Genomic DNA, 56,297 nt, shown 5'->3' with positions numbered 1-56,297 from the left:
GCGAGCTGGGAATCAGCCGCGCCGAGATCCGACTGCGCAACATCATCGGTGCCGACATGCTCCCGCGGAAGATGATCACCGGTCCGACCCTCGACGTGCGCATGTCGGCCAAGGCCACCCTCGAGAGGGCCCTCGAGGTCGCCGACTTCGCCCGCTGGGCCGAGCATCAAGCGGCGGCACGCGAGCAGGGTCGCCGCCTCGGCCTCGGCATCGCGACCTACATCGAAGCGGCTCCGGGGCCGCCCGGGTACATGGACGCGGTCATGCCCGGCTTCTCCACGTTCCTCATCGACGAACCGATCCACGCCGTCCTCGAAGGCGATGGCAGCGTCACGATCCACACCCAGCAGGTGCCGCACGGCCAAGGCCACGAGACGACGCTCGCGCAGGTGGCCGCCGACCAGCTCGGCGTGCCCGTTGAGGCCGTCCGCGTCAGATACGGCGACACCAATTTCGCGCCGTTCAGCACCATGGGCACTGGCGGAAGCCGGTCGGCGGCGATGGCGGGCGGCGCGGTCGGGGTAGCGGCGCACACACTGCGCGAGCACATTGTCGACATCGCCGCGGACCTGTTGGAGGCATCAGGGGCAGACATCGTCATCGAAGACGGTCAGATTCACGTCGCCGGCGTCCCCACGATGTCGCGGACCTTCCGTGAGGTCGCCGAGGAGGCGATGCGGCGTGGCTTAAAAGGCAGCAGAGTCGGCAACACCGACCGGCGGGGTACTAGTGAGGCCATCCGGGTGCACGGGGACTGGGACGGCGGCGAAGGCGGGTGGGCGCAGTCCACGCACGTGTGCTGGGTCGAGGTCGATCTCGACACCGGACAGGTCAAGATCCCGCGCTATGCGGTCGTGGAGGACTGCGGGGAGATGATCAATCCGGCCATCGTCGAAGGCCAGATCCGCGGTGGGGTCGCCCAGGGCGTGGGCGCCGTGCTCTACGAAAAGTGCACCTACGGGGAGGACGGGCAGCCCCGGTCGGGGACGTTCATGGACTACCTGATCCCGACCACGATGGAAATCCCCGAGATCGAGATCCACCACATCGAGACGCCGACGGACATCGCCTACAACTACCGGGGAGTCGGCGAGGGCGGCATGATCGGCGCACCCGCGGCGATCACCAACGCGGTCGAGGATGCGCTGGCCGACCTCGGCGTCCGGATCACCGAACAGCACCTGCCGCCGACCAGGATCCTCGAGCTCGCCGGCGTTATCCCCGAGCGCACCGACCGATAGACTTCGACGTCATCTTGAGATGACCTCCATCAGATCGTCCAGGGCGTTCAGATTGTGGCCGTCGAGGAATTCGTCGATATAGGGCAGCGCTGCGGCCATACCGCCGGCCAGGGGCGCGTAACCGGGCGACGCCTTGAGTGGATTGACCCACACCACCTTGTAAGCGACCCGCGACAGCCGCGCCATTTGCTCGGCGATCACGGTCGGGTCGCCCCGCTCCCAGCCATCGGAGAGGATGATTACCACCGCGCCACGAGACATGCCCCGCATCCCCCACTCGTCGTTGTAGTCGCGCAACGTGTCTCCGAGCCGAGTGCCGCCGGACCAGTCGAGCACAGCCGCGCCGGCGCGACGCAGCGCTTGATCTGGGTTGCGGGACAACAGCTCTCGTGTCAGCCGTGTCAGGCGTGTTGCCATGGCGAAGGCCTCCACGCGACGGCGACCAACCACGGCCGCGTGCATAAAACGCAGTAAGGCCCTGGAGTACATGTCCATCGAGCCGCTGACATCACATAACAAAACAAGCCTGCGGGGTTGCAGCGTCGGCGCGTACCAGGCTCGGCGAATCGGCTCTCCTCCAGTACGCAACGCGCGGCGCACGGTGGCGCGGATGTCGGGCTGCGGGCGCCGCGACCGCTTGGCGGGCCGGCGGCGCCTGCTGCGCCGCATCGCGGCCGTGGCACGCAGGTTGGCCATCAATCGTTGCGCTTGAGCGAAATCTGCTGCGGTGTATTCGCCAAAGTCCTTGCTGCGCAGCATCTCTAGCGGGCTGTAGCGAACGGCCGTGGTGGGTGCTTGGCGCGGGTGCTCAGCCTCGCCGTCGGTGTCCGGTTCTCGGTTGTCGTCGAGCCTGTCGTCGGTGGCTGTCGCGGCGGGGCGGGCATCGCGCGGTTGGTGGAGCCAAACCTCCCGAAATACGCGATCGAAGGTGTCGATGTCCTCCGGCCGCTTGACCAGAACGGCACGTCCCGCCCAGTACACGCTGTCACGGTCAGCCGGGTTCAGCTCGCTCAGCGCCGACACGAAGAGCGCGACCGAGCCGGTGGGAACGCCCATTTCTTCGGCGCGTAGGCGGCGCGCAAAGCTCACCGCGAGCCGGTCCGCGCTGTCAGGCATCGTCGTCAACAGTCCGCACCAAGGTGTCGAGACCTGCCGCCCTTGCCTTTTCGATGTCTTCTCGATACTTCAGCACCCAGCCGAGGGTGTGCTCGATGTTGATGTCGGCCGATTCCTGCTCGCCCAGTTCAGCCAATGCTCGCGCCCAGTCGATCGTTTCGGCCACCCCTGGTGGCTTATAGAGGTCAAGTCCTCGCAACGCCTCGACGGCGCCCGCGACCCGTCGCGCCAGCCGTTCGCTTGCCTCGGGCACGCGCAGCCGCACGATGGCCACTTCTCGGTCCATGCTGGGATGGTCGACCCAGTGGTAGAGGCAGCGGCGTTTGAGCGCGTCGTGCAGGTCACGGGTGCGATTAGAGGTCAGAACCACTAGCGGCGGCACCTCGGCCACGAACGTTCCAAGCTCCGGTACCGTCACCGCGAAGTCGGACAAGATCTCCAGCAGGAAGGCCTCGAATTCGTCATCAGCACGGTCGATTTCGTCGATGAGCAGCACCGGCGGAGGGCCATCGCGGATATCGAGGGCTTGCAGCAGTGGTCGCCGAACGAGGAATCGCTCGGAGAAGAGTTCGTCTTCAGCGGCCGCCACGGCCTCCGCACCGCCGGTTTCCGCAGCCTTCAGGTGCAGCAACTGGCGGGCGTAGTCCCATTCATAGACCGCCTGCGACACGTCGATGCCTTCGTAGCACTGCAGGCGTAACAGCTTGGCGCCGGACATGCGCGCCAGGGTTTTGGCGACCTCGGTTTTGCCCGCCCCGGCCTCACCCTCAAGCAACAACGGGCGCCGTAGCCGCATGGCGAGATGAAGGGCAGTGGCCAGACCCTCGTCGGCGAGGTAGCCGAAGTTGGCGAGGTCTTTTGTGAGGCGGCGGACCGCGTCTGTCGTCACGGGTTCGTCTCCCGACACGTTTCGGACGTGCCGTCGAGCGCGCACATGCTGCTGACTCTACGAACCGAGGAGCCCCGTCGCGCGGTCTTGGCGAAACATCGGCCGATCCCCAGGCATTTTGGGGCGGATGCCATGTGCCGCCATGGGTGTGCGGTCGACGCTTCCTGACGTCGACCGCGCCCTTTCGCGCCCGACCGTGTCGGTCAGGCGGTTCAGTTCGTCCCGGATGGCCGAATCTGCTTGCACGCCAAGCACATTCCGGCCGGTTAGCCCGACGGCTCATCCAGAGCTTCATGCCGCCCATGATCACTCCCCCAGCGGGCGATTACCTGGCCGGCGAAGTCGAGCATCTGGTCAAGGCTGGGGAACATTGCGAAGGCATCCACGATCGCCTCGTCAGCCCCGGATTCGGCGAGGCGCTTTAGCCTGCCGGCAACCGAGTCAACCGATGTGCCCGGCTCGAGGTTGATCCGCATGGCCGTCTTCAGCGCGTCGGGATCGCGGCCGGCGTCCTGCGCCGCACGGCGCGCAATCGACCACAGCTGGTCGGTGACCTCGTCCTGCAGCCCCTCGACCCCGAGCCAGCCAGTGCCGCTGCGGCCGACCCGGCGCATCGCGGCCTCGCTGACACCGCCGATCCAGATCGGCGGACCGCCGGCCTGGACCGGGCGCAGGTCGGCGTGGACCGGTGGCAGCGAAAAGAACTCGCTATCCCACGACACCGGGGTGGTCGTCCACCACTCGTGCAGAAACGCCAGCAGGTCATCGAGCATCCGCCCGCGCCGGTGCCAGTCCGCGCCGCGGGCGATGTCGTGCTCGTCCTTCATCCACCCGATTCCCACGCCGACGTCAAGCCGGCCGTCGCTGAGTACGTCGAGCGTGGTCAGCAGCCGGGCCAGGTGCACCGGCTCGTAGTAGAACGTGCTGAGCGTGCTGGCGTTCAGCCGCACCCGGTTGGTTGCCGCCGCGGCGACCGTCCACAGCAGCACCGGATCGAGGTAGCGGGTCATCTGCGGCGGGTACGGCTGCTCTATGCCCGGATAGGTGCTGTGCATATCAACCGGCGTGACCAGACGGTCGCCGACCCACAGCGTGTCGTAGCCAAGGTCCTCGAGCTCGCGGCAGAAAGCGCTCAGACCAACGGCGCTGCTGATGGCGGGCCCGACGATGGGCAGTGCGAAACCGAGCTTCATCACGAGCATCCTCCCCAGTATTTTGATGATGAATCAACTATTGGCGTGGTCGCGCTCAGCTGGGGACGGCGGCGCCGAGGGCGAAGTCGAAGTTTCCCACCCCGTGGCGGGCCAGGCCCATCACGACCAGGCCGGTTGCTTCCAGCCAGTGCGCCATGTTCAAGCCGCCCACGTCCAGTGGGCGCAGTCCGAGGCTCTCGATGAACTCCGCGACGCCGGCCTTGGCGCGAACGTCGTCGCCGGCGATGAACACGTCGAGCGGCCGGCCCTGGGCCAGGACAACACCGAAGACGGTGTTGAATGCCTTCACCACGCTGGCGCTGGCCGGGGCCGCCTCGGCGACCTCCTCCGCGATCGAGGTGCCTTCCGGGATGGCCAGCCCGTCGGCCGCGGCATTGAAGGGGTTGCTGATGTCGACGATGACCTTGCCCGCGAGGGCGTCTCCGTACTGCGCGACGACCGGAACGACGTTGGCGTACAACACGGAAACGATGACGATGTCCCCCGCCGGGACGGCGCCGAACTCTCCCGTCGTGGCTCCGTCGCCGAGGGCCTCGGCCAGGCCGGCGGCCTTGGCCTGGTCGCGGCCGATGACTTCGACGGTGTTGCCGCCCGCTACCGCCAGCGCGCCGATGGCGCGGGCCATGTTTCCGGTGCCGATGATGCTGATGCTGCTCATGAGGTGTCCTGTTCTTGACCGATGAATCGAAAAGGTTGACTGCTCAACATTAAACCATGTTTGTTGATGAGTCAACCAATCGCGTAGCATGGGGCCGATGGAACCGAACTGGCTGAACCCTCGCGAAGACCGCGCCTGGCGGGCCTTCCAGCACGCGCACCATCAGCTGGACGTGCACCTGAACCGGGGCCTGCAGGAATCGGGCCTGTCTGGGGCCGACTACGAGATCCTGGCGGTGCTGTCCAGCCACGACGGGGACCGCATGCCCGCCCGCGACCTGTGCAACACCCTGGGCTGGGAGAAGAGCCGCGTCTCCCACCAGGTGCGACGCATGCAGAAGGACGGGTTGATCAGCCGCGAGCCCAACCCCGACGACGCCCGCAGCACCATGGTCTGCCTGCTGCCGGCCGGCCGCGCCGCCATCGAGAAGGCGGCGCCCGGGCACGTGGCGGACGTCCGCCGGAACTTCATCGACCTTCTCAGCCCGGCCGAGCTCGACATGCTCGCCGCCCTCAACGAACGGGTCCTGCGCCACCTGGCCCAAAAACGACGACGCCCCCGCCGAAGAGGAGCCTCATAGGTCATTCGCGGTGAGGTCGCGACCTTCACGCCGGCGCAGAACGGCCTTGGAAAGGCCGTGCACTCGGTGGCGTCGGTCACCCGTCCGTCTGCAGCTCGAATATCGGGATGGTGCGGGTGGTCTTTGACTGGTAGTTCTCGAAGGCGAACGCGGGTGTCGTCGCGTTGATTTTGGGGATGATCGCCTCACGTTCGGACGGGTCGAGCTCATGCGCGACGACGTCGAACGAGTCGGTGGCGACCTCGACGTGCGCCCGCGGGTTGGTCCGCAGGTTGTGCACCCACGCCGGGTTGACGTCGGCGCCGCCGTAACCCGCGACGATCAGCAGCTTGCCGTCGATGCGAAACGCCACCAAAGGCGCGACGCGGGGCTTCCCGGTCTTCCCGCCCGTCGTGGTGAGTAGCAACAGCTCCTGGTCTTCGAATCGGCCGCCGACCTTGCCGGCGTTGGCGCGAAACTCGTCGGTGACGTTGGTGTTGAGCACCTTAAGCGTTTCGGGATCGGGCTTTTGAGTCATCTCGAACAGAGCCACTTGATCGCGACATCTATTCCCATCGCATCAGTGGCGGCCACCCGAGTCTTATTCCACGACAACGAAGTCCAGCCGTGGTGACGGTTCTGCGAGCGATCGCCTGCGACGCGGTGCCTACGCCGCCACGTCCAGGCTGGTGAGCCCGCGCAGCACCGGGTTCGGCCGGTACACCGGAAGATCGTCCACGAGCGAGAGCCCCGGGAACCGCTTCGTCAGCGTGTCGAACGCGAGCTGCGCCTCGAGCCGCGCGAGCGGCGCCCCGAGGCAGAAGTGGGTACCGAACCCGAACGCGAGGTGCGGGTTCGGGTTGCGCGTGAGGTCGAGCTGATCGGGGTCCTCGAACACGTCCGGGTCGTGGTTCGCCGCGCCGATGCTGACCAGCACCAGCGAGCCTTCCGGGATCACCTGGTCGTCGATCGCGACGTCTTCGAGCGCGACGCGCACCGTCGCCTGCACCGGCCCGTCGTAGCGGAGCAGCTCTTCGATCGCGGTCGGGAGCAGCGGGGGCTCGTCGCAGAGCCGCTTCCACTGGTCGGGCTCGCGCAACAGCGCGAGCGTGCCGTTGCCGATCAGGTTCGTCGTCGTCTCGTGGCCGGCCAGCAGCAGCAGGTTGCCGGTCGCGAGCAGCTCGTCGTCGGTGAGCGCGTCGCGCTCCTCCTGGGCCGCGATCATCGCGCTGATCAGGTCTTCGCGCGGCGCACGGCGGCGGGCGGCGATGATGTCGGCGAGGTAGTCGAAGATCTGGCGCGCCGCCTCGGTGCCGGTCGCGCGCCCCTGGCTGCTCGACGACGCGAAGCCGTTGATCATCGCGCTCGACCACTGACGGAACTGCCGGTGGTCCTCGACCGGCACACCCAGCAGCTCGGCGATCACGATCGCCGGAAGCGGCTCGGCGACGTCGTGGATCAGGTCGAAGGTGCCCTGGTCCTGCGCGGCGTCGGCGAGCTCGCCGACGATCGCCTGGATGTGGCCGCGCAGCGCGGCGATGCGCTTGGGCGTGAAGGCTTTGTTGACGAGCTTGCGGACCCGCGTGTGGTCGGGCGGGTCCATGGTCAGCATCGAGCGCATGCCGGTCGCGTTCTGGCGCAGGAACTCCGGCATGCGGTCGAGGTTGTCGCGCATGAGCGGGGCGCGCAGCCGCTCGACCGAGAAGCGCGGGTCGCGCACCGCCGAGTGGACGTCGCGGTAGCGTGTGAGCATCCACACCCCGGGGCCGGTGTAATCCGCGACCGGTACCTCGAGCACGGGCCGCACGGTGCGGATCACCGAGTACATCGGGTAGGGGTTCTCGAGCGAGCCGGCGCTGCGCAGCGGCAGGAACAGGTCGAAGTCGCCCGAGCCGTTGGAAGAAGGATCCGCTGCCGACCGGTCGGGAGAGGGCGCCGAGCGCTGCCAGGCAGTGGACGTCATGGCGGGATCCTCTGGGCGAGCACAGTGTTGAGAAAGGCCGAGTGACCGGCCACAATAACACCGTGCCTGCGATCGCCTCAAGCGAAGCGCATCCTCAATCGTGATCCGGCACTTCCGAGTCGTCCGAGTCCTGCGCGTGGCGCTCGCGGTCGCGCGCGTCCTGCCCCACTACCTGCTGCTGCTGGCGCGTGATCGCACCGCTGCGTGGCCGACGACCGACGCCGACTGGCAGCGCGCACACCGCGCGGCGGCCCGCGAGATCAAGCGTGTCGCGCTTTCGCTGGCCGGCGCCTTCATAAAGGCCGCCCAGATCCAGGGTGCACGGGCCGACTTCCTCCCGGCGCCCTTCATCGAGGAACTGAGCCAGTTCCACGACGCGGTGCCGCCACGACCCTTCGAGACGCTGCGGCCGCTCGTCGAGCGCGACCTCGGCCGCCCGCTCGACGAGGTCTTCGCGACGGTCGACCGCCACGCCCTCGCCGCCGCTTCGTTGGCACAGGTGCACCGCGCGACACTGCGCGACGGCAGCCAGGTGGTGCTGAAGATTCGTTATCCCGAGATCCCAACGATCATCCCGCTCGACCTCGGCATGCTGCGCCGCGTGATCGGGATCGTCATGCTCCTGCAGCGGGGCATCGACCTGCGCGCGCTCGTCGCGGAGACGACGCGTTTCATCCAGCTGGAGCTCGACTTCCCGCGCGAGGCGCGCTCGACCGAGCGCCTCGCAGAAAGCCTCAGCGACATCCCCTTCGTCGTGGTCCCACGCGTGTATCCGGAGCTGTGCGGCGACAACGTGATCGTGCTCGAGTACCTGAAGGGCATCCAGGTCGCGCGGACGAAGGAGTTGGTCGCCGCAGGGCACAAGCTCGCGGACATCGCGCGCAAGATCGGCGCGCTCTACGGCACGATGATTTTCGAGCGGAGCTTCTTCCACGGCGATCCGCACCCGGGGAACCTGCTGATCCTGCCCGACGGCCGGATCGGCCTCCTCGACTTCGGCCTGGCCAAGGAGCTGCCGCCGGGCTTCGCGTGGCTCGTCGCATCGATGATGGTCTCATCGATGATCGGCGACTCACGATCGGCTTTCGCCGCGGCCGAGCGGCTTGGCTTCGACGTCGCCTCGATGAAACCCGAGAACCTGCGCACGCTGATGCTGATGACGGTCGGCGACAGCGACACCGAGGCCGGCTTCTTCGAGATCCTCGGACAGACGAGCCTGCGCAAGATTCCGGAGGACTTCGCGCTCGTCGGGCGCACGCTGATGCTGCTGAACGGGCTCTCGCATCGGCTCGCGCCCGGGCGCCGACTGATCCAGGCCGAGCTGCTGAAGCATCTCGCCGCCGGCGCGGCCCGGGCAGAGGGCGACAAGCCGGTGCCGGCGGCACGCACGAGGACGTAGCCGAGTCGCACCGCGGACACGGGCTCCTGCTGCTGAACATCACCGCCGAGCATGCCGAAGCGATCCGCGACTACCCCGAATTGGCGCGGCACGACCCGTTCGATCGGCTCCTCGTGGCCCAGGCCGACCGGGCTGGCTTGCAGCTACTCACCGCCGACAAAGTGCTGCTCGGACTCCAGAGGCAGTTCATCCTCGACGCCACCAAGTGACGCGACTAGTGTGCCGCTCGGTGGCGAATCACCCGCTTGAGCGCTTGGATGTCGAATTCGATCTGCCGCGACATCCAATACACGAGTGCGAACGCGGCAATTCCCCCGATACACAGCACCCTGATCGGCACGATGACTTCGGCGATCTCGGAGGCGGTCAGGTAGGTCACGGCCACAATACCGAGCAACGGCACCGAGGCCGCCACGGCCAAGTAGCGCGACAGTCGACGGCTGAGGCCCCGAAGCTGTTCGGCCTCTTGCGGATTCGTGTATCCATGGGCCACCAATTCCGGATAGATACTGCGCACGATGTAAAAGTTCAACAGAAAGAATGAATACGCGATCGAGATTGCGCCGCACACCGCGAGCGACCCAAAGAAATGGATCGCGGACCTACCCGGGATTCCACCCGCAGCGAATTCCATGGTGAGCGGGAATGTCAGCCCGGCCAGCAACCACATGCTGAATACGACGAACACCGTTCGATCACCGGCGACGAGGCAGTCGTGGCGCGCTTGGGCCAAGGCGTCCGGGGGCGGTGCCAGCCCACGTCGCAGGCGTCGCGGGACCAGGATGACCGAACGACCCCAATAGACCAGCACCGCAAAGCCGACCGGATACCAAATGAGGTTGACCAGCGTGGTGATCAGGATGAACCGGCCCTGGGCCTGCTCGGAAAGCTTGCTGACGATGAGCAGCTGGTTGTGCTGGATGTTGTACGCGCCGGCCAGCAGGTTGGGAACCATGACGGCCAGCGAAGCGATCAGCAGAAAGTAGGGCCGCAGGCGCAGCCGCCAACTTCGCGCGGGCGGATCCACCAGGTCACGCGCGCGCGGATCGAGGCACAATTGGAATTGCTCGGCGAGTTCAGCGCCCGAGGACCAGCGCAGATCACGATCGGCGCTCAGTGCCTTCAGCAGAACCCTGCGAAGCGCGGCAGGACAATTCGCGGGCAGCGCAGCGAGCGCCGCCGCCGAAACTCCTTGTTCGCGGGTGGCCAGCATCCGCTCCAGCCCGGTGGTGTCGCCGACCGATCCGTCCGAGCTTGCCTGGGCCTCTTTCGCGGCGGAATCGTCAAACGGTTTCCGACCGGTCAACAGTTCCCACAGCACAACCGCGAGGGAGTAGATATCGCTGCGAGTATCGAGTTTCGCCGCATCTAGTGCGTGGCCTGGCCGACACGCCATCAGCTGCTCGGGAGACATATACGACAACGTGCCGCCGAAATAGGTGAATGGGCTCGCCCCGGACACGTTGCGGCCGAAGCTGATGTTGAAGTCCGCGAGCTTCGGGATGCAATTGGGCGCGAGCAGTACGTTCGCGAGCTTGATGTCGCGGTGCAGGACGCCGCGTGAATTCGCATAGTGCAGCGCTTCAGCCAGCCGTTTGCCCAGCCACGCCACGGTCTCGGGCCAGGAAAGGGTCGCGAGCTCGGTGCGAGTCGCTGACTCGGTGGGCCGGATCTCGCCGCGCGACTCCAGTGCGTTGTCCACCGCGTCGAGCAGCGCCTGACCGGAGCCGGGTGGCCGCCCTGCGCGGCGTATCGCCTCAACGACGTTGAGCAGCGTTCCGCCAGGCAAATATTGCATGTACATCAGCCGGCATTCGCGATCCGGGAGAATCCGCTGGTCGAAGACCCGGACGATGTAATCGTGCTCAAGCTGGGCTAGGGTTTGCGGCTCGTCGTCACGGTTCGCCGAGATCTTGACCGCCACCAGTCGTTGCAACGACCGTTGCCGGGCCAGAAAAACTCGCGCGAAGGCGCCTTTGCCGAGTTCGAGCAGCAGATCGAAGTCGTCGAGATGCTGGCCCACCTCGATCTGGGCGAGACGGGTGGGCGGCATGGTGACCGCAAACGCTGATTCGAGTGTCCTGGTGCCGATCTCTATTTCGCCGGCAGTGTCGGCCGCTTGAGTGTGGGTGAACTCTTCGGAGTAGCTGGCAGTCGGATCTGTCATCAAAATCTCGTTCCAGGTCACTCCGATCGTAACCGCAGCGCAGGCGTATACGACCGAGGTTCAACAGGCTGACTCACAGATTCCGATAGGCCAGACGCCATAGGCTGTCTGCGTGCCTGCCCACCTGGAAATCCAGACGCCGTCGGGACGGGAATTGATCACGCTGACCGGACAACGAGTGACGGTCGGCAAGGCCGCAACGAATAGCGTGTCGATCGAGCAGGATTCGACCGTCTCGCGCTTGCATGCCGTCCTGGAAAACCTCGGGTTTGCTTGGTCGGTACGTGATGTCGGTAGTCGCAATGGCACTTACCTCAACGGAGAGAAGATCTCTGCCGAACGGGTGCTGCGTTCCGGGGACGAACTGCGGGTCGGCAAAACCCGGTTGATCTTCTGGGAGGCAAGGGAAGGCGACCACGCACCCGCGGGTGAAGAAACAATTTCTGCAGCACCCGCCGAGCCCTTGCCGGCGCTTACCCGGCGCGAACTCGAGGTCCTAGTGGCCTTGTGCCGTCCACTGGTTTCCGACGACCCATTTCCCGCGCCCGCGTCCGTTCGCCGGATGGCTCAGGAGCTAGTCGTTACCGAGGCAGCCATCAAACAGCATCTGCAAAACCTGTACGACAAGTTCGGAGTCCCGGCAGAGGGAGAGCGCCGGATCCGTCTGGCCAATGAGGCCATCGGGCGTGGGGCTGTCACCCTCGCCATGTTGCGCGACAGCGGTAAGCAGGAGTGAACACTCGGAAGTAGCGCTAGGACAACTTCTTGAGCGCCCCGCCCCCGAGCACGGCGACGGCATTGACAATGTCGCGGCGGTATTCAGCGCATCTGGAGCATGACTCGATATGGCGCACAAGGCGTTTCCGCATCAGGACGCTGAACTGTTCGTCCCAGCCGGACACGACCGCGGCGAGCTGCGGGCATCCGACCCGGGCAGCGTGCCGGGCCACCAGCAGTGCACCCAGTGAACGTTCGATGGTGTCGCGCAGCCGCTGTAGAAGCTTTTTGGTCGAATCGTGGCTGATGCCCAGCGTTTGCGCGAGTTCGGTTCCCGTCACGCCGTAGCGATAGACAAGCTCCAGCACACGGCGGTCACGCTCGCACAACCCCTCGGCTGCCTGGGCGATCAGTTGAGCGAGCTCCTTGCGTGCGGTCAGCGTGAACGGTCCTGGGCCCGTTATCGGCTTGTCGGGCAGCTCGTCGAAGGCGGGCTCACGACGCCGCTCGGAAAGGGTCCGCAGTGCGCGCCGGCGGGCAATGGCATAAAGCCACGGACGCAGTGACTCCGGGTTACGCAGCCTCGGCAACTCTGCCGCCGCGGTGCAAAAGACATCTTGTACGCAGTCGGACGCCGTGTGGCGATCGCGCACTATGCCTACGCAGTAGGCGTGCAGCGGGGCGGCGTAGCGCTTGTAGATTCCGGCCATCGCCGCGCGATCGCCAGCCGCGGCCGCCCGCGCGAGTTCCGCGTCACTTGCAATGCCGCTCTTGCGCAGTGTGATCGGGGAAGTCATGACTGAAATGGTCAGGGATGGCCCGTGATTTCGTAATCGCCGCGAAGCCAGATTCCACCCCCGCGAGGGAAGGGTTTCCTACCCATTTGGTAAGCCGCCACCTATCTCGCAAGTCGCCGAAATTTTCTTTTCAAAATTTGTCCGGTTCCGCGCGCTTTGTGCTCTTACCCGTGAGCGTCACCCAAACGCGGGTCGCCGCCGAAGCCAATGAGGAGAGATCATGAGCACAAATCGCAACACGCTGGCCCTGCGCCGGCAGAGCATCCGGACGCTGACCGCCGACGAGCTGCGCGTCGCGCACGGTGGCCAGGTCAACGGCACCGTCACCTCGGCGCCCCCCACCACCGGCCCCACCATCAAGACCGGCACCTGCATCCCCACCAGGACCACAGTCAATCGGCCGACGCTGACGAAGCAACCGTGAATCGCGCCGGCAGGAAGCAGGACTTAAACACGGATCTGGCCGTGGCCCGGAGACGCGGGCAACAATGCGGGTCGGGGCAACTCGCCCGCGCTGAGGAGAACCGCGTGAGTGAGCATGACTCGGATAAAAGTGCCGGTTATGAGGCGGTCTTTCGCGAACGTTGGCGCGACCGCCGGTCGGCGGGGGCGCGGCCGGGTGAACTCGTCAAGCAGCCGGAGTGGATCGATGCCGGGCTCGTCGTCCTGGGCGTTTTGTTGACCGCGGGCGTTGTCGCGGCCGGCACGATGACCATCGCACGGACCCAGGCGTTGCCGGCGGTAGCGCAGGGCAACTCGGTGACCGCCGCCCGCGGCGACGCGTCGCCTGCGCCGGGCAGCGTCGTGCATTACCGTGACGCGTCCGGGAACACGGTGGACGCGACCGTCGTCGAGGTGACCGAGGCCGAGGTGACGGCGCGGCTGGGCCAAATCGGCCCGGAGTCAACGGGTCAACTGCTCGTCCCAGCCGATCGTCAGCGCCTGATCACTCTGCTGCTGCCGAGGCTGCGGTGAGCCGCCAGCGCGCGATCCCCTACATCGCGCAGGCCGAGATGGCTGATTGCGGTGCCGCCGCGCTGGCCATGGCGCTGGGCTATCACGGCCGTCACGTATCTCTGGCCGAGATGCACGACGCCACCGGCACCGGGCGTGACGGCGTCGACGCCCTGCGGCTTGCCGAGGCGGCGTCCTCCTATGGCCTGCGAGCCCGAGGGGTAGCCACCGAGCTCGATGATCTGCGGGTGCTGCCGCGCGGCACCGTGTTGCATTGGGGTGCGGCGCATTTCGTCGTCCTGGACTCGGCGTCACGGCGCGGCGTCACCGTTGTCGATCCCGCCGCGGGACGCTACCGGCTCGGATGGCAGGCCGTCGATGATCTCTACAGCGGGGTCGCGATCATGTTGGAGCCCACCGACGCGTTCACGGCGGGCGGTCGACGGCTACCGGGTGCACTGCAGCACGCTCGCCGAATGTTGGTTCGCTCCAGCGGAATCGGTAAGGTGCTGGCCACTTCGGTGGTGGTGCGGCTGATGGTCCTGGCGGTGCCGGTGCTCACCGGCGTGGTCGTGGACCGGGTGGTGCCCGCCAATGACTCGCACCTGCTCAAAGTCCTTGCCGCGGTGATGGTTACGTTGATCGGCTACTCGATGCTGGCCACCTTCCTGCGGGCCCATCTGCTCCTGCGGCTGCGCAGCCGACTGGATGTCGACATGACACTGGATTTCCTTGAACATCTGGTGGACCTGCCGTATGCGTTTTTCCTCAAACGCTCGTCGGGAGATCTGATGATGCGGTTGCGCAGCAATGCCACGGTCCGCGAGATTCTGACCAGCGGTACTATCGCCGCGCTGCTCGACGGCGCCCTGGCCACCCTGTACCTGGCCGCAATATTCGTGCTGTCACCGCCGTTGGGAATCCTCGTCACCGTGCTGGCCACGGCCCAGGTTAGCGTTTTGCTGCTGTCGCGACGCCGCAACCAACAGCTGATGGCCGAGTCGCTGGCCACTGAAGCCAAGTCGCAGTCCTACGCCTATGAAATGTTTTCCGCGGTGGAAACTCTCAAGGCCGCGGGCGCCGAGCGCCGCGCGGTGTCGCACTGGACGAACTTGTTCGTCGCCGAACTGAACGTCTCGCTGCGCCGCGGGCGTCTTGCGGCGTTGGTGGAGACCGCCACGCATGGGCTGGCGCTACTGTCGCCGATCGCCGTGCTGTTGTTCGGTGCGTATCTGGTTGGCAGCGGCCAGCTTTCGTTGGGCACCATGCTCGCGCTGGCGGCGCTGGCCACCGCATTTTTGGAACCGCTGGCAACCCTCGTCGTCACCGCGCTACAGATCCAACTGCTCGGCAGCTACCTCGCCCGCCTCGACGACGTCCTTTCCACCCCGACCGAAACCGCCGGTCGCAACGTCCGACACGCACCCCAGCTCACCGGCGCGGTTCGCGCGGAGCGGCTGACTTTCCGCTATACGAGTCACGGGGTGGCCGCGATCGACTCCGTCGACCTCGAGGTGAGGCCCGGGCAAGTGGTGGCCATCGTCGGGCGCTCCGGCTCGGGCAAGTCGACCCTGGGCCGGCTGCTGTTGGGCCTTTACCAGCCGTCGTCGGGACGGGTCCTGCTCGACGGGATCGACCTGGCCGGCCTGCACCCGCGCAGCGTCCGCTCCCAGGTCGGCGTGGTCACCCAGGATCCCTACATCTTCGGGCTGTCGATCCGGGACAACGTTGCTCTCGGCGACCCCAGCCTGCCGTTGGACAGGCTCGAGGCCGCCGCCGAACTCGCCGGCGTCGCCGACGACATCCGGGCGATGCCGATGGGCTGGAACACCCCGCTCGTCGACGCGGGCGCCTCGCTGTCGGGTGGTCAACGCCAACGACTGGCGCTCGCCCGCGCGCTTGCGCCCCAGCCGCGGATCCTGCTGCTCGACGAGGCCACCAGCAACCTCGACACCGTCACCGAAGCCAACGTGCACGCCAACATCGCTCGACTCGGCTGCACGGTGATCATGATCGCGCATCGGCTGGCCACCGTGATCGACGCCGACCAAATCGTCGTGATGGACGCCGGTCGCGTCGTCGAAGTCGGTTGCCACCGTGAGCTTTTGGCCGCCGGCAACCATTACGCCCAACTGGTCGCCGGACAACTCGTCGGCCAAAACGAACGGTAGGAGTCTCCAGATGGGAACGAAGCTGAGCCCGAGCGGTTTCTTTGTGCTGCGCGCGCCCTTGCTGCCGCTCGACGAATTGGACCGACTGCGCGCCGACCCCGAGCACTGGCTCCCCCTGGCAGGGCGGCCGGACGTTCGTGAGGCGTTGCACCTGGCGTCGCCAGGCCTGATGCGTCGTTTGGCGGCAGGCAATCCGGATGACCGGGTTGCCGCGTCGGTGACTTCCTATCTAGTGCGGATGTGCACCCGCGCAACGCCTTTCGGCTTGTTCGCGGGCTGCTCGTTGGGCGCAGTAAGTGATGCCACCGCGCTTGTCGTCGACGGTCCGGAGGGCACCGCGCGACACAGTCGACCCGACACCGAGGTACTGGCGACGCTGGTGGACCGCCTGCTGGCGGACCCGTCGACGCGCCCGGCAATGGCGGTAGAGCCGAACTCCAGCCGCTACCACGCCGCGGGTGCCATGCGCATCATCGAAAGCCGTGTGCGGGAAGGCCGTCGCACTCACCACCTTGTCGTGATCGAGGACGACGCGCCACTGCGGTGCGCTTTGGCCGCGGCCTCGGGCGGTTGCGTCGTCGAAGAGGTCATCGATGCGGTCGAGTCCCACGCGGGCGTCGGGCGCGACGAGGCCCGCGAATATGTGGACGCGTTGATCGATGCCAACGTGCTCACCGCGGTGGCCGAGCCGGCGGTGACCGGTCGAGAACCGTTGGCCCATGTGATCTCATCTCTTCGCGGCCAGGGTATGACTGCGCCCTCGGAGGCGCTGGATCGGGTATCCGACGAACTCGTCAAGCTGGACGCCGCCGGTCTGGGCAATCCGCCCGAGGCGTACGACTCGGTGGCCAAAACCCTGCTCGATCTGGTCGGCGAGGGTGACGACGCACGGCTCGTCCAGGTCGACCTGCACCGCGCCGGGTCGGGTCTGACACTCGGGCCTGACATGGTGGCGCTGCTCACGCAGGCGGTGGACCTGCTGCACCGCGTTTCCCCACAGTTCGAGGATCCTGCGCTGCGTCGATTCAAGGCCGACTTCGGGGCCCGTTACGAAGACCGCGAGGTTCCCCTGATGGAGGCCCTGGACGAGGAGATGGGCATCGGGTTCGACCGCTCGACGCATCCGGCCGCCGACGAGTCGCCGCTGCTCGCCGGTATTGACCTCGGCGGCGTGTATGGCAACTCGGTGTTCACCGCACGCGACGCGGCCCTGCTCGACATGCTGATGCGGGCTGGCGAGGATGGCGGGAAAACCCTTGAGCTCGACAAAGATACAGTCGCTCGCCTGGCAACCGCGACGCCATCGCCGTTGCCCGACGCGCTCGCCGTCTTCGCCAGTGTCCTGGATGACGGCGTTGAGATCCACAGCATCAGCGGCCCGTCGGGCGCGGAACTCCTCGGGCGGTTCTGTCACGGCGATGACCGATTGCACGATGCCGTTCGCGCGCACCTGCGCGCCGAGGAAGCCCGCGCGCCGGGTGTGGTGTTCGCCGAGCTGATTCACCTGCCGGAGGGACGTATCGGCAACGTCTTGGCGCGGCCGGTGTTGCGCGACTATGAACTGGTTCTGTTGGGACGGTCGGGGGCGCCCGCGGATCGCCAGCTGAGTGTGGACGAGCTGACCTTGCGCCTCGAGGGTGAACGGCTCGTCCTCTACAGTCCCCGGCTGGGTGCGGAAGTCCGGCCGCGGCTGACTACCGCGCACAATCCGGCGTGGCGCGGCTTCGGGGTGTACCGGTTTTTGGCGGCACTGCAGAGCGACGGTGTGACCGGCGGGCTCGCGTGGGATTGGGGCGCGCTGGCGGCCGCGCCGACCCTGCCGCGGGTCACTTCGGGGCGACTGGTGCTCGCCCGGGCCCGATGGCAGCTGTCGGCAGCCGAGCTGAAGACCGTCACCGGAGCCGATGCGGCGGCCGGGTGGGCGGCCCTGCGCCGCGACCGCGGCTTGCCCGCCGAGTTGCTGATCGCCGACGGAGACAACCGGCTTTACGTCGACACCACCAGCGCCGCGCTGGTCGCCGCCGCCGCGAAGGTGCTCCGGGGTCGGTCCGGGGCGGTCGTCGAGGAGGTGCTGGCCTCTCGCGTCGCCGCGGGTCCGCAGGGCCGCTTCGCCCACGAACTGATCGTGCCGTTCATTGCCCGACGCGATCCCGAGCCGGCCCCGCAGCCGTTCCGGGCACCCCGGATCCAGCGCGCCTTCGCGCCAGGCACCGAGTGGCTGTACCTGAAGGCCTACACCGGTTCCGCATCCGCTGACCGCATCCTCGTCGACACCGTCGGCCCGGTCGTCGGTCAGCTGCGCGACGCGGGCGTCGTCGACCATTGGTTCTTCCTGCGGTACGCCGACCCTGAGCATCACCTGCGGCTCCGGTTGCATGGTGAGCCCGCGGCGCTGCGCGAACACGCGCTACCCGCCCTTACCGACGCGCTGGCCGACCATCTGGGCGACGGGACGATATCGAAAGTCGCGATCGATACCTACACCCGCGAAATCGAGCGCTACGGCGGCGACGCCGGCATCGAGCTCGCCGAGCTCATCCACGGCGCCGACAGTGACGCCGTGCTGAAGGTGTTGGGCATGCTCGACACTGACGGGCCCGAGGCGCGCTGGAAGCTTTGCATGTACGCCACCGATCGGCTGCTCGCCGACGCCGGGTTCGACCTGCAGCAGCGTCGTGACTGGGCCAAGAGCGGCGCGGCGGGCTACCGGCCCGAGTACCCCAACGCGCCCAACTTGGAAGCCGGCGTCGGGCAGCGCTGGCGCGACGAGCGCGCCGACCTCACCGCGCTGCTCGACGACAGCACCGATCATCGCTACGAATCCGCTCGCCAGGTGTTCAGGCAGCGATCAGAAGTTCTCGCACCCCTGCTCGCCGAGCTGGCGGACCGGTCCAGGCGGGGCGAGCTGACCCAGTCCTTCTCGTCGCTGCTGCACAGTTTCGACCACCTGCACGCCGTCCGGTTGCTGCGTTCCGCGGCACGCACCCACGAGCTCGTGCTGCTGAGCTTTTTGGACCGGTACTACGCCAGCCAGATCGCACGCGCACCCCGTGCCAAGGCGGCCGGGTCCTAGTCCGGAGAGAAGTTCTGCAAAAACTGTCCGCTTTCCGTGCGGTTGGCGCTCTTACCTATGAACGCGGCCCACACGGGGCCTCGACCACATCAATTAGGAGAAATCATGAACACCAACAAGCTGGCCCTGCGCAGGCAGAGCATCCGCACCCTGACCGCGGACGAGCTCCGCTTCGCGCGCGGTGGCAAAGGCGGCAACGGCACCGGCACCGGCGGTGGGACCGGCACCGGCACCCACACCAAGCACACCACGGTGCCCACCACCGGGACCCACACTGGCACCGGGAAGACCAAGGCGGAGCTGCCCGTCCAGCAGGCCATCGGCTGACGTCGTCACGCACGAATCGCCCCGCAACCGACACGAAATCGGTTGTGGGGCGGTTGCTTTCCGGCGGACGCGACTTGCACCGCCCGCCGATAGTGGATAGGGACCTACCGCGTCGTCGCCGCCCAAGATCGTCGATGGCCACGACCGTGGTGAGGAAGACGGCAACTTTGGATTTCGATGAACTTAGCCGGCGGACTGGCCACCGATATCCGGCTGACGTATCTCCCCCGGGATGCGCTTCCGCTAACCCGCCGGATGGCACGGCGGAAACGTCACCGGCGCATCGGTCAAGACGACCGATCCGGCTCTACAGCCGGGCCGCAACGAAATCCGCTGCCCGCGTGGTCATTCCGGATTGAATGTACTGACCATGTGGCCCCATGCTCACGCCGCGCGTGCAAATCGGATCCCCGGGCATACACATGTCGATCGTTTTCGGACGGTACAGCGGGCCAATGGCGGGAAGCGCGCCGGCCGCTGTCCTAACGAATGAGCCCGATGGCGAAGGATTTCCGAAGACGGCGACGGCGGCGACATGACTGGCGACACCGGAAGGCATCTGCGTGGTGCTGACGTCCATCACGGCGGCGCCCTGGGAGTACCCGCCGAGCACGATCCTGGTGTTGGGACAAAGCGCGGCCATGGACTCGACGTGAGCGCTCGCGTCGTTGGCACCGGCGGCGATGGAACTACGGAAATTGTCGGTGGCGGGATAGTTGACCGGATATACGCTCAAGGACCTCCCACCGACCCGCGAACGCAGCGCATCGACAAAGGACTGTCCGACGCCCCCGACGCCGGGGGGCTCGGTGGTGCCTCGGGCGAACACCACGTTGACGTCGGAGCAGGGGGCCGCGGTCGCGGATGGGAGCGACGACGGAACGGTAAGTGGCGCCCAGGCCGCGACGACAGCGGCGCCGAGCAGACCAAAAAGCGGACGTGCGGTCACCGCACGCATCCCACGTTGTGGCTTCGACGATGATTTTGAACGCCCCCGCCCGCCACATTGATGGCCTAAATGCGCGATTCGACAGTGCAAACTCATGGCCGTGGTCCTCGGTGTGGTCGCTGCCCGATTGGCAGCTAGCACAACTAGGAGCAGCGACGCCGGTGCGAGGGGACACTTTTCGCCGCGGGATGCTGACGAAAAAGAAAGCTGGCCAGATCTCAGAAATCTGGCCAGCTCATATTCTGGCTCTTCGGATCTTGTCGGGGTGCTGTGTTCATCGGACGACGATGGATGTGAGGACGCGCCAGTTGGGTTTGCCGGCGTAGAGCAGTGCTCGGATGCGGTAGTTGCTGAAGTTGGTGAAGCCGTAGCCGATGCGCTTGATGCGTTTGATCAGGTTGTTGAGGGCTTCGGTGGGTCCGTTGCTGACGCGGGCGATGTGGTAGTTGCAGATCTTGTCGTACCAGGCTTTGAGGGTGCGGGCGAGCTTGTTGAGTTCGGGGGGCAGGCCCGGGCGTAGGCAGTGTTCGATCAGTTCGGACAGCATCGCGCGGGCGGTGTGGATGTCGGTGCAGCAGTAGAACTCGCGCAGGCGTTCCTTGACGCGGTAGGCCAGGGCGACTTCGCCGCGGGGATCGCCCAGTTGCAGCAGCGATGTCAGGCGTTGGGTGGCCTTGGCGTCGAGGCGTTCCTCACCGGTAAGCAGTACGCGGCGGACCCGGTAGAGAGGGTCGTTGCGCCGGCCGCGGTGGCCTTTTTGTTCGCGCTGCACACGTCGTCGAATGTCGTCGAGGGCCCGGTTGGCCAGTTGCACGCAGTGGAACGGGTCGACGACCTGCTCAGCGCGGGGCAGCATCACGGTGTAGACCGCGGCGTAGGTCGCCGACATGTCCAGGGCGCCGAAGCGGATGCGCTGTTTCCAGGCCAGGGGTTGTTGGTCGATCCAGCCCGCGACATCGACATAGTTTCGGCTGGGCAGGATCTCGATGATCTGGTGGTTGGCGACATCAGCGACGGTGGTCGCATACGAGCGGGCCCGGCGGCTGGATAGTTTCACAAACGAGGTCTCGTCCAAGCCGATCGCGGTCGTGGCGTTCAGGCGACGCCGGTCGGCAGCCAGCAGCGCTTGGCCGTAGGTCATGACCGCGTCATTGACGGTGTGCCAGTCGCAGGAAAGTTCCTGCGCGACATCAGAAACCGCGCGACCTGTCCCGACCTGCATCGTGGCCCATTTGGCGCAGCGGGTCGTCAGCAGGCAGTTCTTGGCCGCGATGCGATGGTCGGCACTGGTCCAGCTCGCCCCCGCACAGCCGGGTCGCCGGCAAATCACACGATGCTTGCGCCAGGCCAGACGCATCGGCTGGCCGTAGACGGGCAAATCGACATAGCGCACCGTCGGCCGCTCCTTGATCTGGCCGGCGCCCCCACACGTCGGGCATAACCGATCCACGACGGTCTGCTCGATCACCAGCTCGACATCGGGACCGCTACGTCGATAGGCCAAGACACGGACATCTTTGAGCCCGACCAGGGCCTCAACGATCTGACTAGGCTCATAACGGACGAAGGTGCTTTTGAATTTGATGGTCACGCTTCAAAGACTCAGGCACCTTCGTCCCCAACAACCGCAGGGCACGCCGACCTCAAAACCAGCACCGGACCCCGCTGGAATCCGAAGAGCCCATATTCTGCAGTGGAGCTGCCGGGAATCGAACCCGGGTCCTACGGCATTCCCTCAAGACTTCTCCGTGCGCAGTTCGCTATGCCTCTACTCGGATCTCCCGGTCACGCGAACTAGCCGAGATGACGATCCCAGTCGCTGTTGGTGTCCCGATAAGTCCCGCGACCGAACTTATCGGTTGATCCCTCTAGCTGATGCCAGGGTCCGGGTCGAGGGCTTTCCCGGTCTGACAGACTAGCTGTCGCTTAGGCAGCGAGAGCGTAGTCGCGCTGTGTTGACACGGCGCTTAATTGGTTGCAACGACGCTTACGGTGGTCTCTTGCCTGCACCGGCACGCTTCCCTTGATTCGATGCGCGAAGTCGAAACCTTTCAGCCCCTTGTAACTTCTCTGCACCCCCGCCGAATTTCGGCAGGACACTCCATCATACGCCGCTACCAACACCCGGCAACGGAATAAAGTTCCCGGTCAGATCACGAAGTTGAGGTTCTCGACGATGCGGTTGGCCAGCTCGTTGTCGCCGTCAAGCTCGACGTCGGCCGAGCGCGCCGGGCACATTGGGCGTCCGCCGGCGAGCCTGGTGAACTGCAGCCCGTCGAGGCGGATCGTCGCCGTCGGCTCGTGGCCGCCGAAGTCGTCGACCACTGCAGCGCGTCCGTCCACGCTGACGCGGATGGTGCGCGCCAGCGGGCCGGTCAGGTCGAACTGGACCCGTGACCCCTCGGGCGCCTTGGCGAGTTTGCCGACGACGAACCCCATGGTGGCCGCGACCTCGTCGAGCGACAGCTGCGACGCGGTCCCGACGAGCTCGTCATCGGTCGATGGCCGCTGCAACGCCACGCGGATGTCTTGTTCGTGCATCCAGCAGTCGAAGACCCGGATCCGCATGAACCGCCCGTAACTGTCCATGCCCGCGGGCGTCGGGGTCACCGCGTTCCAGTCGTCGTCGGACATCGCCGGCAGGACCTCGCGGCGCTTGCGGGTCACCTCGCGGTAGCGCTCCAAAACGCAGGGGCCGTCGTCCCCGCTGAGGTGGCGCACCCAGCACTCGTTCATCGCGCCGATGTCGTTCCGCACATGCTCGAGGGACTTGACGTCGATATCCGGTTGCGGCGCCTCGATGCCCTGCAGAAACGACTCGGTCCCGATGATGTGGGAGACGACGGCGCGCACGCACCAGCCGGGCAGCGGCGTCATCGCCTGCCACCCGCTCTCGGGCAGCCCTTCCAACAGCGCGTCGATGGCGTCCCAGACGGAGAACAGGCCGAGCAGCACGTTGGACTTGTCGACGGTGGTGACGGGACGTGTTGCCATGGTCGGATACTAGGCCGCTCGGTGCGCGATATGGAGGCCGACCCGTTAACCCGCGGCGATCATCGCCACCGACCCCATGGCCATCGCCATGCCGATGCCCTGCCAGCGACTGACCCGCTCGCGCAACACCACCATGGCCAGCACGACGGTCGCCGCCGGATACAGCGAAATCATGATGCTGGCCAGCGAGAGCAGCCACGACTGCAGCGCGATCAGTTGGGCCACCAGCGCGCAGATGTCCAGCAGCGCGATGGCCAGCGCCAGCTTCATCGACCTGCCCCGCGGCAGCCGCAGGTTGCCCTTGGTGGCGGCCAGCGCGGTGATCACCACGGTCGCCGAGAGCCGGGCGAACATCAGCGGCCACAGCTTGCATTCGTGGGGCGCCTGATGCAAGAACACCAAGTCGAGCCCGAACGCGCAGCCCGCGAAGACCGTGAGCCAGGCCACCTTCGGGGTGAACCGGTACGGGCTTCGGTCCTCAACCTCCGCTTCCCGGGCCTCGCGGCTGACCAGCGTCACCGCGACGATCGCCAGCAGCACCCCCAACGAGGCCGCCGGACCGGGTCGCTCCCCCAACGCGACACCGACCGCCACCGGGACGGCGGCGTTGAGCACGCCCGCCAGCGGCGCCACCACCGAGATCGGGCCGGAGCCGAGCGCCGCGTAGAAAGCCCACATGCCGAACGCCTGCCCAATGCCATACATGCAGCCCCAAAAGACGGCGCCCGAATGAATCGGTCCGCCGGCAAACAGGGCCAGCAGACCCAGCACCGCCGCCTCGACCGGGTACGCGGCAAGCATCACGCGCAGCGCGGCAATCCGCCGCGCCGCTACGCCGCCCACGAAATCGCTGACGCCGTAGGACACGGCGGACAGCTGCGCGTAGCGGCGCCTATCAGTTACATCCCCTTCGCTCGGCGACCCAGCTCCCGAACAACTTCACGCTGGGCGTCGCGGCGTGCCATGTCCTGTCGTTTGTCATAGGCTCGCTTGCCCCGGGCCAACGCGAGCTCGACCTTGACCTTGCCCTCCGAGAAATACAGAGACAACGGCACCAGGGCGAGGTTACCATCTCGGATCTTGCCGATCAGCGTGTCGATCTGGCTGCGGTGTAACAACAACTTTCGATTGCGGCGAGGATCGTGATTGGTCCAGCTGCCGTGCTGGTACTCGGGAATGTGCAAGTTGCGCAACCAAATTTCGCCATCGTCGACGGTGGCGAAGGCGTCGACCAACGACGCGTGACCCTCGCGGAGGCTCTTGACCTCGGTACCAACCAGCGCGACGCCGCACTCGTACTGCTCCAAGATCGAATAGTTATGGCGCGCTTTGCGATTGCTGGCGATGATCTGCCTGCCCGGACGCGCCTTTTTCGATGTGTTCTTGGCCACAGTCAGCGCCGTACGTATATGCGCACCGTTGCATAGGCCGTCAGCCCGGCCATCGCCGCGCCGAGCAGCAGCAGAATCGGTGAGATGTAGATGATGTCGGCATAGTCCACCCGCGCAATCAAATTCGCTTGGTAGAACTGGTTCAAAGCGCTGTCCAGGAAGAACGCCCGCACCGCAACCAAACCAAGGATGGCGATCACCACACCGATCGTCGCGGCGAGCATCGCCTCCACCAAAAACGGCAGTTGCGTGTACAAGCGGCTCGCGCCGACCAGTCGCATGATGCCGATCTCCGTGCGGCGCGTATAGGCCGCGACTTGAACCATGTTGGCGATCAGCAAGATTGCCCCGACGGCCTGGACCACGGCCACGGCGAAGGCGACATTGCTCAAGCCGTTCAGCACGACGAACAGGCGGTCGATCAGTTCCTTTTGATTGAGCACGGAGAGCACTCCGGGCTGACCCTGCATCGCAGCGTCAAATTCCTTGTGCTGCTCGGGATTTGCCAGCTTCACGATGAATGATGCAGGGAAGGAATCTTTTCCGGCGACATCCTTGTACTGCGGGAACTTACGGATCGCATCGTTGTAGGCGTCGTCCCGGTTGAGGAAGCGCACCGACTTGACGTCTTCTCGCCCTTCGATTTTGGAGCGCAGCGCCTTGCACGGGTTGGTGCTGCAGGTCGGATCGTTGGCGGAGACGTCGTCGGTGAGGAACACCTGCGTCTCGACGCGGTCGAGGTAGATGGCCCGCGAGTTGTCGGCCAGCCGGACCACCAGCAGGCCGCCGCCGAACAGACCGATCGAGATCGCTGTGGTCAGGATCATCGCGACCGTCATGGTGACATTGCGACGCAGGCCGGTCAGGACCTCGTTGACCAGGAAACCGAAGCGCACTTAGCGGTCCATTCCGTAGACGCCACGCTGTTCGTCGCGAACCAGCCTGCCCAACGACAGCTCCACCACCCGCTGGCGCATCGAGTCGACAATGTGGTGGTCGTGGGTGGCCATCAGCACGGTCGTTCCGGTGCGGTTGATCCGCTCCAACAGGTCCATGATGTCCTTGCTGGTGTCCGGGTCGAGGTTGCCGGTGGGCTCGTCGGCCAGCAGCACCAACGGCCGGTTGACGAACGCCCGGGCGATCGCGACCCGCTGCTGCTCGCCGCCGGACAGCTCGTGCGGCAGCCGGTTGGCCTTGCCGGACAGGCCGACGGTCTCGAGCACGTCGGGCACCACCCGGTTGATCGCGTCTCGGCGTTTGCCGATGACCTCCAGCGCGAAAGCGACGTTCTCAAACACGGTCTTTTGCTGCAGCAGCCGAAAATCCTGGAAGACGCAGCCGATCACCTGACGCAACTTGGGTACGTGGCGACCAGGCAATTTGTTGACGTGAAACTTCGACAGCCGAATGTCGCCGGCGGTCGGCGTGTCCTCGCCCAACAGCAGCCGCATGAACGTGGATTTGCCCGAACCCGACGGGCCGATCAGGAAGACGAACTCACCCTTGTCGATTTTGACGTTGACATCGTCCAACGCCGGACGCGCCGACGCTTTGTACTTTTTGCTGACATGGTCCAGGGTGATCATCACGGCACGCCAGTGTAGCCGTCAATTTCGCTGGAACACGACGATCAGCTCGCCGGTGGCACCGGCGTGGGCACCGGGCCCGGCCCCGGCGGGGGCGAAGGCGTCGGCGTTGTGCTGGAGGTGCAGAACGGCGGGATGCACGGCAGGGTCGGCAGGACGAACGGCGGCGGGGTGGTCGTCGTGGTGGTCACCGGGGGCGGCGGCGGAGTGGTCGTCGGCGTGGGTATCGGCGTGGGTCTCGGCGTGTACGTGTCGGCGGGCGGTTGCTGCACGCGGCTGCGCGGCACCCAGGTGTAGTTGGGATCGGGCACGAAGCCCGGCGGCACCACCTGCGGCGCCGGCGGCTTGGGAGCCGGTTGCGGGCGATAGGTGTCGTAGGTCCACCACAGGGCCAGGAACGCGACGATCAACACCAGCGTCGAAGTGCGGACCCGGCCACCGAACAGGTGGCTCAGCGGCCGGCGCTGTTTCCCGTCGCCGTCGTCCTTTTCGAAGATTTTGAAGGTCAGCTTCACCGCTGCTGCACCCGATCCGGGGCCGGCTCCTCTGCTTCTTCGTCGTCGGCGGGGCGCGAAACGCCGGCGTTGTCGACCAGGCCCACGGTGGCGTCGGCCGCCGTCACGATTCCGACGCGCGCGAGTGCCCGGATCACGAGGACCCGCAACTGCCGCCCGGCCTCGAACTGCTTGCCCGGCAGGGTTCGGGCCACCACGCGCAGCGTGACCGTGTCGAGTTCGATGCTTTCCACGCCCATCACCGTGGGTGCATCCAGCAGCAACTCGCCCAGCAGCGGGTTGTCGAGCGCGCGCTCACATTCCTGGTGCAGGACGTCGTTGACCCGGTTCAGGTCGGCGCTGGTCGACACCGGGATGTCGACGACCGCCCGTGCCCAGTCCTTGGACAGGTTCACCGCCTTGACGATCTGACCGTTGGGAATGGTCAACACCTCGCCGTCCGAGGAGCGCAGCCGGGTCACCCGTAGCGTGACGTTCTCGACGGTGCCGCTGGCTTCCGTCGCGGAAACGATGGTCAGGGTGACCAGGTCACCGAATCCGTACTGCTTCTCGACGATGATGAAAAACCCCGATAGCAGATCCCTGACCAGCTGCTGGGCGCCGAAGCCGAGCGCCGCGCCCAGCACGGTGGCCGGCGCCACCAGCCCACCCACCGAGAACTGGAGGACATCGGCGATCTGCATGATCACCCAGATGGCGATGATGACGATCGCGACCCACTGGATCACCGACGCGACGGCCTGCCGGTGCTTGGTCGCCTCCGACCGGACCAGGGCATCGCTTTCGGCGAAGCCCTCGTCAAGCTGCCGGGTGACCTGCTGGGCGACCCAGGTGACGAACCGGCCCGCCAGCACCGCCGCGATGAGCAGCATGGCGATCCGCAGGCCCCGGGTGATGATCCACACACCGATTTCGCCGCGCCAGAAGTCGTGCCATTGCTGCGCCGCTGAGATCGCCAGCAGCCCGCTTTTCGCAAAAACCAGTGTGTTAGTCGTCATCTTTTCGGTTGCGCCACCGGATTCCCGCTTCCAGGAACCCGTCGATGTCTCCGTCGAGCACGGCGGCGGGGTTGCCCACCTCGTACTCGGTCCGCAGGTCTTTCACCATCTGGTACGGGTGCAGTACGTAGGAACGCATCTGGTTGCCCCACGAGCTGCCGCCTTCGCCTTTCAAGGCGTCCAGCTCGGCGCGTTCCTCTAAACGCTTGCGCTCCAACAACTTTGCTTGGAGCACCCGCATTGCCGAAACCTTGTTCTGCAACTGCGATTTTTCGTTCTGACAAGTTACGACGATACCCGTTGGGATGTGGGTTAAACGAACCGCGGAGTCGGTCGTGTTCACCGACTGGCCGCCCGGCCCGCTGGAACGGTAGACGTCCACGCGCACATCGCCTTCCGGGATGTCGATGTGATCGGTCGTCTCCACCACCGGGAGCACCTCGACTTCGGCAAACGACGTCTGTCGCCGACTCTGGTTGTCGAACGGGCTGATTCGCACCAATCGATGGGTGCCCTGTTCGACCGACAGCGTGCCGTAGGCAAACGGCGCGTGCACGGCGAAGGTGGCGCTCTTGATCCCGGCCTCTTCGGCATAGGAGGTGTCGAAGACCTCGACGCCGTACTTGTGCTGTTCGGCCCAGCGGATGTACATCCGCATCAGCATCTCGGCCCAGTCGGCGGCATCCACCCCGCCGGCGCCAGACCGAATAGTGACCAGCGCCTCGCGCTCGTCATACTCGCCCGACAGCAGCGTGCGCACCTCGGCGGCTTCGATGTCGGCGCGCAACGCCTTGAGCTCGGCGTCGGCCTCGGCCTTCGCTTCGGCGGCGCCTTCGCCCTCCTCGGCCGCCAGCTCATAGAGCACCGGCAGGTCGGTGAGGCGTTGCCGCAACTCCTCGATCCGGCGCAACTCGCCCTGGGTGTGAGATAGCGCGCTGGTCACGCGCTGCGCGTTGGCCTGGTCGTCCCACAGTTGCGGGTCGGACGCCTCCTGCTCGAGCTTCTCGATGCGGCTGCGCAGACCGTCGACGTCGAGCACCCGCTCCACCGTGGTCAGGGCGGAGTCAAGGGCGGCGATGTCGGCTTGCCGGTCAGGTTCCACAGCCGACCACGTTACCGGCACGTCAGCGGCCCCTACGTTTAGCATCAGGAGACAATCAGTGCACCGCGCGACTGCGACGCCCAGCCCCATTCAGCCCCCTCGCGCCGCAGCCGACCACCGACCAGAAAGCTGGAGTATTGCGTCCATATCACGTAGCCATCGTCGGGTCCGGGCCGTCGGGATTCTTCGCCGCCGCGGCTCTGCTTAACGCGCCCGAAGCCGAAGTGGCCGTCGACATGCTGGAGATGCTCCCCACGCCGTGGGGCCTGGTCCGCTCCGGCGTCGCTCCCGATCACCCCAAGATCAAATCGATCAGTAAACAGTTCGAGAAGACCGCCGAGCACCCCCGGTTCCGCTTCTTCGGCAACGTGATCGTCGGCGAACACGTCGAGGCCGGCGAGCTGGCCGAGCGCTACGACGCCGTCATCTACGCGGTCGGCGCGCAGTCCGACCGCGCGCTGAACATCCCCGGTGAGGACCTGCCGGGCAGCGTGGCCGCGGTCGATTTCGTGGGCTGGTACAACGCGCACCCCAACTTCGAGCACATGGCGCCCGACCTCTCGGGGGCCCGGTCCGTGGTGATCGGCAACGGCAACGTCGCGCTCGACGTCGCGCGCATCCTGATCACCGATCCCGGCGTGCTCGCCGCCACCGACATCGCCGACCACGCGCTGGAATCGCTGCTCCCCCGCGGCGTGCAGGAAGTAGTGGTCCTCGGCCGGCGCGGGCCGCTGCAAACCGCGTTCACCACGCTGGAGCTGCGCGAGCTCGCCGACCTCGAGGGGGTCGACGTGATCGTCGACCCCGCCGCGCTTCAGGGCATCACCGACGAGGACGCCGCCGCGGTGGGCAAGGTGTGCAAGCAGAACATCAAGGTGTTGCGCGACTATGCGGGTCGCGAACCGCGCCCGGGACACCGCCGGATGGTGTTCCGCTTCCAGACCTCCCCGATCGAGATCAAGGGCGAGGACCGGGTGGAGGCGATCGTGCTGGGGCGCAACGAGCTGGTGACCGACGACAGCGGGCGGGTGACGGCCCGCGACACCGGTGCGCGCGAAGAGTTGCCGTGTCAGCTGGTGGTGCGCTCGGTCGGCTACCGCGGCCTGCCCACGCCGGGGCTGCCGTTCGACGACAAGAGCGCGACCATTCCCAACACCGAGGGCAAGGTGCAGGGCAGCCGCAATGAGTACGTGGTCGGGTGGATCAAGCGCGGGCCGACCGGGGTGATCGGCACCAACAAGAAGGACTCCCAGGACACCGTCGACACGCTGCTGGCGGATCTGGCCGCCGCCAACGGGATCGCGAATTTCCCGGACGACCATGCGGATCGGTTGGCCGACTGGCTGGCCTCGCGGCAGCCCAAGCTGGTCACCTCGGCGCACTGGGCGCTGATCGACCGCTTCGAACGCGAGGCCGGTGAGCCGCACGGGCGGCCGCGCATCAAGCTGCCCAGCCTGGCCAAGCTGCTGCACGTGAGCCATCCCTGATCACGGGTCGAGCAGCACCCCGGGGTTGAGGATGCCGGCCGGGTCCAGCACGGACTTGGCCGCGCGGAAGGCGGCCGCGAACGGATCCGGGCGCTGCCGGTCATACCACGGACGGTGGTCGCGACCCACGGCGTGATGGTGGGTGATGGTGCCGCCGGTGGTGCTGATCGCCTCGGACACGGCGGCTTTGATGTCGTCCCACTGCGCGTCGAGCGACCCCCAGCGACCACCCGCGTAGATGCCGTAGTACGGCGCCGGGCCGTCCGGGTAGACGTGGGTGAACCGGCAGGTCACCACGCCCGCCCCGCACACCCGCTCGATCGCCGTGCGCGCGGCCTCGGTGACTGCCGTGTGCAGTTCGTCGAATCTGTCCCAGGGACAAGCGGTTTCGAATGTTTCGGCGATGACACCGCGGCGCGCCAGCGCGTCGCGCTGATACGGCATGCGCAGGAAGGACGAGCGCCAATTCCGCGACGCATCGTTGGGTTCGGCTGTCTCGCTGGCGGTTTCGCGGCTCCGGCGGGCGGTCACCGCGCCGCCGTGTTCGGCGGTGATCTGAAGGGCCCGGTCCAGCCACGGATCGATCGGATGGTCGGCCGATTCGAACGCGAGCACCAACAGCCCACCGCCGACCGCGGTGCCGGCGTTCAGGAACGCTTCGGCCGGATCCAACAGCCGGCAGTTCGCCGGGTAGAGCCCGGACTGCGCGACCGCCCGCGTGGCCGCCACCGCGACCGCCCAATCGTCGAACGCCACCGAGGCGGTGACCTGCCAGCGCGGGCGGTCTTGCAGCCGCATCCACGCCTCGGTGATGACGCCCAGCGTGCCCTCGGAGCCGACGAACAGCCGGTCCGGGGACGGGCCGGCGCCGGATCCCGGCAACCGGCGCGACTCGCTGACCCCGGACGGGGTGACAACCCGCAACGATTCGGTCAGGTCGTCGATGTGGGTGTACAGGGTGGCGAAGTGACCGCCGGCGCGGGTCGCCAGCCAGCCGCCGAGGCTGGAGAACGCGAACGACTGCGGGAAGTGCCGCAACGTCAGACCGTGCGGGCGCAGCTGCCGCTCGATCCACGGGCCGAGGGCGCCGGCCTGAATCCTCGCGGCCCGGCTGACCCGGTCGATGTCCAGCACCGAGCTCATCACGGAAACGTCCACGGTCACCGCCGGTCCGTCGAAGCGCGGCTCGACCCCGCCGACCACCGAACTGCCTCCGCCGTAAGGGATTACGGGAATCTCCGCGCGCGTGCACCAGTCGAGCACGTCGATCACATCTTGTTCGCGGCGCGGCCGGACGATCAGGTCCGGGACGCGGTCCAGGTCGCCCTTCAGGTTGCGGACGACGTCGCGAAACGCCTTACCGCGTGCGTGGCCGGCTCGATCGGTAGCGTCGGTCGAACACAGCGCGGCCAGCGACGGCGGCGGGGTGATCCGCGGGGCCGGCAACCCGAGTTCGTCGGGGTCCGGTGGGCGGTGGTCGGTCAGGTCGTGGCCGGGCAACATGGCAGCGACCCGCTCCTGCAGGGCCTGGGTCTCCCGCTCGGTCAGCGCATCTTCGACCGCCCCCCAGCCCCACCACGAACGCATACGTCAGCGCTTGCGGACGATGAAGGCTCCGCCGGCAATTAGCGACGCCAGCGCCACCGCGATACCCCAGCCTGCGCCGGCGAACACCCAGATCACGGCCACCAGTGCGATCAGCGGCGACACAGCAAAAAGCGCTATCCCAGGGTTTTGCCTGATCACCGCCAGTGCGCTGCGCGCCCGGATGGGATCGATTTCCTTGCTCATCCGTTCAGCATGCCAGAGGACCAACGGCCCTACCGGCCCAATCCGCTTCTCCATAGCCTCGATTCATGGACGTCGGGCGGATCGTGAACGCGGTCTCGCTGGCCTGCCGGGCGCCGTCGGTGCACAACAGCCAGCCCTGGCGGTGGGTGATCAACGACGGGTCCGGCGAAATCACCGTCCACCTCTTCTCCGATCGCCGGCGTGCGGTGCCGGCCACCGACCCTTCGGGTCGGCAAGCGATCCTGAGCTGTGGTGTTGCGCTCGATCACTTTCGCGTCGCGATGGCCGCGGCGCGCTGGCGCGCACGGATCACGCGGTTTCCCGACCCGCGTGCCCCCGATCATTTGGCCACAGTCGAATTCGACCGGCTCGATGACACCACCGCGGTGCACCGGCGCCGCGCCGACGCGATCCTGCGACGGCGAACGGATCGGTTGCCGTTGGACTGCCCCGCTTACTGGCAGGCCTTCGAGCCGGTGCTGCACAGCACCGTTAACCAGGACCGCGAGGATCCGGTGACGCTCGACGTGCTTTCCGATGACCAGCGACCACAATTGGTGCAGGCATCACGGCTCGCCGCGGACCTTCGGCGCGAAGACGAGTCATACCAAGCCGAATTGCAATGGTGGACTTCGCCATTCGCCTTGGCGCAGGGCGTGCCGCCGGCGGCGCTGGCATCGGACACCGAACGGATCCGGGTGGATGTGGGCCGGGACTTCCCCGTGCGAGGCCATCAGGACCGCCGCGCCGAGATGACGGAGGACAGGTCGAAAATCCTTGTGCTGTCAACACCCGCAGACACCCGTGACGACGTGCTGCGCTGCGGCGAGGTGTTGTCGACGGTGCTGCTGGAGTGCACGATGGCAGGCATGGCGACCTGCCCGTTGACGCATCTGATCGAGACGGACGAGAGCCGCGGCATCGTGCGGCGTCTCATCGGCGAACCGCAAGCTGAACCGCAAGTGCTGGTCCGCGTTGGGATCACCCCGCCGTTCGACAATCCGTCGGCGCCGTCGCCGCGGCGGCCGATCGACGACGTCCTAGAGCTTCGTTAGACGCGCAGAAAGGTTGCAGCCCATGGCCGAGGAGCCCGTTACCATCTTGAGCGACGACGAAAGTTGGCGGCGGTTAGGCGGCGTCGCGCTGGGGCGGCTGGTCACCATGTTCGCCGGCGAGCCGGAGATATTTCCCGTCAACTACGTCGTCCAAGACCGGACCGTGCTGTTCCGCACCGCCGAGGGCACCAAGCTGTTTTCCGCGGTAGCGAGCAACACCGTGCTCTTCGAGGCCGACGACCACGACGTCGCCCAAGGCTGGAGCGTGATCGTCCGGGGACGCGCCAAGATACTGCACACCGCCGCCGAGATCGAGAAAGCCGAACGCGCACAGCTGATGCCGTGGACCGCGACCCTCAAAATTCACTACGTCCGGGTGATGCCGTCGGACATCACCGGCCGCGAGTTCAGGTTCGGGCCCGAGCCGGACCCCAACGCGAGCTTCGCCTAGGCACGCTCCAGCAGCGTGTCGAGCTCGGGCGCGTCGGCGCCGGTCAGCCGGCGGTGCATCGCCCACGCGATCCTGGTCGCTTGGATTTTCGCGCGTTCGGCGACCGGCCCGCGGTACATCTCGTCGACCGTGTCGTGCCAGGTCTGTAGCCAGCGCACGAAATGATGGCCCGACAGTGGAGTTCGGCCATGTACCTCTCGATGGGCGGCCAGCGCGCTGCCGCGGTAGCGCCCGGCCCGAAACAGCACGGTCTCCCAGAAGTCGCACATCGTCGGAATGTGCGACTTCAGTCCTTTAGCCCGCAGGTCGGCGAATGGCTCGTCGAGGACCTCGTCGACGAACACCCTGCCGTAGAAGCGCCATAGCAACGCCTCCACATCGGCGCGATCGACCAAATCGGCAGCTGGTGCGTTCACCGCGTTCACCGTCACACCACCAGCGACAATGGGCCGCGCGTGCGAGGTTGCTTGCGCCGCTTGCTGATTGCCACCAGGCGCCGCACCGCGGCCTCGATTCCCCGCGCCAGCTGCTCGGCTTCGGCCACCACGCCGTAATCGGAGAGAATGCCGAAGAACAGGTCGTCGGCATAACTGAGCATCGCAACCCCGGTCCGCAGGTGCATCGCGAGCGGCGGGACCGGAAACACGCCGACGACCCGCCGGCCCCGGATCCGCAGCGGCCGGCGCGGCCCGGGCACGTTGGTCGCAACGGTCACCACACCGCGCTGGGGCACCCTCAGCAATAACCCGGTCGCCCATGCGGTGACCGCGAAGGGAATGCGATTCGCCAAGGACACGAACACATTTCCGGCTTCACGCTGACCGCTGGCCTTGGTCCGGCCCAGCCGGGCGTGCACGATTTGCAGCCGCCGCACCGGATCTTCTTCGTCAATCGGCAGATTCGGCAGCATCACCGACACCCGGTTATCGGTCTTGTCGAGCGCATCGGGACCCCGCACCGACACCGGCACCAAGGTGCGCAGCGAGTCGGGCAGCGGTCGCTCACCACCCGCGATCAAGGCATTGCGGTAGCTCTCGGTAATCGCCGCCAGCGCAACGTCATTGATTGTGACGTCGAACGCCCGGCAGACCTGCTCGATGTCCGCCAGCGGCACCCGGGCCCCGCTGTAGCGACGCAGGTCGCTCAGCGGTCCGTTCAGCGGCGACGGGGCGGGGCTGATCAGTCCGGCGACTATCTCGCCGGTGCCCTGGACCGCGCGCACGACGCCGGTTAGGACGACGCCCGGAGTCTTCCACAGCCGATCCAGCACACGCGACGGATTGCACAGGGCATGCTTTGACTCCCGGGCGGCGCGGATGTGGTGCGCGTAGCTGTCGCCGATGCCGTCATCGCAGAGCCCGGCAAGCATGTGGGTGGCGGCGATTCCGTCGGCCATGCAGTGGTGGATCTTGATCAGCATCGCCCAGCGCTCGTCGGCGAGCCCCTCGATGACCCAGATCTCCCACAGCGGTCGATCACGATCCAGGCGCCGCGCCATCACATCGGCGATCACCCGGTGCAGCGCTCGGTCGTCGCCGGGCTGCGGCAGCGCGACCCGGCGCACGTGCCGTTCGATGTCGAAATCCGGATCGTCGACCCATTCGGGCGCGCCGAGGTCGAATGGGCGCAGCCGCAGCCGCTGACCGAACCGCGGACACGCCCGCACTCGCTCGGCGAATGTTGACACCAGGGCGTCCTGCTCCGGCGGGGGCCCCTCGATGACGGCGAAGCCGCCGATGGCCAGGCTGACCCGTCGGTCAGCGTCTTCTGCCTTGAGGAACCCCGCATCGAGCGTGGTCAGGTGATTCATGATCCGCCGCCTCCCTGAGGACTTATCTGCAACTCGCAGTATCACTATTCCGTGCTGGCCATGGGTCAGGGCAGGGCCGAAAGTCCCTTGCCGCCGATGGCTTCCTGCCCTGCCGCGGCCGGCCTGGCGCGACGATGCTGGACGTCATGACGAGGCAGCGATGAACGCCGGATTTCCCGACGCCGAGACCCTGCGGACAGCTCTGGAGTTGGCCACTCGGGCCCCCTCGATACACAACACGCAACCGTGGCGCTGGCGGGTTGGCACGCAGAGTCTCGATCTGTTTTGCGAACCGGATATGCAACTGCGCAGCACCGACCCCGACGGGCGTGACCTGATCATCAGCTGTGGTGTTGCGTTGCATCACTGCGTCGTCGCCTTGGCGGCAATGGGCTGGCGGGCCAAGGTGAGTCGGCTGCCCGACCCGCTCGACCCGAGCCACTTGGCCACCATCGACTTGCAACCGCACCAGCCCGATCAGACCGACGTCGCGCTGGCGGCGGCCATTCCGCGGCGGCGGACCGACCGTCGGGCCTACAGTTCCTGGCCGGTGCAGGGCGGGGACATCGCACAGCTGGCCGCCCGGGCGGCGCGCAGCGGAGTCATGCTGCGTCAGGTCGACGCTCTGGACAGGATGAGAGCCATTGTGACGCAAGCTGTCCGGGACCACATGATCGACGACGACTACGTGCGCGAGCTCACCGCGTGGAGCGGCCGCTACGACTCGGTCGCCGGGGTGCCGGCCCGAAGCACTCCGCCGCCGCAGGCCAACGCGCCCATCCCCGGGCGGGTGTTCGCCGGTGTCGGTTTGGCTCAGCCGTCGGGAGTCTCAGCGGCCTCCGACAACGCCGCGATCCTGGCGCTGGGCACCGAGAAAGACGACCGGTTGGCCCGACTGCGGGCCGGCGAGGCGACCAGCGTCGTCCTGTTGACGGCGACGGCAATGGGCTTGGCGTGTTGCCCGATCACCGAGCCCCTGGAGATCCGCGAAACACGCGAGGCGGTGCGCGCCGACGTGTTCGGCGCCAGCGGCTACCCGCAGATGCTGCTGCGCGTGGGCTGGGCTCCGATCAACGCCGATCCGTTGCCGGCAACCCCGCGGCGCAGGCTTTCCCACGTGGTCGACTGGCCGTTACTGGACCAGCGGGGCTGACCATCGCAGCAGCGTTCCGGGCGATTCCGGGACGCTTTCGACGACGAACTCGCCGCCCACCTGCTCCGCGCGCCGCGCCAAATTCGTCAGGCCGCTGCCGGTGAATTCGCGGGGCATCCCGCGGCCGTTGTCGCTGACTTCGATGCACAGGTCGTCTTCGACCTTGACCCGGACCGTCAACGTGGTGGCCTGCGCGTGCCGCGCGGCGTTGCTCACCGCCTCGCGCACGACCGCCTCGGCGTGGTCGGCCAACGTAGGGTCGACCACCGACAGCGGGCCGACGTAGTGGACGGTGGTGCGCAACCCCGAACCGGCGAATTGCGCCACCGCCTGATCGATTCGTTGCCGCAACCGCGTGATGCCTTGCGCGGCGCCGTGCAGGTCGAAGATGGTGGTGCGGATCTCCTGGATGACGGCTTGCAGGTCATCGACGGCTTCGGAAAGTCGTTGTTGCACTTCGGGTTCACGTGTTCGCGACACGGTGCCTTGCAGCGCGAGGCCGACGGCGAAGAGTCGCTGAATCACGTGGTCATGCAGGTCACGCGCGATGCGGTCGCGGTCGGTGACCACATCGAGTTCACGCATCCGGCGCTGCGATGTCGCCAGTTGCCAGGCCAGCGCCGCCTGGTCGGCGAACGCGGCCATCATCTCCAGTTGCTCGTCGGTGAACGAGCCGCGCGGCCCGTCGCGCAGCACGACCACCACACCGGCGACGGTGTCGGTGGCCCGCAGCGGCAGCAACAGCGCCGGCCCGGGGCGTTCCAAACTCTGTAGCTCGATCCGGTCGACTCGCCGCGGAGTGCTATGGACGAATACCTCCCCCAGCGAGGTGTCCGCCACCGGAATGGTTTGCCCGACAGTGCAATCCACCATATCGCCGATGGCCTCGATCACCAGCAGCTCCTGCACGTTGTCCGCCGGCGTGTTCGCGTCGACCGGAATGGCCACCAGGGCCGCCTCCGCCCCGGTCAGCTTCAGCGCCTCCTCGGCCACCAGGCGGAACACGGTTGCGGGTTCGGCGCCCGACAACAACTCGGTGGCGATGTCACGGGTGGACTCGATCCATGCCTGTCGCGCCTTGGCCTGCTGGTAGAGCCGGGCGTTGGCAATGGCGATGCCCGCCGCCGCGGCCAGCGCTTGAACCATCACCTCGTCGTCGTCGCTGAAGGATTGGCCGGTGGTCTTGTCGGTCAGGTAAAGCGTGCCAAGCGATTCGTCGCGCACCCGCACCGGCACCCCCAGGAAGGTGCGCATTGGCGGGTGGTTCGGCGGAAAGCCGACCGAGGCCGGATGCAGCGAAAGATCCTCCAGCCGAAGCGGTTTGGGATCATCGATGAGTAGGCCGATGATGCCCAGACCCTCGGGCAAATGGCCGATGCGCCCAACGGTTTCCTCGTCGATACCCTCGTGGACGAATTGCAGCAGGCGGTTGTCCCGGCCGTGGACCTCCAGTGCGCCGTAGCGGGCGTCGACCAGGTTGATCGCCGAGTGAACGATGCTGCGCAGCGTGGTGTCCAGATCCAGCCCCGACGTGACCACCAGCATGGCTTCCAGCAATCCGTCCAGACGGTCGCGGCCCTCGACGATTTGGCCCACGCGGTCCTGCACTTCGGCCAACAGCTCGCGAAGACGGAGTTGGGACAGTGTGTCGCGCAGCGGTCGCATCCCGGCATCGCCCTGCTCAGTCATGCGCGCCACTCATCCGTCGGCTCGTTGCGAGCGCTTCAATTCCGTTGCGAATACTGCGGCTTGCGTGCGGCGCTCCATGCCTAGCTTGGCGAGCAAGCGCGACACATAGTTCTTCACCGTCTTCTCGGCCAAAAACATCCTGTCGGCGATCTGCTTGTTGGTCAGGCCCTCGCTGAGCAGGCCCAACAGCGTCCGCTCCTGGTCGGTCAGGCCGGACAACGGGTCCGGCCTTTCGGCGGCCCCGCGCAGCTTCGCCATCAGCGCTGCCGCCGCGCGATTGTCGAGCAAAGACCGGCCGGCGCCAACATCTTTGACCGCGCGCGCCAGTTCCATTCCCTTGATGTCCTTGACGACGTACCCGCTGGCGCCGGCCAGGATCGCGTCCAACATCGCCTCGTCGGACGTGTACGACGTCAGGATCAGGCAGCGCAGATCGGGCATGCGCGACAACAGATCCCGACACAGCTCGATGCCGTTGCCATCGGGCAGCCGCACATCGAGCACCGCCACGTCCGGGCACGCCGCCGGGATCCGGGCCATCGCCTCGGCGACCGAACCCGCTTCACCGACGACGTCCAGTTCGGGATCGGCGCCCAGCAGGTCGATCAGCCCACGCCTGACCACCTCGTGATCGTCAACCAAGAAGACCTTTACCAAGGCGCCTACTCCTCGCAGTCCCTTACAAGTTCCCGCAGGGCACAGCAAGCATCGAGCAACCCACGCCGTGGGCGCCACGGAGGTCCCGGACGGTGCGCGAATCGGTGACGAAAAGTTGACCGGAGTCCGCCACGGCGGCGCCGCACGGCTCGATCGGCACGTCCGGGTATAGGCGCGTCCATCGGGCCAGGCGGCGATTCAATTGCGCTTCGGCCAAACCGCTTCCGTCGCCGATCGTGCGCAGCGGAACGCCCCGCAGCCTCGCCTCTTCGAATGCGTGTCGGAGCACCACACCATTGTCCACTCCCGCGACAACCGCGCCGACCTCGGGGCTCGCCGCGGCGCGCACCGGTCGATGGATCACGGCAACCGGGCAGAGGGCCGCGCCGGCCAGGCCGGTCGCGACGGTGCCACCGATGCGGCGGGCGTGATTGAGACCGACCGAACCGACACAAATCATCGCCGCCGATCTCGACTCCTGCATCAGCTTGGTGAGCGGCCTGCCCCACAATACTTCGGTTTCGATCTTGACCGGCTTCCCGATCGCGTCGATCGCGCGCTGGGCGTCGGACAGCGCCGCGCGCGCGACGGTGTGCCCGCCGTCGGGAACGCCGGACGTCTGGAGCGGATCGATCACGTAAACCAGACGCAACGGGATGTCTCGGCTGATCGCTTCGTCGACGGCCCACAGCGCCGCATGCGTTGCCGCCCTTGATCCGTCGATACCAACGACGACGGCCGGAGCTGACCGGATGCTGCTCATCACGTTCTCCTCTGCTTGAGCGGGGCTTCATCGCCCTAACCGGCACGCTATTGGCCACAAACCGCGTCCCCCAGAGGCGTTGGTCCCCAGATCGGGGACTTTGGTCCCTACGAAAAACCCCTAGGAACCCGAAATGGTGGAACCTACAATTACCCCCGCGGCGAAAATCTGTGGCGCCCAGAAAGCGTCCGGCGATACAGCCCAGACAGGAGACCTCGCATGGCTGCTCCGCCCACATCGTCATCGCCAAGCTCCCAATCCCTGGTGGGGAAAGGCTGGATTCAGGGCGTCGCCTTGGTGATGATCTTCGGCTTCCTGGTGATGGGAATCCTGGCGTACCGCACCTATACGGCGGCAATGCCGATGCCGGACAAGGTAGTCACCGAGTCCGGTCAGGCGCTGTTCACCAAGGACGACATCACCCGCGGCCAAGAGCTCTACCAGGCTCGCGGCCTGATGCAGTACGGGTCGGTGCTGGGCCACGGCGCCTACCTGGGACCCGACTACACCGCCGAGTACCTGCGGATGGCCACCGACGACGTCGGCGATCAACTCCGCGCGCTGGGCGTCGCCGATCCGCGCAATCAAGTGGTCACCGAATTCCGCACCAACCGCTACCACCCCGACACCAAGACGCTGGTGTTCACCGACCGGCAGGCCGCGGCGTTCGACCACATCCAAGGCCACTATGCGGCCTACTTCGGCGAGAACTCAACCAGATACGGGTTACTCCCGCAGCTGATCACCGACAAGGCGCAAATTCGCGAGCTGACAGCGTTTTTCGCCTGGACGGCGTGGGCCGCGGCGGCCGAACGTCCGGGCCACGCGTACACCTACACCAACAACTGGCCGGCCGAGAAGCGGGTTGACAACGGCCCGACCGCGGCGGTGATCGTGTGGTCGGCGCTGTCACTGATCGCGTTGCTGGGCGGCATCGGAGTCATGTTCGGGGTCTACGGCCGGTGGAGCCAGAAGGTCGGCTGGCATAGCGCCGAATCGTCCACGCTGTCGTTCCGCCAACCCGGCGAGGTGAGCCTGACACCGGCTCAGCGGGCCTGCATCTGGTTCTTCGCGATCGTGTCGGTGCTGTTCCTCGCGCAAACGCTGCTGGGCGCGGCGGCCGAGCATTATCGTGCCGATTTGTCGACCTTCTTCGGCCTCGACCTGGCTCGGCTGCTGCCCTACAACCTGGCCCGCACCTGGCATCTGCAGCTGGCGCTGTTCTGGACCGCGGCGGCGTTCTTGGCCGGCGGCATCTTCCTGGTGCCATTCATCGCCCGCCGCGAGCCGAAACGTCAGGCGCTGCTTGCCTACGTGCTGCTGGGTGCGGTGGCCGTGGTGGTGTTCGGCTCCCTGCTCTGCGAGGCGCTGTCCATTTACGGCGTGATTCCCGCCGGCGGTCTGTTCTCCCAGCAGTGGGAGTACCTCGACCTGCCGAGGCTGTGGCAAATCCTGCTCGTCGCCGGCCTGTTCGTGTGGATCGCGATCATCTGGCGCGGAATGCGCGCCCGGCTCAAGGGTGAATCGAAGATGAACATGCCGTGGCTGTTCTTCTTCTCCGGGCTGGCGATTCCCATGTTCTATGCCGTGGGATTGCTGGCCGGCAGCGATACGCACTTCACCGTCGCCGACTTCTGGCGGTTCTGGGTGGTGCACCTGTGGGTCGAGGACTTCCTCGAGTTGTTCACCACCGTGATGGTGGCGTACATGTTCGTGTTGCTGGGTGTGGTGCGCGAACGCATCGCGTTGGGCGTGATTTTCCTTGACGTCATCCTGTATTCGGCCGGCGGTGTTATCGGCACCATGCACCACCTGTATTTCTCGGGCACCCCGGTGGAGCACATGGCGCTGGGCGCGTTCTTCTCGGCGGCCGAGGTCATTCCGCTGACCTTCCTGACGGTCGAGGCATGGGCGTTCCTCCAGCTCGGTGCGCGCCAGCAGTCCGGCGACGCCAACCCGTTCCCGCACCGCTGGGCGGTCATGTTCCTTGTCGCCGTGGGCTTCTGGAATTTTCTGGGCGCGGGCATCTTCGGCTTCCTGATCAACCTGCCGGTGGTGTCCTACTACCAGATCGGCACCGCCCTGACCGCCAACCATGCGCACGCCGCGATGATGGGCGTGTACGGCATGCTCGCCGTCGGTCTGGCCATGTTCGCGTTCCGCTATGTCATCCCGGCCGACAAGTGGCCGGAGAAGCTGGCCCGAATATCGTTCTGGTGCATGAACATCGGTTTGGCGTGGATGGTGTTCGTCACTCTGCTCCCGCTGGGTGTGCTGCAGCTGTATCACTCGGTCAACGACGGCTATTTCGAGGCGCGCTCGCTGGGCTACATCACCAAGCCCGGTAACGCGGTGCTCGAATGGCTCCGACTGCCTGGGGACGTCATCCTGATCGTCGGCGGTGTGCTGCCCTTCGTCTGGATCGCCTGGACCGCGCTACGCAACTTCCGCTCCGGCACCACGGCCGAGGAATTGCCCGAACATCCGCTCTACGCGGACGCCGGTTCGCCGGCGAAGGACTGAGAGATGGCTCCCCCGGCCACATCGGTTTGGCTGATTGCCGGGTATTCGCTGGCGCTGGTGGTCATCGCGTGGAGTTTCGACGCGATGGCCCGACGGGCCTCGGCGCATGCCGCCCGTTGGCGCACGGGTCAATTCGCCTACCGACCCGACCACGACGCCTGGGTTTGCCCGCAGAATCACTGGCTGTGGCCGACGTCGTTCGATCCGAAGCACCGGGTGATGCGATATCGGGCACTGCCGGTGGTATGCAACAGCTGTCCGGTCAAATCCCGTTGCACCACATCGGATCACGGCCGCGAGATCAGTCGCGAGATAGATCCGTGGCCACATTCGGACGCCGGGCGGTTTCACCGCGGGATCGCCTGCAGCGTAGCAGCATTCGGCGTCCTACTGCCCTCGGCAACGTTGATCGCCAACCACTCCGGCAGTGAGGTGCTGGTGTTGGTGGGCGCCATACTGCTCGCCGTGCTGCTGGGCCTGCCACTGGCCAGCCATCTGTGGAACACGCCGTCCAACGCGCCCGATTACCTGCCGCACCGCACCGCGCAGGAGGACCAGGTGGCCGCCGCGATCGATCGCTACTCCACGCGCTGGGGAAGCTGGCAAGACAAGGAGAAACCGTGACCGGTGTAGTGGTTGGCCTCGTGGTGGCGGCAGTGGTGGTGCTGGTAGCGCTTGCCATGGTGTCGCTGGTGGTGCTGCGTGAATACGAACGTGGGGTGGTGTTCCGGATGGGCCATGCCCGGCCGTTGTATTCCGCCGGGCTTCGATTCTTGATTCCGCTGGTGGACAAGATGATTCGCGTCGACCAGCGGGTGGTGACGCTGACCATTCCGCCGCAGGAGGTGATCACCCGCGACAACGTGCCGGCCCGCGTCAACGCGGTGGTGATGTTTCAGGTGACGGACCCGCTCAAGGCGATCCTGGCGGTCGAGAACTACGCGGTCGCCACGTCGCAGATCGCCCAGACGACGTTGCGATCGCTGCTGGGCCGCGCCGACCTGGACACCCTGTTGGCGCACCGGGAAGACCTCAACAGCGACCTGCGCACGATCATCGAAAAGATGACCGAGCCGTGGGGTGTGCAGGTTCGTGTGGTGGAGATCAAGGATGTCGAGATTCCCGAGTCGATGCAACGGGCCATGGCCCGCGAAGCCGAAGCCGAACGCGAGCGTCGCGCCAAGGTGATCAACGCCCGCGGGGAGCTGCAGGCCTCGGAGGAGCTGCGGCAGGCCGCCGAGACCCTGTCGAAGAGCCCGGCGTCGTTGCAATTGCGCTATCTGCAAACACTGCTGGAGTTGGGTGCCGACCAGAACTCGACGGTGGTGTTCCCGCTGCCGGTCGACATCATCACGCCGTTTCTGCGGAACCCGGAGATGCTGCAGGGCATTGCCGATAGCTTCAACCACCGGGGTTGACGGGTTCGGGCGGCGCGAAGCGCCAATTGTCCGGGTTCTTCAGCGAATACACCACCGGCATCAGTTGGCCGATGGTCGGCCAGTGGTCGACGTCGACCGCCATCCGCTGATACACCGCGTGCTCGTCGACGGTGGGCCCGTTGATCACACCGGCGATGGTGACGAATTGCTCGCCGGTGGCGTCGGGTCGCGGGCTGACCCCGGTCACCAGCAGCGTGCCGCTGGCCAGGTCGCCGCGCGGGCCTCTCGGCACGAACCGCTGGGCCAGCAGCACGCCCAGGACCGCGAGCAACAAGAACAGCAAGCCAATTTCCCACACCCGGCCATGGTAGGACTGCTGCATGAGTCCCGCCGGCGACGATGCAGAGCGCAGCGATGATCAGGAGCGGCGCATGAGTCACGACGACCTTGAGCTGGCGCTGACGCTGGCCGACCGCGCGGATGCGCTGACTCGGGCCCGGTTCGGCGCGCTCGACCTGAGTATTGACACCAAACCGGATCTGACGCCGGTCACCGACGCCGATCGTGCGGTCGAAGCCGACGTGCGCAAGGTACTCGGGCGCGAGCGGCCCGGCGACAGCATTCTGGGTGAAGAGTTCGGCGGCACAACGGCTTTCAGCGGGCGGCAGTGGATCGTCGACCCGATCGACGGCACCAAGAATTTCGTGCGCGGGGTGCCCGTGTGGGCGAGTTTGATCGCGCTGCTCGAAGACGGCGTCCCGACGGTCGGCGTGGTGAGCGCGCCCGCGCTGCAGCGCCGGTGGTGGGCGGCGCACGGCCAGGGCGCGTTCGTGGCCGTCGACAACGGTGAAGGCCGGCGGTTGTCGGTGTCCGCGGTGGCCGAGCTGGGTTCGGCCAGCCTGTCGTTCTCGAGCTTGTCGGGGTGGGCGCAGCGCGGCTCCCGCGAGCAGTTCATCGCGTTGACCGATGCCGTGTGGCGGGTGCGCGCCTACGGCGACTTCCTGTCCTATTGCCTGGTGGCCGAGGGGGCCGTCGACGTCGCCGCCGAACCGGAAGTGTCGGTGTGGGACCTGGCCGCGCTGGACATCCTGGTGCGCGAGGCCGGAGGCCAGTTCACCAGCCTGGACGGTGCGCCCGGCCCGCACGGTGGCAGCGCCGTCGCGACCAACGGCCTCTTGCATCAAGACGTGCTGAGCAGGCTCAACGCCGCATCCGTGTGAAATTACTAACAGCGGGCCCCACCTATCTTACTCCGGAGTAAGATAGGGTTTATTCGCATTGCCCCAACGACCGAGGCAGCCGACATGACTGACACCGCCACCACCACGAAGCCTTCCTCCCGCCGCCGTAAGCGGCGCGGCCGGGAGAACGGCGTCGGGATGCAGCCGCACAAACGGACCGGGATCGACATCGCGCTGGCGGTGCTGGCTCCGATCATGGGCCAGGACTTCCTGGACAAGTACCATCTGCGCGATCCGCTCAACCGGACCCTGCGCTACGGCACGAAGACCGTGTTCTCCACCGCCGCCGCCACCGGCCGTCAGTTCAAGCGCGTGCAGAGCTTGCGCGGCGGACCGACCCGGCTGAAGGCCAGCGGCAAGGATTACTTCGACCTGACGCCCGACGAAGACCAGAAGCTCATCGTCGAAACCCTCGAGGAGTTCGCCGAGGAGGTCCTGCGGCCCGCCGCGCACGACGCCGACGGGGCGGCGGCCTACCCGCGCGACCTGATCGCCAAGGCCGCCGAGCTGGGCGTCACGGCCATCAACATCCCCGAGGACTTCGACGGCATCGCCACCCACCGCTCCAGCGTGACCAACGTGCTGGTGGCCGAGGCGCTGGCCTACGGCGACATGGGCCTGGCGCTACCGATCCTGGCCCCCGGCGGGGTCGCGTCCGCGCTGACCCACTGGGGCAGCGCCGACCAGCAGGCCACCTACCTGAACGAGTTCGCCGGCGAGAACGTCCCGCAAGCCTGTGTCGCCATCGCCGAACCGCAGCCGCTGTTCGACCCCACCCGCCTGGCGACCACCGCGACGCGGACCCCCAGCGGGTACCGACTCGACGGGGTCAAGTCCTTGGTACCGGCCGCGGCCGACGCCGAGCTGTTCATCGTCGGGGCGCAACTGAACGGCAAGCCGGCGCTGTTCATCGTCGAGTCGGCCGCGAAAGGCCTGACCGTCAAGGCGGACCCGAGCATGGGGATTCGCGCCGCGGCCCTGGGCCAGGTCGAGCTGTCCGGGGTGACGGTGCCGCTGAGTGCGCGCCTCGGCGAGGACGAGGCCACCGATGCCGACTATTCCGAGGCGATCGCGTTGTCCCGGCTGGGCTGGGCGGCACTGGCGGTCGGCACCTCGCACGCGGTGCTCGACTATGTCGTGCCGTACGTGAAGGAACGCCAGGCATTCGGCGAGCCGATCGCCCGCCGTCAGGCCGTGGCGTTCATGTGCGCCAACATCGCCATCGAGCTGGACGGGCTGCGGCTGATCACCTGGCGCGGCGCGGCGCGCGCCGAACAGGGCCTGCCGTTCGCCCGCGAGGCCGCTCTGGCCAAGCGCCTCGGCGCCGACAAGGGCATGCAAATCGGTTTGGACGGAGTGCAATTGCTCGGCGGCCACGGCTACACCAAGGAACACCCGGTCGAACGCTGGTACCGCGACCTGCGGGCCATCGGCGTCGCCGAGGGCGTCGTTCTCATCTGATTCCGAGCCGAAAGATCAATCATGGCAATCAATCTGGAGCTTCCCCGCAAGCTGCAAGCGGTGATCACCAAGACCCATCAGGGCGCGGCGGAGTTCATGCGCCCGATCGCACGCAAGTACGACCTGAAGGAACACGCCTACCCGGTCGAACTCGACACGCTGATCAGCCTGTTCGAGGGAGCCGCCGAGTCGGTGCCGTTCGCCGGGGCGGATGGCCTACGCGACGAGGGCGAGAAGGAGCAAAATCACAACGGCTCCAACATGGCCGCGCTGGTGCAGGCGATCGAGGCCAGTTGGGGCGATGTCGCGATGATGCTGTCGATTCCGTATCAGGGACTGGGCAACGCGGCCATATCCGCGGTGGCCACCGACGAGCAGCTGCAGCGCCTGGGCAAAGTGTGGGCCGCGATGGCGATCACCGAACCGGGATTCGGATCGGACTCCGCGGCGGTGTCCACCACGGCCAAGCTGGACGGCGACGAGTACGTGATCAACGGCGAGAAGATCTTCGTCACCGCCGGGTCGCGCGCCACCCACATCGTGGTGTGGGCCACGCTGGACAAATCGGTGGGCCGGCCCGCCATCAAGTCGTTCATCGTGCCGCGCGAGCACCCCGGCGTGACGGTCGAACGGCTCGAGAAGAAGCTCGGCATCAAGGGCTCGGATACCGCCGTGATCCGCTTCGACAACGCCCGCATCCCCAAGGAGAACCTGCTGGGCAATCCCGAAATCGAAGTCGGCAAGGGCTTTTCGGGGGTGATGGAGACCTTCGACAACACCCGCCCGATCGTGGCCGGCATGGCCATCGGGGTCGGGCGCGCCGCCCTGGAGGAAATCCGCAGGATCCTCACCGACGCCGGCGTGGAAATCTCCTATGACCAACCATCGCACGCCCAAAGTGCCGCCGCGGCAGAGTTTTTGCGGATGGAGGCGGACTGGGAGGCCAGCTACCTGCTGACGCTGCGGGCGGCATGGCAGGCCGACAACAACATCCCCAACTCCAAAGAAGCGTCGATGAGCAAGGCGAAAGCCGGCCGGATGGCCAGCGATGTCACCCTCAAAGCCGTCGAAATGGCGGGCACCACAGGCTATTCCGAGCAGTCGATGCTGGAGAAGTGGGGACGCGACTCGAAGATCCTGGACATCTTCGAGGGCACCCAGCAGATTCAGCAGCTGGTGGTGGCCCGCCGACTGCTGGGCCTGTCGTCGGCCGAGCTCAAGTAGCGATCTCGGTCGGCGGGTCGACCTCGTCGTCGGGGGCGACCAAGTCGAGCTGCCACCACTGCACGTCGTGCCAGCCGCCGAGTTTCCATCCGACCCGCTGGTAGTGGCCCACCGGCCGGAACCCGAACGACTCATGGAATGCGATGCTGGCTTGGTTGGGTTGGGCGATGCCGGCGAAGGCCCGCCGAAAGCCGCGTTTCGTCAGCCGGCTCAGCAATTCGGCATACAGTGTCCGCCCCCCGCCGCGGCGCACGCAGTCGCGCGCCATGTAGATGCTCGTCTCCGCCGACCACTGATACGCTGCCCGCGGATTGAATTGGTGCGCATAGGCATAACCCGCGACCTTCCCGTCGACCTCGCACACCAGCCACTCGTACATCACCTCGGCGGCCGCGATACGCGCCGCCATCTCCGCCACGGTCGGCGGTTCGGTTTCAAAGGTGATGACGGTGTCCAACACATACGGCCGATAGATCTCGGCGCATGCGGCGGCGTCGGCTTCGGTCGCGGGGCGGACGAGCGGCGGCATTACGCGGCGACGGCGTTGAGCTGCTCGCGGGTGTCGTCGTCGAGTTCGATATCGCCGACGGCGAGGTTTTCCTCCAGATGCGACACCGACGAGGTTCCCGGAATCAAAAGGACGTTGGGTGCCACGCTCAACGTCCAGGCCAACGCCACCTGCGCCGGCGTGCGCCCGAGTCGTTCGGCGGCGCTCTTCAGCACGTCGTTGCCGAGCACCGGATTGTTGGGCCCGCTGAACGCCGCGCCCAGCGGAAAGAACGGTACGAAGGCGATGCCGCGCGCCACGCACTCGTCCAACACGGGCGTCGATGCGCGGTGCACCAGGTTGAAAGCGTTTTGCACACAGACGATCTCGGTACGTTCCAAGGCGTGCAGCAGGTGCTCACGGGTGACTTCGCTGAGTCCGATTCCGCCGATCAAGCCTTCCTCGCGGGCCGCGATCATCGCCGAAAGCTGGTCGTCGAACAGCTGATCCGGCGCTTCGCTCTCAAATAGCCGCAAGTTGACCGCAGCGAGCTGGTCAACTCCGAGGGTGCGCAAATTGGCCTCGATGTCTCGGCGCATATCCGCGGGATCGGATAGCGGCAGCCAGGCCCCGGCTTCGTCGCGCCGCCCCCCGACCTTGCTGACCAGCGCCAGGTTCTGCGGGTACGGATGCAGCGCCTCCCTGATGAGCTCGTTCGCAACGTCGGGACCGTAGAACTGGGCGGTGTCGATGTGATTCACCCCGAGTTCGACCGCCCGCCTCAGCACGGCCAGCGCCTCGTCGCGATCACGCGGGGGCCCCATCACGCCCGGTCCCGGCAGTTGCATCGCGCCGAACCCGATGCGGGCGACCGTGAAACCGCCAAGCGGAAACTGATCCATGGGGGCAGATTAGCGTCGAACCGCCGCAAGTAGGCTATCCGGCATGCGCGCAGCACGGGTGACTCGGCTAGAAGGTCCAGAAGCGATCGAAGTGACCGAGGTCGAGGAACCCAGCGGGGAGGGCGTGCTCGTCGACGTGCACGCCGCCGGGGTGGCGTTCCCCGACGCGCTGCTCACCCGGGGGCTCTACCAGTACCGGCCCGACCCGCCGTTCATCCTCGGCGCCGAAATCGCCGGGGTGGTGCGATCCGCGCCGGACGGCGCCGAGGTGGGTCCCGGGGACCGCGTCGTGGGCCTGACGATGCTATCCGGCGGCATGGCCGAGGTCGCGATGTTGGCCCCGGACCGGGCCTTCAAGCTGCCCGACAACGTCAGCTTCGAGGCTGGCGCCGGCCTGTTGTTCAACGACCTGACGATGTACTTCGCGTTGACGGTGCGCGGCCGCCTGCAGCAGGGCGAGACGGTGCTGGTGCACGGCGCGGCGGGCGGGATCGGCACCTCGACACTGCGCCTGGCGCCGGTGCTCGGGGCATCGCGCACCATCGCGGTGGTCAGCACCGAGGAGAAGGGGCGGATCGCCACGGCCGCTGGCGCGACCGACGTGGTGTTGGCCGAGGGATTCAAGGACGCGGTCAAGGAGCTGACCCACGGCCGCGGTGTCGACATGGTGGTCGACCCGGTCGGCGGGGATCGGTTCACCGATTCGCTGCGCTCCCTCGCGCCCGGTGGGCGCCTACTGGTCGTCGGCTTTACCGGCGGTGAGATTCCCACGGTCAAGGTAAATCGCTTGTTGCTCAACAACGTTGACGTGGTCGGTGTTGGGTGGGGGGCGTGGGCCGGCACCCACCCGGGAGCGCTGACCGAACAGTGGACCGGGCTCTCCGAGCTACTCTCCTCGGGCAAGCTGGCCCCGCCGGAGCCCGACGTCTACCCCCTGGACGAGGCCGCCGCCGCGGTCGCGTCGCTGGAGAAGCGCACCGCCAAAGGCAAGGTGGTTTTGCGCGTCCGCTAGCCGGCGCTGACCACCGACACCGTGCCATCCCCCGCGTTGGCGGTGTAGACGATGTGCGTGGCCGTGTCCACGGCGATGCCGTCCGGGCCTTTTCCGACCTTGACGGTGGCGGTGATCTTGCGGGCCTGCGGGTCGACGACCGACATCGAATCGTCTTGAGAATTGGTGATGTACGCGGTGTGGGTGCTCGGGTCCGCCACCCAACCGTTGGGCGTTCTTCCGACCGGGATGGTCTGGACGACCGCGCGCGACGCGGTGTCGATCACCGAAAGCGCGTTGTCACCGGCGGTGGTGACGTAGGCCGATCCGTTGACCACCTGCACCCAGGTCGGGCCCCTGCCGACCGGGATGGTGGCCACGACCTGGCGCGACGCCGTGTCGATCACCGTGACCGAGTTGTCGTCGGCGTTGCTGACATACACGGTGCGGGTGGCCGGGTCCACGGCCACTCCGTCCGGCTTTTTCCCGACCGGGACGGTGGCGCCGACCGTGCCGGCAGCCATGTCGATCACCGACACCGAGCCGTCGTTTTCGTTGGCGACGTAGGCGGTGTGGGTGTCCGGATACACCGCCACCGCATCGGGGCCCTGCCCGACCTTGACCCCGGCAGCGACGACGATGTTGGACCCGGTGTCGACGATCGTGACCGAGCCGTCGTCGCTGTTGGCGACGACGGCCTTCTTGGCCTGCGGATCAATCGCGATGCCCGCGGGCTTCTTTCCGACCTTGATCGAGGTCTTCACGGCGTTGGACGAGGCATCGATCACCGACACCGTGTCGTCGCCGGAGTTGGTGACGTACACGAGCTTGCCGACCGGATCCACCGCGACGTCGTTCGGGCTCTTCCCGACCGTGACGGTCGCGGTGACCTTCGGCCCTGCTGCCGGGGCCCCAGACTGACCCGACGCCGGGCCCGAGGACTGCGTGCCGGTCCCCTTCGACGAACAACCGCCGGCGATCAGCGCCGCCACGATGAGCGGATACGTTAGGAAGGCGACGTGCTTCATGGCTTACCTCCTGGGTCGGTTGGCGAACCCCGTCGCGAATCAAAGCACAAGCAGACCGGGAAGCAAATATGTGGCGAGCAAATACGACGCCCCACGGCCCTTGTGCGGGACCAAAAGGAAAACTAATGTCACTTTCAGTTCTGGTTCACCGCGGCTGAGCACCACTTGGGAGCGCCCATGGAATCCTTCGTCCACCTCCGAAAAGGAACGACCCCCCACCGACTGCACGCCGACTTGGACGGACTCAAGGACGACGAACTCGGCCGGGGCGGGTTCACCGGCCGCACCGCCAACATCTATCGCCGCCACGACCCCACCGCCTACCGGGCGGTCGGCCCGCTGCGCCCCGTCGACGTGCTGTCCAGCGAGCTCAAACCCGACGACGCCGCCGACGCCAACGGTGGGCCGTTGCTGATGTTCAGCAACGCCGATTGCCGCATCCTGCTCAGCCGCCGGCACGAGCCGATGCCCTTCTACACCCGCCACATCGACGGGGATCTGCTGTGCTTTGTGCACCGGGGCGCCGGCCTGCTGGAGACCGAGTTCGGGCCGCTGCGTTACCGCGAGGGCGACTGGGTCTACATTCCTAAGGCGTGCACGTGGCGTCAGCTCCCGGATTCGACGAACGGCGAGACCACACTGCTGATGGTCGAGGCCACCGACGAATTCCGGGTGCCGCCGCCCGGTCCGTTGGGCCGGCACTTCCCATTCGACCCGTCGCAGGCCACCATCCCCGAACCCGAACCGATCGACGACCCCCCGGGTCTAGGATGCCGCGACGAGTACGAGGTCCGGCTGGTGCATGAATGCGGCCCGACAACGCTGTACTACCAACACAATCCGATCGACGTCGAAGGCTGGCGCGGTGACAACTTCGCGTTCACCTTCAACATCGCCGACTACAACGTGATCACCTCCGACAGTGTCCACCTGCCGCCCACGGTGCATCTCTTCATGCAAGCCACCGGCGTCTACGTGATGAACTTTCTGCCCCGACCGGCCGAAGGTGTGCGGGGCACCGAACGCACGCCCTGGTATCACCGCAACGTCGACTACGACGAGATCGCCTTCTTTCACGGCGGCTCGCTGTACGGCATCCCGATGCCGCCGGGCCTGATTACCCATGCGCCGCAAGGGGTTCACCACGGTGCGCCGGAGAAGGCGCGCGAACGAGCGCGCCGCAAGTTCGACGAGCATTCCCGCGTCGACTGGCAGGTGATCGCGGTCGACACCCGCCGCCGATTGACACCATCACCGGAAGTGCTCGCACACGACCTGGGACAACACTGACATGACTCGCATGATGCAGGCCGTCAAGCACGACTACGAACGCATCCCCTATTTGGTTGCGTTCCAAAACAATTCCGGTGTCCGCGACGTTTACGGCGGGCTGGCCGAGATCACCGTGCTGGAAAGCTATTTGCTCAAGCCGAAGGACAAGCCATCGGACACCGTGCTGGTGTTCATGCACCCGATCGGCGGCGGCGCCTACCTGCCGATGATCAACGCGCTGGCCCGTGCGGGCCACCACGTCATCTACTGCAACAGCCGATTCCGCGGCACGGATTCGGCGCTGCTGATGGAGAAGGTGGTCGAGGATCTCGGCGAGTGCATCAAGGACGCCAAGAACCGGCTGGGCTATACGAAGGTGGTGCTGGCGGGCTGGAGTGGCGGCGGCTCGCTGTCGGTGTTCTACCAGCAGCAGGCCCAGCACCCGACCATCACGTCCAGCCCGACCGGCGACGGCCCCGACCTGACGCAGTTGGACCTGATCCCCGCCGACGGCATCATGCTGCTGGCCGCGCACATCAGCCGACACGGCACGCTCACCGAATGGCTGGACGCGTCCATCCTCGACGAATCCGACCCCACCAAGCGCGATCCCGAGCTGGACCTGTACAACCCCGACAACCCCAACCAGCCGCCGTACACCGAAGAGTTCCTGGCGCGCTATCGGCAAGCTCAGATCGACCGCAACCGCCGCATCACCGCGTGGGTCAAGGACAAACTCGCCGAGCTGCGAGCGGCCGGGCGCCCGGATGACGAGTTCGGGTTCGTGGTGCACGGCACCATGGCCGACCCGCGCTGGCTGGATCCCGCCGTCGACCCCAACGAACGCGTGCCGGGAACGTGTTACCTCGGGGATCCCCAGGTGGTGAACATGAGCCCCGTTGGGCTGGCGCGCTTTTCGACGTTGCGTGGCTGGCTGTCGCAGTGGAGTTACGACGAAGCCAGGGGTGACGCGGTGGACTGCGGGCCCGACATCGCCATCCCGGCGCTGGTGATCGGCAACCTCGCCGACGACGCGTGCACGCCTAGCCACACCCGGCGGCTCTTCGAGGCCATCGGCCACCCCGACAAGGAGATGCACGAAATCCCCGGCGCCACACATTATTACGCCGGCCCGGACCAACGCGACAAGCTACGTCAGGCCGTCGGGATCGTGACCGATTGGCTTGTGCGCCACGACTTCGCGAGCGCTGAATGACGGCCACCGGTGCGCTGGACGGCATCCGGGTGCTCGAGCTGGGCACCCTGATCGCCGGACCGTTCGCCGGCCGGCTGCTCGGCGACATGGGCGCCGACGTCATCAAGGTGGAACCGCCCGGCGCGCCGGATCCGTTGCGCACCTGGGGCCAGGCCGAACTCGACGGTCACCACGTCTTCTGGACCGTGCATGCCCGCAACAAGAGGGCGATCACGCTCGACCTGCGCCGGCCGCGCGGCCGCGAGCTGTTCCTTGATCTCGTCGAGAAATCCGACATCGTGGTGGAAAACTTCCGACCCGGCACGCTGGAAAAGTGGAACCTCGGCTACGACGTGCTGTGCGAACGCAATTCGGGCATCATTCTGGTGCGGGTGTCCGGCTACGGGCAGACCGGACCCGACGCGCACAAGGCCGGTTACGCCTCGGTGGCCGAAGCGGCCAGCGGGCTGCGGCACCTCAACGGCTTTCCCGGCGGGCCGCCGCCGCGGCTGGCGCTGTCACTGGGCGACAGCCTGGCCGGCATGTTCGGCGCCCAGGGTGCGCTCGCCGCCCTCTACCGGCGCAGCGTCACCGGCCGCGGTCAGGTGGTCGATGTCGCGTTGACCGAATCCTGTTTGGCGGTCCAAGAATCCACCATCCCGGACTACGACCTCGGTGGGGTCGTGCGCGGACCGTCGGGCACCCGGTTGGAGGGCATCGCGCCGTCCAACATCTACCGCAGCGCCGACGGCTCGTGGGTGGTGATCGCCGCCAATCAGGACACCGTCTTCGCCCGGTTGTGCAAGGCGATGGGGCGCGCCGAACTGGCCACCGACGACCGATTCGCCACCCACGTGGCCCGCGGCCGCAATCAAGACGAACTCGACGAAATCATCGGCGCGTGGGCCGCCGAGCGTGCACCCGGCGAGATCATCGAAACACTATCGGCCGCAGGGGTGATCGCGGGGCCGATCAACACCGTCGCCGAGGTGGTCGACGACCCACAACTGCGGGCACGGGGCATGCTGGTCGAGCACTTCGACGAACGAGTCGAACGGCCCGTGCTGGGTCCCGGGATCGTTCCGCTGCTCTCCGAATCACCGGGCAGTGTCCGCAACGCCGGCCCGGCCCGACCTGGACAGCACAACGACGACGTCTATATCGGACTGCTGGGCAAGACCGCCGAGGAGCTCGAACAGTTGCGCGCCGAGGAGGTCTTATGACGCAGCACGTGGACATTCGCGAGGTCGCACTGCGCGACGGCTTGCAGATCGAAAAGCCAATCCCGTTGTCGGCCAAGCTGGAGCTGCTGGCCGCGGTGGCCGCCACCGGCGTACGCGAGGTGGAGGCCACCGCGTTCGTGTCGCCGTCGAAGGTGCCGTCGATGGCCGACGCCGCCGAGCTGGCCGCGGAGCTGGACAACTACCCCGACATCGAGTTCTCGGCGTTGGTAGCTAGCCCCAATGGCGCCAAGCGGGCGGTCGCGGCCGGGCTGCGGTCGATCGAGTACGTCATCGCGGCCGACGACACCTTCAGCAAGGCCAATGTCGGGCGCACCAGCGCGGAGGCGACCGCGCAGATCGACGAGATCGTCGCCATCGCGCACGACGCCCAGCTCACCGTCGAGGTCGTGGTGGCCACCGCCTGGGACTCCCCCTTCGAAGGCCCCACTCCGCCGCAGCGCGTACTTGACATCGCGGCGGCCGCCCGCGACCGCGGCGTCGACCGGCTCTCCATCGCCGACACCATCGGCACCGCCACCCCGGGGCGGGTGAGTTCGCTGATCGCCCAAGTGCGTCCGGTCATCGGCGACATGCCGTTGGGCGGGCATTTCCACAACACCCGCGGCGCCGGGCTGGCCAGCGCCTACGCGGCGGTCAGCGCCGGCGTCACCCGCCTGGACGCCTCGGTCGGCGGGCTGGGCGGCTGCCCGTTCGCGCCGGGCGCCACCGGCAACATCGCCACCGAGGACCTGGTGTACCTGCTGCGCGACAGCGACATCGACGTCGACATCGATTTGCAGGCCGCCATCGCCGCGGCCGAAGTCGCGAAATCCGTTGTCGGTCACGACCTGCCGAGCGCCCTGCTGCGCGCCGGCGACCGGATCCAGGCTTGATGCCCACCGACACGCTCACCTCGAAGGGCCGCCAAACCAGGCAGGCCATCGAGCAGGCGGCGCGAAAGCTGTTCGCCGAAAGGGGCTTTCACGGCACCACCCTGGCCGACATCACGTCGGCCGCCGGCAAGTCACCGGCGGTCTTCTACCGATACTTCGCCGACAAGGAAGACCTGCTTGCCGCCCTCGCCGAATCGTTCCTCCGCGATGTCGTCGCGCCCTCCGGGTCGACCGTCGCCTTGCCGACCTCACCCGAGGACAGCGAGTTCTTCACCTCGGTGGTCACCGGCTACTGGAACATGTTCAAGCAGAACATCGGCATCATGATCGCGGTGGCGCAACTGGCCGCGACCCAGCAGCGATTCGCCGTGGTGCAGAACGAATTTCGACGCTTCGGCATGGACATCGTGGCCGATTCCGTGCGACACGTCCAGGGGCAGGGCTACGGTCGCGACCTGCATCCCGAGCACACCGCCGCCGCCATCGCGTTGCTGTTCGAGAACTTCACCACCGTTTTCGCCGGTCGCTCCGGACCGGAATGCCTCGGGATGGAAATCAGCGACGAGGACGCGATCACCACCTTATCCACGGTCTGGAAGAAAACCCTGTACGGCATCTAAGGAGCGCAGAAATGGATTTCGCACTGCCCGAACACCTTCCGGGACTGCTTGCCGAGATGGATGCCTTCATCGAACGTGAGATCGCTCCGCTGCAGGCCGAGAACATGCAGTACTTCGACCAGCGTCGCGAGCATGCGCGCACCGATTGGGACAACGACGGCATCCCGACGGCCGAGTGGGAGGAACTGCTCGCCGAGATGCGCCGGCGAGCCGACCGGGCGG

General features: G+C 66.7%; 55 protein-coding genes and 1 other RNA gene (2 of these 56 running past the window's edge). 26 read left to right on the top strand and 30 right to left on the bottom strand.

Annotated features, from left to right (window positions below):
* On the top strand, positions 1 to 1,241 hold the 3' end of the coding sequence (locus G6N66_RS05745) for a xanthine dehydrogenase family protein molybdopterin-binding subunit (RefSeq protein WP_085232450.1). The gene continues 1,366 nt to the left of window position 1, outside the view; 1,241 of the gene's 2,607 nt are visible here — the last part of the coding sequence; its start codon lies off the left edge, out of view; the stop codon is at positions 1,239 to 1,241.
* Between the two features lie 9 nt (positions 1,242 to 1,250).
* On the opposite strand, the gene G6N66_RS05740 is transcribed toward G6N66_RS05745, so the two are convergent.
* The 4 genes from G6N66_RS05740 to G6N66_RS05725 form a co-directional block, all read right to left on the bottom strand.
* Positions 1,251 to 2,357, bottom strand: coding sequence for a vWA domain-containing protein (locus G6N66_RS05740; RefSeq protein WP_085232394.1), 1,107 nt, complete (start codon positions 2,355 to 2,357; stop codon positions 1,251 to 1,253).
* On the bottom strand, positions 2,350 to 3,246 hold the full coding sequence (locus G6N66_RS05735; protein WP_085232451.1) for an AAA family ATPase: 897 nt from the start codon (positions 3,244 to 3,246) through the stop codon (positions 2,350 to 2,352). Before G6N66_RS05735 ends, G6N66_RS05740 begins: the two co-directional genes overlap by 8 nt.
* Before the next feature lie 266 nt (positions 3,247 to 3,512).
* A complete protein-coding gene (locus G6N66_RS05730; protein ID WP_085232452.1) occupies positions 3,513 to 4,439 on the bottom strand; it encodes a TIGR03619 family F420-dependent LLM class oxidoreductase in 927 nt (308 codons plus the stop codon).
* A gap of 55 nt (positions 4,440 to 4,494) precedes the next feature.
* Entirely contained in the window at positions 4,495 to 5,118 is a 624-nt protein-coding gene (locus G6N66_RS05725; RefSeq protein WP_085232395.1) for an NADPH-dependent F420 reductase, read from the bottom strand.
* A 97-nt stretch (positions 5,119 to 5,215) separates the two neighbouring features.
* On the opposite strand from G6N66_RS05725, the gene G6N66_RS05720 reads away from it, so the two are divergent.
* Positions 5,216 to 5,698, top strand: a complete 483-nt coding sequence (locus tag G6N66_RS05720; protein WP_085232396.1) for a MarR family winged helix-turn-helix transcriptional regulator — start codon at positions 5,216 to 5,218, stop codon at positions 5,696 to 5,698.
* Positions 5,699 to 5,774: 76 nt separating this feature from the next.
* On the opposite strand, the gene G6N66_RS05715 is transcribed toward G6N66_RS05720, so the two are convergent.
* Together G6N66_RS05715 and G6N66_RS05710 are read right to left on the bottom strand one after the other, a co-directional pair.
* Positions 5,775 to 6,215: a nitroreductase family deazaflavin-dependent oxidoreductase gene (locus G6N66_RS05715; protein ID WP_085232453.1), complete on the bottom strand. Its 441-nt coding sequence runs from the start codon at positions 6,213 to 6,215 to the stop codon at positions 5,775 to 5,777.
* 129 nt (positions 6,216 to 6,344) lie between these two features.
* The gene (locus tag G6N66_RS05710; protein WP_085232397.1) at positions 6,345 to 7,640 is read right to left on the bottom strand and encodes a cytochrome P450; all 1,296 of its coding nucleotides are present in this window, start codon (positions 7,638 to 7,640) and stop codon (positions 6,345 to 6,347) included.
* Between the two features lie 136 nt (positions 7,641 to 7,776).
* Between G6N66_RS05710 and G6N66_RS05705 the strand changes: the two genes are divergently transcribed.
* Positions 7,777 to 9,039, top strand: a complete 1,263-nt coding sequence (locus G6N66_RS05705) for an ABC1 kinase family protein (RefSeq protein WP_139825139.1) — start codon at positions 7,777 to 7,779, stop codon at positions 9,037 to 9,039.
* A 214-nt stretch (positions 9,040 to 9,253) separates the two neighbouring features.
* Here G6N66_RS05705 and G6N66_RS05700 read toward each other — a convergent pair whose 3' ends face one another.
* Positions 9,254 to 11,206, bottom strand: coding sequence for a serine/threonine-protein kinase (locus tag G6N66_RS05700; protein ID WP_085232454.1), 1,953 nt, complete (start codon positions 11,204 to 11,206; stop codon positions 9,254 to 9,256).
* Positions 11,207 to 11,318: 112 nt separating this feature from the next.
* On the opposite strand from G6N66_RS05700, the gene G6N66_RS05695 reads away from it, so the two are divergent.
* Positions 11,319 to 11,942 carry an FHA domain-containing protein gene (locus tag G6N66_RS05695; protein WP_085232399.1) on the top strand — a complete coding sequence of 208 codons (624 nt, stop codon included), beginning with the start codon at positions 11,319 to 11,321 and terminating at the stop codon, positions 11,940 to 11,942.
* A 16-nt stretch (positions 11,943 to 11,958) separates the two neighbouring features.
* On the opposite strand, the gene G6N66_RS05690 is transcribed toward G6N66_RS05695, so the two are convergent.
* Complete coding sequence (locus G6N66_RS05690) at positions 11,959 to 12,720, bottom strand: RNA polymerase sigma factor (RefSeq protein ID WP_085232400.1); 762 nt, start codon at positions 12,718 to 12,720, stop codon at positions 11,959 to 11,961.
* A 220-nt stretch (positions 12,721 to 12,940) separates the two neighbouring features.
* Here G6N66_RS05690 and G6N66_RS05685 point away from each other — a divergent pair, with 220 nt between their 5' ends.
* The 5 genes from G6N66_RS05685 (at position 12,941) to G6N66_RS05665 (ending at position 19,245) form a co-directional block, all read left to right on the top strand.
* Entirely contained in the window at positions 12,941 to 13,144 is a 204-nt protein-coding gene (locus G6N66_RS05685) for a hypothetical protein (RefSeq protein ID WP_085232401.1), read from the top strand.
* Between the two features lie 104 nt (positions 13,145 to 13,248).
* Positions 13,249 to 13,695 carry a hypothetical protein gene (locus G6N66_RS05680; RefSeq protein ID WP_085232402.1) on the top strand — a complete coding sequence of 149 codons (447 nt, stop codon included), beginning with the start codon at positions 13,249 to 13,251 and terminating at the stop codon, positions 13,693 to 13,695.
* Entirely contained in the window at positions 13,692 to 15,845 is a 2,154-nt protein-coding gene (locus G6N66_RS05675; RefSeq protein ID WP_085232403.1) for a peptidase domain-containing ABC transporter, read from the top strand. Before G6N66_RS05680 ends, G6N66_RS05675 begins: the two co-directional genes overlap by 4 nt.
* 10 nt (positions 15,846 to 15,855) lie before the next feature.
* Positions 15,856 to 18,918: a lantibiotic dehydratase gene (locus tag G6N66_RS05670; RefSeq protein ID WP_085232404.1), complete on the top strand. Its 3,063-nt coding sequence runs from the start codon at positions 15,856 to 15,858 to the stop codon at positions 18,916 to 18,918.
* A gap of 105 nt (positions 18,919 to 19,023) precedes the next feature.
* Positions 19,024 to 19,245: a hypothetical protein gene (locus G6N66_RS05665; RefSeq protein WP_139825140.1), complete on the top strand. Its 222-nt coding sequence runs from the start codon at positions 19,024 to 19,026 to the stop codon at positions 19,243 to 19,245.
* A gap of 307 nt (positions 19,246 to 19,552) precedes the next feature.
* Here G6N66_RS05665 and G6N66_RS05660 read toward each other — a convergent pair whose 3' ends face one another.
* The 11 genes from G6N66_RS05660 to prfB form a co-directional block, all read right to left on the bottom strand.
* Positions 19,553 to 20,194: a cutinase family protein gene (locus G6N66_RS05660; RefSeq protein ID WP_372515591.1), complete on the bottom strand. Its 642-nt coding sequence runs from the start codon at positions 20,192 to 20,194 to the stop codon at positions 19,553 to 19,555.
* A gap of 274 nt (positions 20,195 to 20,468) precedes the next feature.
* A complete protein-coding gene (locus G6N66_RS05655) occupies positions 20,469 to 21,785 on the bottom strand; it encodes an ISL3 family transposase (protein WP_163645785.1) in 1,317 nt (438 codons plus the stop codon).
* Between the two features lie 100 nt (positions 21,786 to 21,885).
* Positions 21,886 to 22,253: a transfer-messenger RNA gene (ssrA, locus tag G6N66_RS05650) on the bottom strand.
* Between the two features lie 89 nt (positions 22,254 to 22,342).
* Positions 22,343 to 23,188: a maleylpyruvate isomerase family mycothiol-dependent enzyme gene (locus G6N66_RS05645; RefSeq protein WP_085234155.1), complete on the bottom strand. Its 846-nt coding sequence runs from the start codon at positions 23,186 to 23,188 to the stop codon at positions 22,343 to 22,345.
* A gap of 45 nt (positions 23,189 to 23,233) precedes the next feature.
* Complete coding sequence (locus G6N66_RS05640; RefSeq protein WP_232079468.1) at positions 23,234 to 23,992, bottom strand: EamA family transporter; 759 nt, start codon at positions 23,990 to 23,992, stop codon at positions 23,234 to 23,236.
* Between the two features lie 95 nt (positions 23,993 to 24,087).
* Positions 24,088 to 24,579, bottom strand: coding sequence for an SsrA-binding protein SmpB (gene smpB / locus G6N66_RS05635; RefSeq protein WP_085234154.1), 492 nt, complete (start codon positions 24,577 to 24,579; stop codon positions 24,088 to 24,090).
* A 2-nt stretch (positions 24,580 to 24,581) separates the two neighbouring features.
* The gene (gene ftsX, locus G6N66_RS05630; RefSeq protein WP_085234153.1) at positions 24,582 to 25,475 is read right to left on the bottom strand and encodes a permease-like cell division protein FtsX; all 894 of its coding nucleotides are present in this window, start codon (positions 25,473 to 25,475) and stop codon (positions 24,582 to 24,584) included.
* Complete coding sequence (gene ftsE / locus G6N66_RS05625) at positions 25,476 to 26,165, bottom strand: cell division ATP-binding protein FtsE (RefSeq protein ID WP_085234152.1); 690 nt, start codon at positions 26,163 to 26,165, stop codon at positions 25,476 to 25,478.
* A gap of 44 nt (positions 26,166 to 26,209) precedes the next feature.
* On the bottom strand, positions 26,210 to 26,680 hold the full coding sequence (locus G6N66_RS05620; protein WP_085234151.1) for a hypothetical protein: 471 nt from the start codon (positions 26,678 to 26,680) through the stop codon (positions 26,210 to 26,212).
* Entirely contained in the window at positions 26,677 to 27,678 is a 1,002-nt protein-coding gene (locus tag G6N66_RS05615; RefSeq protein WP_085234150.1) for a mechanosensitive ion channel family protein, read from the bottom strand. The genes G6N66_RS05620 and G6N66_RS05615 overlap by 4 nt, the downstream gene beginning before the upstream one ends.
* Positions 27,668 to 28,780, bottom strand: a complete 1,113-nt coding sequence (prfB, locus tag G6N66_RS05610; RefSeq protein WP_085234149.1) for a peptide chain release factor 2 — start codon at positions 28,778 to 28,780, stop codon at positions 27,668 to 27,670. The genes G6N66_RS05615 and prfB overlap by 11 nt, the downstream gene beginning before the upstream one ends.
* Positions 28,781 to 28,917: 137 nt before the next feature.
* On the opposite strand from prfB, the gene G6N66_RS05605 reads away from it, so the two are divergent.
* Positions 28,918 to 30,267, top strand: a complete 1,350-nt coding sequence (locus G6N66_RS05605) for an FAD-dependent oxidoreductase (protein ID WP_085234148.1) — start codon at positions 28,918 to 28,920, stop codon at positions 30,265 to 30,267.
* Here the strand turns inward: G6N66_RS05605 and G6N66_RS05600 are convergent, their stop codons facing one another.
* Together G6N66_RS05600 and G6N66_RS05595 are read right to left on the bottom strand one after the other, a co-directional pair.
* Positions 30,268 to 31,854, bottom strand: a complete 1,587-nt coding sequence (locus G6N66_RS05600) for an FAD-binding oxidoreductase (protein ID WP_085234147.1) — start codon at positions 31,852 to 31,854, stop codon at positions 30,268 to 30,270.
* Between the two features lie 3 nt (positions 31,855 to 31,857).
* Positions 31,858 to 32,058, bottom strand: coding sequence for a hypothetical protein (locus G6N66_RS05595; protein ID WP_085234146.1), 201 nt, complete (start codon positions 32,056 to 32,058; stop codon positions 31,858 to 31,860).
* A 65-nt stretch (positions 32,059 to 32,123) separates the two neighbouring features.
* On the opposite strand from G6N66_RS05595, the gene G6N66_RS05590 reads away from it, so the two are divergent.
* The gene (locus G6N66_RS05590) at positions 32,124 to 33,113 is read left to right on the top strand and encodes an Acg family FMN-binding oxidoreductase (RefSeq protein WP_085234145.1); all 990 of its coding nucleotides are present in this window, start codon (positions 32,124 to 32,126) and stop codon (positions 33,111 to 33,113) included.
* Between the two features lie 22 nt (positions 33,114 to 33,135).
* Complete coding sequence (locus G6N66_RS05585) at positions 33,136 to 33,564, top strand: pyridoxamine 5'-phosphate oxidase family protein (RefSeq protein ID WP_085234144.1); 429 nt, start codon at positions 33,136 to 33,138, stop codon at positions 33,562 to 33,564.
* Here G6N66_RS05585 and G6N66_RS05580 read toward each other — a convergent pair.
* Together G6N66_RS05580 and G6N66_RS05575 are read right to left on the bottom strand one after the other, a co-directional pair.
* On the bottom strand, positions 33,561 to 33,980 hold the full coding sequence (locus G6N66_RS05580) for a group III truncated hemoglobin (RefSeq protein WP_139825321.1): 420 nt from the start codon (positions 33,978 to 33,980) through the stop codon (positions 33,561 to 33,563). The genes G6N66_RS05585 and G6N66_RS05580 overlap by 4 nt on opposite strands.
* Positions 33,981 to 33,991: 11 nt before the next feature.
* On the bottom strand, positions 33,992 to 35,374 hold the full coding sequence (locus G6N66_RS05575; RefSeq protein WP_085234142.1) for a WS/DGAT/MGAT family O-acyltransferase: 1,383 nt from the start codon (positions 35,372 to 35,374) through the stop codon (positions 33,992 to 33,994).
* A gap of 160 nt (positions 35,375 to 35,534) precedes the next feature.
* Here G6N66_RS05575 and G6N66_RS05570 point away from each other — a divergent pair, with 160 nt between their 5' ends.
* On the top strand, positions 35,535 to 36,527 hold the full coding sequence (locus tag G6N66_RS05570; protein ID WP_085234141.1) for an Acg family FMN-binding oxidoreductase: 993 nt from the start codon (positions 35,535 to 35,537) through the stop codon (positions 36,525 to 36,527).
* Here the strand turns inward: G6N66_RS05570 and G6N66_RS05565 are convergent.
* Genes G6N66_RS05565 through G6N66_RS05555 form a run of 3 tightly spaced genes read right to left on the bottom strand, consistent with a single transcriptional unit; the run spans position 36,507 to position 39,636 of the window.
* On the bottom strand, positions 36,507 to 38,216 hold the full coding sequence (locus G6N66_RS05565) for a sensor histidine kinase (RefSeq protein ID WP_085234162.1): 1,710 nt from the start codon (positions 38,214 to 38,216) through the stop codon (positions 36,507 to 36,509). The two genes, G6N66_RS05570 and G6N66_RS05565, sit on opposite strands and share 21 nt — an antisense overlap.
* A gap of 9 nt (positions 38,217 to 38,225) precedes the next feature.
* Positions 38,226 to 38,873, bottom strand: a complete 648-nt coding sequence (gene dosR / locus G6N66_RS05560) for a hypoxia response regulator transcription factor DosR/DevR (RefSeq protein WP_085234140.1) — start codon at positions 38,871 to 38,873, stop codon at positions 38,226 to 38,228.
* A gap of 22 nt (positions 38,874 to 38,895) precedes the next feature.
* Positions 38,896 to 39,636: a universal stress protein gene (locus tag G6N66_RS05555; protein ID WP_085234139.1), complete on the bottom strand. Its 741-nt coding sequence runs from the start codon at positions 39,634 to 39,636 to the stop codon at positions 38,896 to 38,898.
* Between the two features lie 219 nt (positions 39,637 to 39,855).
* Here G6N66_RS05555 and G6N66_RS05550 point away from each other — a divergent pair, with 219 nt between their 5' ends.
* Genes G6N66_RS05550 through G6N66_RS05540 form a run of 3 tightly spaced genes read left to right on the top strand, consistent with a single transcriptional unit; the run spans position 39,856 to position 43,577 of the window.
* The gene (locus G6N66_RS05550; RefSeq protein ID WP_085234138.1) at positions 39,856 to 42,159 is read left to right on the top strand and encodes a nitric-oxide reductase large subunit; all 2,304 of its coding nucleotides are present in this window, start codon (positions 39,856 to 39,858) and stop codon (positions 42,157 to 42,159) included.
* 3 nt (positions 42,160 to 42,162) lie between these two features.
* Positions 42,163 to 42,783: a hypothetical protein gene (locus tag G6N66_RS05545; RefSeq protein WP_085234137.1), complete on the top strand. Its 621-nt coding sequence runs from the start codon at positions 42,163 to 42,165 to the stop codon at positions 42,781 to 42,783.
* Positions 42,784 to 42,839: 56 nt separating this feature from the next.
* Entirely contained in the window at positions 42,840 to 43,577 is a 738-nt protein-coding gene (locus G6N66_RS05540; RefSeq protein ID WP_276013088.1) for a slipin family protein, read from the top strand.
* Here the strand turns inward: G6N66_RS05540 and G6N66_RS05535 are convergent.
* A complete protein-coding gene (locus tag G6N66_RS05535) occupies positions 43,561 to 43,920 on the bottom strand; it encodes a hypothetical protein (RefSeq protein WP_139825320.1) in 360 nt (119 codons plus the stop codon). The genes G6N66_RS05540 and G6N66_RS05535 overlap by 17 nt on opposite strands.
* A 49-nt stretch (positions 43,921 to 43,969) precedes the next feature.
* Between G6N66_RS05535 and hisN the strand changes: the two genes are divergently transcribed.
* From hisN to G6N66_RS05520, 3 genes are all read left to right on the top strand, one after another.
* Positions 43,970 to 44,758, top strand: coding sequence for a histidinol-phosphatase (gene hisN / locus G6N66_RS05530; protein ID WP_085234160.1), 789 nt, complete (start codon positions 43,970 to 43,972; stop codon positions 44,756 to 44,758).
* Positions 44,759 to 44,842: 84 nt separating this feature from the next.
* A complete protein-coding gene (locus G6N66_RS05525; RefSeq protein WP_085234135.1) occupies positions 44,843 to 46,240 on the top strand; it encodes an acyl-CoA dehydrogenase family protein in 1,398 nt (465 codons plus the stop codon).
* Positions 46,241 to 46,261: 21 nt separating this feature from the next.
* The gene (locus G6N66_RS05520; protein WP_085234134.1) at positions 46,262 to 47,464 is read left to right on the top strand and encodes an acyl-CoA dehydrogenase family protein; all 1,203 of its coding nucleotides are present in this window, start codon (positions 46,262 to 46,264) and stop codon (positions 47,462 to 47,464) included.
* Here G6N66_RS05520 and G6N66_RS05515 read toward each other — a convergent pair.
* Both G6N66_RS05515 and G6N66_RS05510 read right to left on the bottom strand, forming a co-directional pair.
* A complete protein-coding gene (locus tag G6N66_RS05515; protein ID WP_085234133.1) occupies positions 47,457 to 47,993 on the bottom strand; it encodes an arsinothricin resistance N-acetyltransferase ArsN1 family B in 537 nt (178 codons plus the stop codon). The two genes, G6N66_RS05520 and G6N66_RS05515, sit on opposite strands and share 8 nt — an antisense overlap.
* Positions 47,993 to 48,853, bottom strand: coding sequence for an oxidoreductase (locus G6N66_RS05510; RefSeq protein WP_085234132.1), 861 nt, complete (start codon positions 48,851 to 48,853; stop codon positions 47,993 to 47,995). The genes G6N66_RS05515 and G6N66_RS05510 overlap by 1 nt, the downstream gene beginning before the upstream one ends.
* 43 nt (positions 48,854 to 48,896) lie before the next feature.
* Between G6N66_RS05510 and G6N66_RS05505 the strand changes: the two genes are divergently transcribed.
* The gene (locus tag G6N66_RS05505; RefSeq protein ID WP_085234131.1) at positions 48,897 to 49,865 is read left to right on the top strand and encodes an NADPH:quinone oxidoreductase family protein; all 969 of its coding nucleotides are present in this window, start codon (positions 48,897 to 48,899) and stop codon (positions 49,863 to 49,865) included.
* Here the strand turns inward: G6N66_RS05505 and G6N66_RS05500 are convergent.
* Positions 49,862 to 50,872 (bottom strand): YVTN family beta-propeller repeat protein, encoded by a 1,011-nt coding sequence (locus G6N66_RS05500; RefSeq protein ID WP_085234130.1) that lies wholly within the window; start codon positions 50,870 to 50,872, stop codon positions 49,862 to 49,864. The genes G6N66_RS05505 and G6N66_RS05500 overlap by 4 nt on opposite strands.
* 177 nt (positions 50,873 to 51,049) lie before the next feature.
* Between G6N66_RS05500 and G6N66_RS05495 the strand changes: the two genes are divergently transcribed.
* The 6 genes in view from G6N66_RS05495 to G6N66_RS05470 are tightly spaced (at most 11 nt apart) and all read left to right on the top strand, a layout consistent with a single transcriptional unit that may run on beyond the window.
* Complete coding sequence (locus tag G6N66_RS05495; RefSeq protein WP_085234129.1) at positions 51,050 to 52,162, top strand: homogentisate 1,2-dioxygenase; 1,113 nt, start codon at positions 51,050 to 51,052, stop codon at positions 52,160 to 52,162.
* Between the two features lie 10 nt (positions 52,163 to 52,172).
* Positions 52,173 to 53,360, top strand: a complete 1,188-nt coding sequence (locus tag G6N66_RS05490) for an alpha/beta hydrolase (protein ID WP_372515714.1) — start codon at positions 52,173 to 52,175, stop codon at positions 53,358 to 53,360.
* On the top strand, positions 53,357 to 54,562 hold the full coding sequence (locus tag G6N66_RS05485) for a CaiB/BaiF CoA transferase family protein (protein WP_085234127.1): 1,206 nt from the start codon (positions 53,357 to 53,359) through the stop codon (positions 54,560 to 54,562). Before G6N66_RS05490 ends, G6N66_RS05485 begins: the two co-directional genes overlap by 4 nt.
* Positions 54,559 to 55,455 (top strand): hydroxymethylglutaryl-CoA lyase, encoded by an 897-nt coding sequence (locus G6N66_RS05480; protein WP_085234126.1) that lies wholly within the window; start codon positions 54,559 to 54,561, stop codon positions 55,453 to 55,455. Before G6N66_RS05485 ends, G6N66_RS05480 begins: the two co-directional genes overlap by 4 nt.
* The gene (locus G6N66_RS05475) at positions 55,455 to 56,075 is read left to right on the top strand and encodes a TetR/AcrR family transcriptional regulator (RefSeq protein WP_085234125.1); all 621 of its coding nucleotides are present in this window, start codon (positions 55,455 to 55,457) and stop codon (positions 56,073 to 56,075) included. The genes G6N66_RS05480 and G6N66_RS05475 overlap by 1 nt, the downstream gene beginning before the upstream one ends.
* Before the next feature lie 11 nt (positions 56,076 to 56,086).
* A protein-coding gene (locus G6N66_RS05470) for an acyl-CoA dehydrogenase family protein (RefSeq protein WP_085234124.1) crosses the window boundary here: on the top strand, positions 56,087 to 56,297 show its start. It continues 1,028 nt past the right edge of the window; 211 of the gene's 1,239 nt are visible here — the first part of the coding sequence; its start codon is at positions 56,087 to 56,089; the stop codon falls past the right edge of the window.

Source organism: Mycobacterium conspicuum, from assembly GCF_010730195.1.
Classification (GTDB): Bacteria; Actinomycetota; Actinomycetes; order Mycobacteriales; family Mycobacteriaceae; genus Mycobacterium; species Mycobacterium conspicuum.
The sequence above is the reverse complement of the archived record's forward strand: the minus strand, read 5'-3'. Positions and strand labels throughout refer to the sequence as shown.

Excerpts from the sequence above, each read along its gene's own strand:
- ftsE (WP_085234152.1), bottom strand. The coding sequence starts at position 26,165 with ATGATCACCCTGGACCATGTCAGCAAAAAGTACAAAGCGTCGGCGCGT.
- G6N66_RS05700 (WP_085232454.1), bottom strand. The coding sequence starts at position 11,206 with ATGACAGATCCGACTGCCAGCTACTCCGAAGAGTTCACCCACACTCAA.
- G6N66_RS05595 (WP_085234146.1), bottom strand. The coding sequence starts at position 32,058 with ATGAGCAAGGAAATCGATCCCATCCGGGCGCGCAGCGCACTGGCGGTG.
- G6N66_RS05555 (WP_085234139.1), bottom strand. The coding sequence starts at position 39,636 with ATGAGCAGCATCCGGTCAGCTCCGGCCGTCGTCGTTGGTATCGACGGA.
- G6N66_RS05505 (WP_085234131.1), top strand. The coding sequence starts at position 48,897 with ATGCGCGCAGCACGGGTGACTCGGCTAGAAGGTCCAGAAGCGATCGAA.
- G6N66_RS05685 (WP_085232401.1), top strand. The coding sequence starts at position 12,941 with ATGAGCACAAATCGCAACACGCTGGCCCTGCGCCGGCAGAGCATCCGG.
- G6N66_RS05495 (WP_085234129.1), top strand. The coding sequence starts at position 51,050 with ATGGAATCCTTCGTCCACCTCCGAAAAGGAACGACCCCCCACCGACTG.
- G6N66_RS05510 (WP_085234132.1), bottom strand. The coding sequence starts at position 48,853 with ATGGATCAGTTTCCGCTTGGCGGTTTCACGGTCGCCCGCATCGGGTTC.
- G6N66_RS05575 (WP_085234142.1), bottom strand. The coding sequence starts at position 35,374 with ATGAATCACCTGACCACGCTCGATGCGGGGTTCCTCAAGGCAGAAGAC.
- hisN (WP_085234160.1), top strand. The coding sequence starts at position 43,970 with ATGAGTCACGACGACCTTGAGCTGGCGCTGACGCTGGCCGACCGCGCG.
- G6N66_RS05500 (WP_085234130.1), bottom strand. The coding sequence starts at position 50,872 with ATGAAGCACGTCGCCTTCCTAACGTATCCGCTCATCGTGGCGGCGCTG.
- G6N66_RS05485 (WP_085234127.1), top strand. The coding sequence starts at position 53,357 with ATGACGGCCACCGGTGCGCTGGACGGCATCCGGGTGCTCGAGCTGGGC.
- G6N66_RS05565 (WP_085234162.1), bottom strand. The coding sequence starts at position 38,216 with ATGACTGAGCAGGGCGATGCCGGGATGCGACCGCTGCGCGACACACTG.
- G6N66_RS05710 (WP_085232397.1), bottom strand. The coding sequence starts at position 7,640 with ATGACGTCCACTGCCTGGCAGCGCTCGGCGCCCTCTCCCGACCGGTCG.
- G6N66_RS05740 (WP_085232394.1), bottom strand. The coding sequence starts at position 2,357 with ATGCCTGACAGCGCGGACCGGCTCGCGGTGAGCTTTGCGCGCCGCCTA.
- G6N66_RS05645 (WP_085234155.1), bottom strand. The coding sequence starts at position 23,188 with ATGGCAACACGTCCCGTCACCACCGTCGACAAGTCCAACGTGCTGCTC.
- G6N66_RS05690 (WP_085232400.1), bottom strand. The coding sequence starts at position 12,720 with ATGACTTCCCCGATCACACTGCGCAAGAGCGGCATTGCAAGTGACGCG.
- G6N66_RS05670 (WP_085232404.1), top strand. The coding sequence starts at position 15,856 with ATGGGAACGAAGCTGAGCCCGAGCGGTTTCTTTGTGCTGCGCGCGCCC.
- G6N66_RS05730 (WP_085232452.1), bottom strand. The coding sequence starts at position 4,439 with ATGAAGCTCGGTTTCGCACTGCCCATCGTCGGGCCCGCCATCAGCAGC.
- G6N66_RS05585 (WP_085234144.1), top strand. The coding sequence starts at position 33,136 with ATGGCCGAGGAGCCCGTTACCATCTTGAGCGACGACGAAAGTTGGCGG.
- G6N66_RS05590 (WP_085234145.1), top strand. The coding sequence starts at position 32,124 with ATGGACGTCGGGCGGATCGTGAACGCGGTCTCGCTGGCCTGCCGGGCG.
- G6N66_RS05720 (WP_085232396.1), top strand. The coding sequence starts at position 5,216 with ATGGAACCGAACTGGCTGAACCCTCGCGAAGACCGCGCCTGGCGGGCC.
- G6N66_RS05490 (WP_372515714.1), top strand. The coding sequence starts at position 52,173 with ATGATGCAGGCCGTCAAGCACGACTACGAACGCATCCCCTATTTGGTT.
- G6N66_RS05540 (WP_276013088.1), top strand. The coding sequence starts at position 42,840 with ATGGTGTCGCTGGTGGTGCTGCGTGAATACGAACGTGGGGTGGTGTTC.
- G6N66_RS05525 (WP_085234135.1), top strand. The coding sequence starts at position 44,843 with ATGACTGACACCGCCACCACCACGAAGCCTTCCTCCCGCCGCCGTAAG.
- G6N66_RS05480 (WP_085234126.1), top strand. The coding sequence starts at position 54,559 with ATGACGCAGCACGTGGACATTCGCGAGGTCGCACTGCGCGACGGCTTG.
- G6N66_RS05545 (WP_085234137.1), top strand. The coding sequence starts at position 42,163 with ATGGCTCCCCCGGCCACATCGGTTTGGCTGATTGCCGGGTATTCGCTG.
- G6N66_RS05475 (WP_085234125.1), top strand. The coding sequence starts at position 55,455 with ATGCCCACCGACACGCTCACCTCGAAGGGCCGCCAAACCAGGCAGGCC.
- G6N66_RS05570 (WP_085234141.1), top strand. The coding sequence starts at position 35,535 with ATGAACGCCGGATTTCCCGACGCCGAGACCCTGCGGACAGCTCTGGAG.
- G6N66_RS05715 (WP_085232453.1), bottom strand. The coding sequence starts at position 6,215 with ATGACTCAAAAGCCCGATCCCGAAACGCTTAAGGTGCTCAACACCAAC.
- G6N66_RS05535 (WP_139825320.1), bottom strand. The coding sequence starts at position 43,920 with ATGCAGCAGTCCTACCATGGCCGGGTGTGGGAAATTGGCTTGCTGTTC.
- G6N66_RS05515 (WP_085234133.1), bottom strand. The coding sequence starts at position 47,993 with ATGCCGCCGCTCGTCCGCCCCGCGACCGAAGCCGACGCCGCCGCATGC.
- G6N66_RS05665 (WP_139825140.1), top strand. The coding sequence starts at position 19,024 with ATGAACACCAACAAGCTGGCCCTGCGCAGGCAGAGCATCCGCACCCTG.
- G6N66_RS05725 (WP_085232395.1), bottom strand. The coding sequence starts at position 5,118 with ATGAGCAGCATCAGCATCATCGGCACCGGAAACATGGCCCGCGCCATC.
- G6N66_RS05550 (WP_085234138.1), top strand. The coding sequence starts at position 39,856 with ATGGCTGCTCCGCCCACATCGTCATCGCCAAGCTCCCAATCCCTGGTG.
- G6N66_RS05615 (WP_085234150.1), bottom strand. The coding sequence starts at position 27,678 with ATGACGACTAACACACTGGTTTTTGCGAAAAGCGGGCTGCTGGCGATC.
- G6N66_RS05520 (WP_085234134.1), top strand. The coding sequence starts at position 46,262 with ATGGCAATCAATCTGGAGCTTCCCCGCAAGCTGCAAGCGGTGATCACC.
- G6N66_RS05600 (WP_085234147.1), bottom strand. The coding sequence starts at position 31,854 with ATGCGTTCGTGGTGGGGCTGGGGGGCGGTCGAAGATGCGCTGACCGAG.